Consider the following 56199-nt stretch of genomic DNA (forward strand, 5'->3'; position numbering starts at 1 on the left):
CAACTGCCCCCGCCCGGACCCGCCGCCGGTCAGGCCGGTTTCGTGTTCACCGCGCTCGGCACCAAAGCACCGACCGCCGAACAGAACCCGCCGATGACGGTGCAGTGGCTCAACCTCGATACCCGCCGCTCGGCGGTGCAGACGCTGACCGACGAAGCCAAGATCAACCCGGGCGGTCCGGCCACCCTCTCGGCCATCGCCGACACCGGTCACGGCCGGGTCGTCGCCGTGGTCTCGGGTTCGTTGACCACGCAGGCCGAGGGCGCCGCCCCGCGCACCTGCAACTTCCTGCCGACCCTCGGCTTCTTCACCGTCTAGAACATCGCCGATTCGAGCCCGGTCCGGCCCACGAGGGCATGGACCGGGCTCTTGTCGTCGAGACGGGTTCCCGCCGGCACCGCGATGTGGTAGACCGAGAACCATGGCGACCACAGGAGTTTCACGCCGGGACAGTCGGTCGATCCGGAGCAGGCACTCGGGTCGGTCCATCCTGTCCTATCGGTCCGAGGGCTCGATTCTGTCGATCGGCTCGGCCTACTCCGTGCTCTCGATCGGCAGCGTGGGCTCGGTGCTGTCGATCGGCTCGGTCGGGTCGTTCGGTTCGCTGATCTCCTCCGGCTCGTTCGCGAGCCTCGGGTCGGCGCTGTCCGGCCTGTCACGCTGGTCCCTGCTGTCGTGGCGCGGCGTGTGCGCCGAGCCGGAGGGCAGGCCGAATCTGCGGGTCGTCCCGGACGACGAGCCGGAGCTGCGCGTCGCGACGACCTGCCACTGCCAGACCTAGCCCGTCACCACTGGCCGTAGTCCTCGGTCAGTGCCCGGTTGAGGTCGACCCCGATGCCGTCGATGGCGCGCTCGTCGATCTCGAACTGATGCAGGTGCGCACCGGAGTGCACATAGCCCTCCGGTGTGCCCCAATCGTGCTGCCAGAACCAGGAACCGAGGCCGGCGGCGACGGCGCGGTCGATGGTCGGGGTATTGGCGTAGATGCCGACGAGATCCGGGCCGAGCACCGACTCCCAACCACGGATGTAGGGCGCGATGAGCTCGTCGAACTCCTGCTCGCTCGGATTGTCGTCGATGGAGGCGTAGATCGGGGCCGTATCGGGCCCGCCGGCCGCCTTGTGCAGTTCCCAGCCGCGTTCGGCGTGCTGCTTTCCGCCTTCCAGTCCGCCCCGCCAGTCGGCCGTCGGGCCCTTGCCGAACTGGTAGTTCGACACGATCGACAGACCGTGTGCCCACAGCTCGTCGGCCTCTGCCGCCCGCAGCGGCTTGCCGAGCATCCACTCGGCGCCGGGGCGGCGATCGGAGACGTACCTGATCACCCCGATATGACCCGCTGCTTTGATCGCGGCGGGTGCCGGGACACCCGCCGAGTAGTCGACCAGGGTCCCGAAGGAGGTGGCGGCGGCGGGTGCGGCGGACAACCCGAGCCCGACCGTGGCCGCCGCGGCGGCGAATCCGAAGAATTCGCGCCTGGTCACCGGAACAGAACGCATCGCAGGACTCCTTCGCGCAACCCGACCTTCAACCGGCAGCGTGCCCGGCGCGCCTTCCCCGAATCCCGCGCGCCGGGAGCCTCGAACGTTCACTCATTGCACCACAACCACAGGAGAACCGCCAGAACCAATCATCACATCGGCCCCAGCAGTCACACAGGGTCTCAGGTGGCGCCGTCGATCGCCGCGCCGACGTCGATGGTGCGGCCGGTCGGGTCGGCGAGCTCCGTACTGACCACGGCGACAACCTGCGCCATCACCTGTCTCCTGATCCCGGCCAGCTTCGCCAGCGTCGCCGCGCGCAGGCCCTTGGCCGTGAATTCCAGGGAGATGTCCTCGAGCGCAGGCGGCGGCACCTCGATCACGATCTGCAGCGGCTCGGCCGCCCTGGCGGTGAGTACCAGCGGAATCCGCAGGTCGGCGCGGTAGTGATTGGCCTTGAGCACGTCGACGGTGATGTCGAGCCCGACCGGCAGAACCATGTCGAACACCCTCGGCGCCCCGGCCGCACCCATGCCACGATCGGTGACAACCGGCTCTTCGATGGCGCCGCGCACGGTCACCTTGGCCGCGCCGCGCGGGCCCTCGGCGAGCGGACCGATCGCGATCTGGCTACCCGCCATCTGCCCGACCACCTCGCGTACCCGGTCGGCGGTGACGATCCGGGTGAAGAACCGCAGCCCGAACTCGCGGAAGTCGATCCACTCGAAGACGGAGTCGTTGCGGTGCGGCGAACGGTAGCCGTCCAGGATCGCCTCGATGTCGAAGACGCGCGCGGAGCGCACCTTCGGGTCGCCGACGATGGCGTTGACCCGGTTGGCCACCTCACGCTGCACCAGCCCGGCGATCGGGTCGAGCAGCATCTCCCACGCGGTGTCGATGGCCTCGGCGCGCAGCGTGAAGCTCACGTCCTTCGCGGTCACCGGGGCCACATCGATCACCACCAGCAGCGGTTCGGCGGTGCGGGCGTGCAGCGTCAACCCGATCTCGACCACCGCGGCCAGCCTCAGTTTGCGGCCACCGAGCGTGAGCTTCACCGCCAGGGTGAGCGGAATCCGCACCTCGAAGGCGAGCGCGTCACCGGGGTTGCGGGTGACCACCGGGGTACCGAGGGTGCCCTCGGCGACGAATCCGGCCAGTCCGGCGGGACCGAGCGAGAACGGCCCGATCTGCACGCCACGTCCGGTCATACCGGCGACCGCCGTGGCGATGCGCTGCTCGGTGACCGCGTAGGTGACGAAACGCTCCCCGAAATCGGCGTACTCGATCCACATCGGGCTCTGCCGTGCCTCCTCGGTCACCTTCGCGCGCACATCGCACACGGTACGTTACCGACGGTACCGGCTTCATTCGGCACAGCGTCCCGTCCTGCCGATGAGGGGAAAACAGGACGGGACCCGGCCGGGGCGCTGCCGGGCGCCACCGCCTCCCATGGTACGGGTATCCGCGTGGTACCGCCGTCCAGGACTGGATCAGTTGTCTTGAGCGACAATCGATTTCAGAAGCGGCCGAATCCGACCAGATCAGCGGTCTCGGACAACCGGATGGTGCGCACCCGCACCGCGCCCATTTCGTTGCCGCCGATGGTGGTGAGCTCGTCGCCGTCGGCCTTCAGCACGATATTGGTGTGCTGGCCGAGTGGGCTCGACGGGCCGTAGAGCACCACGTCGCCGAGCCGGGGCCGGTACCCGACATCGCCGGGCGTGAACCGGCCGACGCCCTGGTAGTACTCGGTCAGCGTGTAGACGCCAGGGATGCGCCACGACCCGGAATTCGGATTGGCCAGCGGTCGTCCCGCCTCGCGCATGGTCCAGCTGACGAAATCGGCGCACCAGGCCTCCTCGACGCCTTCGGCGTACTTGGGTCCGTCGCCGGGGCGCTCGTATTCGCGGCGCAGCACCTCGACCAGGGCCAGCTGCTGCTCGTCGAGACGCTCGGTGTCCAGCGCGGGGAACGGCTCGCCCCAGTCGTGCTGCCACCACACGAACCCGACGACGACCACCGCCGTCGCCGCGAGAATGCCCGAAATGCCCAGCGCCAAGCGCCCGAGTCTGCCGGTGCGCGCGGTCCGAATCTGTGTCATCGCCCCCCTGCTTTCGATTCGTCTTCTGTCTTCTAAGACGAATCGGAAGCCTGCCTGGTTCCCCGATGTCGGGACCAGTGTGCTCCGGAGCGGGCCGGGTGGGAGCACGACTACCGGATAGACCCCTGCGCCACCCGGGCGTCGGCTCGCTACCGCGCTCTCGGCGCGCACTCGAGGTGCGTGCCGTCCCCTCCGGCGACGTCCACGCACCACAGGCGCGGACGTGGTATCGAACACGCTCCGCTCCGGAACACACCGACCCGATCGGCACGACGAGCGGCTCGCGAGCGCTGTTTCCGCACCGATTCGACAGCCGCGCGGCCTCCCGCCCGGCTGTGAAAATCTTTGCTAAGGCTTTACTGTCGGTCAAGCTAGACGACTGTCCCAATTTGTCCCAGTGCTGTGACCGAGGAGCGTGCCGTGGAGGATCCGCATGCGCCGATCGCCCGCTACCTGCGCGAGCGCCGGGAGTCGCTGGGCCTGACCAGGTCCGGCCTCAGCGCGGTGGCCGGGATTTCCGCCGGGCTCATCCAGAAGATCGAACAGGGCACCCGGTCCCCCACACTGGAGGCACTGACCGCGCTGTGCGACGCCTTGCAGATTCCCGAACCGTTCCGCGATCATCTGGTGTCGCTGTCGCTCGCTCCCCGCTACGACAAACCCGCACCACCGCGAGTACCGATCCCGGAGACCGAACAACTGCTGCTCGACGGCTTCGCGTATCCGGCCAGCCTGCAATCGTTCCCCACTTTCGACGTACTCGCGGTCAACGCCCCGTGGGCACGGCAGTTCCCCGGCCTGCTGCCCGGCACCACACTGCTGGAATGGATGCTGCTCGATCCGGCGGCCCGTCGGGTGGTCGTGGAATGGGAACGGCAGATCCATGCCAGCGTCTACAGCTTCCGGGTGATCGGCCCCGGCGTGGTGCCACAGGCCCGGATCGACGAGCTCGTCGCGTCGTGCTCCCGCGCACCGGAGTGGGAGCGGCTGTGGACCACCGAGCCCGCCCCGCCGTACGGCATCGACAGCCCCGAGCTGCTGGTCCGCCACGTCGACACCGGCGAGCCGATCGCGCTGGCACTGCACAATCTGGATTTCGGGTTGCCCCGGCGGACCTGGTCGCTGGTCGCCATGGTGCCGAAACCGGCGGCCTGACCATTGCCCCCCACCCACCGTAAGGAGGATCATCGCGACGTGCAGAACCCGAATCCACCGATCGCCGGCTACCTGCGTGAACGCCGTGAATCGGCGGGCATGACCAGGGCCGCGCTCAGCGCCGCGGCGGGGATCTCGCCCGGTCTCATCCAGAAGATCGAGCAGGGCACCCGCGCCCCGACGCTGGAAGCGCTGACCGCGCTGTTCGACGCGCTGACCGTGCCCGAGGTGATGCGCGACCATCTGATCTCGCTGGCTATCAGCAGCCGCTACGATCCGGGCGCCGGTCCGCTGGTGCGTCCTGCCGACAGGGTGCTGCTCGACGGGATCACCCATCCGGCGAGCCTGCAGATGCATCCGACCTTCGATGTGGTCGCCACCAATGCCGCATGGCGGTCGCTGTTTCCCGGCCTCGACACCGGCATGTCGATGCTGGAGTGGATGCTGCTCGATCCGCGCGCCAGGATCGCGCTGATCGACTGGGAACAGCAGGTCCACATGTGCGTGTACGGCTTCAGGATCATGGGCCCCGGCCTCGCCACCGAGCAACGCATCGACGAGATCGTCGACACCTGTGCGCGCGCCCCCGAATGGGCAAAGTTCTGGACCACCGACCCGGCCGCGCCCACCACCATCGACGACCCGGTGATGCACTTCCGCGATCCGCGGACCGGTGCGACGACCGCGATGACGGTGCACTCGCTCGGCGCCGCCCTGATCCCGCGCCGGGCGTGGTCACTGGTGGTGTACGCCCCGGCCCAGGTCTAGTCGGCCTTACGGGCCGGGATGCACAGGGTGAGCGCGATAGCAGCCACGGCGCCGGCGATCGCGATGAGGAACGCGGTGTGGAACCCCGCGCGCGATGGCAGCGTGTGCGGGCCGAGCTGCATCGTCATATGCGCGAGCACCACACCCATCACCGCGGCCGAGGTGGAGGTGCCGACCGAACGCATCAGCGAGTTCAGCCCGTTGGCGGCTGCGGTCTCGGTGATCGGCACGGCGCCCATGATCAGGGCGGGCATGGCGGCGTAGGCGAGGCCGACACCGCCCGCCACGATCACCCCGGCCACCACGATCTGCCAGACACTGTCCATCAGCACCAGCGCGAACAGGTAGCCGAGGCCGATCACCGCCGACCCGACGATCAGAGTCAGCTTGGGCCCCTTCTTCGCCGACAGCCGCGCCGACACCGGCGACAGCAGCATCATCACCAGCCCGCCCGGCGCCATCGCCAGACCGGCGGCCACCATCGATAGCCCGAAGCCGTAACCGGTCTCGATGGGCGCCATCAGCAGCTGCGGGAAGGTCAGCGACATGCCGTAGAGCGCGAAGCCGACCGCGATCGAGGCCAGATTGGTGAACAGCACCCGCGGCCGCGCCGAGACGCGCAGATCGACCAGCGGTGTGGCCTGCCGTAGTTCGTAGAAACCCCACAGCAGGAAACTGATCAGCGAGGCGGCGAACAGCCCGAGGATCACCGGGCTCGCCCACCCCCAGTCGGCACCTTTGGTGATTCCGATCAGCAGCGTGAGCAGCGCGATCGACAGCCCGATCGCCCCGCCGAAGTCGAACCGCGACGGCGTGCGCACCGGCGACTCCGGCACGAAGACCAAAACCAGTGCCGCGCACGCGATGCCAAGCCCGGCTGCGGTCCAGAACAGCATGTGCCAGTCCGTGTTCTGCGCGATCACCGCGGCGAACGGCATACCGACAGCGCCGCCGACGCCGAGGGTCGCGCTCATCACCGCCATCGCGCCGCCGACCTTCGCCGCGGGCAGTTCGTCGCGCATGATGCTGATCCCGAGCGGGATCGCGCCGATCGCGGCGCCCTGCAGCGAGCGGCCGACGATCTCGGGCAGCAACGAGGAGAAGCTCGCGCAGATCACCGAGCCGACGATCATGAAGGCGAGGTTGGCGACCAGAACCAGCCGCTTGCCGAACATGTCGCCGAGCTTGCCCGAGATAGGGGTGGAGACCGCACCGGCCAGCAGGGTCGCGGTCACCACCCACGAGGCGTTCGCCGCCGAGGTGTTCAGCAAAGTGGGCAGTGCCGGGATGATCGGGATGACCAGCGTCTGCATCAGCGAGACGACGACGCCGACGGTGCTCAGTACCGCGATCAGCACCGCGGGCGTGACACCGCGGGCTCCTGGGGTGGCCGGCGTGACGTCGGCGGTGGAAACGGACACAACTATGCACCGTACACAGCATGTGCATGGTACACAATTTGAATTCGGAGTGATCGACCCGACATAGTTGGCGCATGTCCGATTCCGGTCCCGACGACGACACCGCGTTCAGCCGCCTGGTCTTCGAGCTGAACCTCATCGCGCGCCACTTCCCCACCACCACCCGCCGCCGCCCCGGTTTCCAGCTCGATCGCTCCGCGTTCCTCATCCTCACCAGGCTCGGCCTGAGCGAACCGCTGAGCCTGCGCGAGCTGTCCGAGGCGTTCCAGCTCGACATCTCCACCATCAACCGCCAGGTCGGTGCGATGCTGAAACAGCGCCTGGTGGAACGGGTGCCCGACCCCGAGGGCGGGGTGGCCCGCAAGATCCGCGCGACCGCCGACGGTCTGGCCGCGCTGGCGGCCGACCAGAAGCACCGGGCCGCCGGTATCGGCACCGTCGTCGCGGACTGGGACGCCGACGACATCGCCGAGCTGAGCAGGCTGATGGGCAAGTTCAACCGTTCGGTCGAGGAGATCGAGCACAACCCGTGGCCGAGACCGCCGCGCCGCGAGGTCTGAGCGCGCTAAGCTGCGCCGCGTGGTCACTCAACGGTCCGCTCACCCGCGTCGGCTCGCCTGGGACAACTACTTCGTCGGCGTCGGCGGGCTCGTCCTCGGGTTGTGCTTCGGCACCAGCGCGGCGCTGATCGCGGGGCCAGGCCGCAACCTCGCGGCGATCGTCCTCGTCGTGCTCGCCGTGCTCTGCGTCCTGCCCGCGCTGGTACACGCGGTCGCCGAGCTCTACGTCTACGTGCGGCTCGCCGTACTGCTGCTCGGCTTCGCGCTGCTGCTGCCCGCCATCGTGGTCAGCCCGAATGTGCGCGACTGGGCCGCCGAACAGTGGGAAAAAGCCTGGAAATAGCGGCTACACGCGAGGCGGCATGAGCAGCAGCTGGATCATCCTCTGGAAGAACTGGGAAGACTGCCAGCCGAAATAGGTGGTGGCCGCCTCCGCCCCACCGGCGGATCCGCTGGCCGAGCCCGTCGACAGCTGCGCCGAACCGGTGGCCGAGCCCGTCGCCACCTCCGCCGAACCAGTCGCCGAACCGGATCCGGGCATGGCCGCCGCCGGTGTCGCCGCGCCGAGCAATCCGATCGTCACCGCCACCCCGACCAGCGCGGCACGCAGCGCATACGACTTCGGCATTTCACGACCTGGCAACATCTTCACTGACCCACTCTCGAAAAGCTTTCCGAATACGCAGTATTCACGTCATCGGTATCCAACGAGCCCGATTCGCACCGATTGGCAGTGCGGCGCGGTGCTCGCGATGAATACTTCGGTTACAGACCCCGACTCGTTTCAATTCTCCGCTGTGCGCGGGCGCACGGACAGACCGCGAATCTCGGGGCAGCTCCGCCGACTATCCCGGCGCCGATGCCGAATCGCGCAGGCTGTCGGCAGTTTCGGCGCTCCCGAACTCGCCGCACGCCATCGCCAGGTGCGCACCGGGCGTGGTGTTCAGCACCTGTCTGTCACCGCAGGCCAGCCGGAGTTCCCCGGGTGAACCCCGGCCCGCCTCGCACCCGCCGCAGACATCCTCGGCCCGCATTGCACCGTCGGGTTCGCACTCACGTCCAGGGTCGCAGGCGGTCCACGTTCGGCAACCCGGACCGGCCTTCGCGTGCCATCACGGCCGCCGGACAACCGGCACGGTAGGCGTATGAGCCCACACACTGGCGACTTCGCCAGTGTGTCAGCCCGGTGGCTCCGCAGGCTCGCTCCTTCGCCACCGCAGCCAGACGAGCCCCGTGCTCCCACACGGCATCCTCACTCACCTCCGGGCCGCACGCTCCTTCGCCACCTCAGCCAGCTGCGCACCCCGCTCCCGCACAACCTCACCCACCTGCGGGCCACGCTCCTTCGCCACCTCAGCCAGCTGCGCACCCCGCTGCCGGGCGAGCTCGGCCAGGTGGGAGCCGTGTTCGCGGATCGCTTCGCCGAGTTGCGGGCCGCGTTCTCTGGCGAGCTCGGCCAGGTGCGCGCCCTGTCCCTTCGCGCCGTCGAGCAGCACGGTGCCCTCGTCGCGGACCTGGTCGGCCATGGTGGGACCGCGGTCGACGAGGGAGTGCACCGCGCGCCGACCACGCCAGCCGAGCGACGGTTTGCCCTCGGTGTCGGCGGCGGCGATCAGCAGGCCGCCGAGCAAACCGAGATCCTTGAGGAAGCCGACCTGCTTGGCCGCCTTGCGGTCGGGATCGTTCTCGGCCCAGAAGTCCTGTTCGGTCAATGTGCCGGGCACGACGGTCGCGGCGAGCACCACGGCGGCCGGGCGGGGCGCTCGCCCACTGAGCAGCAACAGTCCGCCTGCGACCTGCGCCGCAGAGTTGACCCGCACCAGGCGGCTCGGATCGTCCGGGACCTTCGCGGCCAGCGGGTCGGGCAACCGCTCACGCCCCTGGTCGGCCAAGGCACCGGCCGCCGCGGCACGTGGTTTCGGATTCATCAGTCCGTTCACACCGCCCGCCACGAAGGTGGTGGCCAGCAGTGTGCGGGCGACCCGGCGGAGTGGTTTCATCGGCATCGTCGGCTCCCTTTCGTCCATGACCTGGGAAAACGGCCTCCCCTCTCGGCTACCCGGTCCCCGGACCGGCAAACAGCGGCTACGGTCGACCGGGTGCCAGACTCCACGGTCCGCTCGGCCTACCGCGCTGTCAACCAGCGCTACATCGAGCTGTTCGGCTCGCCCGCCGATCTCGCCCCCGACGACACCGCCTTCGTCCTGCGCCACCTCACCGAGGCCACGGGCCCGGTCCTGGATCTCGGCTGCGGCCCCGGCCATTTCACCGAGGTCCTGCATCGGGCGGGCGTGCGCGCCACCGGCATCGACCTCGTTCCCGAGTTCGTCGACCACGCGCGGTCGCGGTATCCCCACCTCGAATTCCGGGTCGGTTCGCTCCGCGCCATCGACCGGCCGAACGCCTCGGTCGGTGGTCTGCTCGCCTGGTTCTCGCTGATCCACTTCACCCCGGACGAACTATCCGGCGTCCTCGCCGAGCTCGGCCGGGTGCTCGTGCCCGGTGGGCGTTTGGTGCTCGGTTTCTTCGACAGCGACGAGCGGGAAGAGAAGTTCGAGCACAAGGTCACCGCCGCCTACCGCTGGCCGGTCGCACGCCTGTCCGAACGGCTCGGCGCGGTCGGTCTCACCGTCGCCGAGTACGCCCGGCGTCCCGGTGACGGTGACGTCCGCCCGTACGCCGTGCTCGCGGCCGGTCGCGAGCCGGAGTAGGCTGGCTCGCCCTCGGCCGAAGCTCGTCGCCGACAGCACCCCGGCCGAGGGGCGCCACTCGATGTCGATAGACCGTGTCGCCGACCCTGTCAGCCCACTCGAGGCCGTTCGCCCACCGTGCGCTCGCACCGGCCTCGGGCGATGATCACCGATTCGGCTGCCGCTCTACGCCGCGAAGGCCAGTTCACCCCGGCCGTCCACCGCACTCGCACGCGTGACCAGCCGCGCGATGGCACCGGCGACCTCTCCTGGCTGCTCCATGATCACCGAGTGCCCGGCGCCGTCCACCAGGACCAGGTCGGCGTAGTCGATCGCGGCGGCCATCGCGACCGAATGCGACGGCGGAGTCATCAGATCGGCCGTTCCGCACATGACCACCGTCGGGATTCGCGACAGCACGGGCAGCGCGTCGGTGCGGTCGAAGACCTTGAAGGCGCTCAGGAAACTGGCCATCGTGACGATCGACGTCGCGTTGTGCATCGCCTCGGACAGCGCGAGCACCCGCGGGCTGACCGTGCGATCGCCGAACTCGGCCGTGCGCACCACGGGCGCGAAGACCTTGCAGGCCAGCATCTTCGCGTGCTGCATCAGCCGCGGCGCGCGTCGGACAGCCGCCTGGAAGACGGAGATGATCGGGTTGCGCAGCAGCCTGCCGAAACCTGCGTCGGCCAGCCCGCTCGCCGCCGTCGCGACCAGCCCGACACCGACGATCCGAGTGCCCACCTCGTGCTGGTACCCGCTGACGTAGGTCAGCACCGTCATGCCACCCATCGAATGACCGACCAGCACCACCGGCCCGGTCGGGGCGACCACGTCGAGCACCTCGTGCAGGTCACGACCGAGCCGCTCCAGGTTGTAGGTCTGCCGCGGCGCGGCCGCGGACTCCCCGTGCCCACGGTGGTCGTAGCAGACCACCTTGGCGCCCGCGTGTTCCCGCAGCAGCGCGTCGCGTACATCGGTCCACGACTCGGTGCGCAAGCAGTGCCCATGAATCAGCACCACGGTCAACTCCGCCCGCCGCGCACCGTACTCCCGCACCACCAGCTCCACCCCGTCCGAGGTCGACACCGTGACCCGGCGCTGCGCCGAGTGAGCGATTGTGCTGATCGACATCGGTGCCTCCGGTCCGCGTGCGGGTAACAGGATCAACTCTGCCCCGAATCGCGAGCAGTCATCAGGTCCCCGAGTGCTGAGCCCGCCCCCCGCAGGGTGCGCGAAACCCCACCCTGGTGGGCGGGCCCGACACCGAGCTGCCGCCCGCGCACCGGAAACAGTTCGACCAGCTACTCTCGGCAGTACCATGGAAGCTTCCGAGCCCTCGGGGCTACAGCGCTGCAACGGGTTTCGGATCGCCGTCGGCATCGCGCAGATCGTGCTCGGGTTCGTCGCGGGCTACCTGGTCACCTGGGCAACCATGCTCGCGGTACTCGAATTCGAGATCGCCACGGGTTGGATGCTGCCCTGGCTGATGGATACCTGGCTCGTCCCTGCCGCGGTGACGGTCGGCTTGGTCTCCATCGCCTGGGTCACGCTACCGAGACTCAGGATCGCCCTGGTCTCGGCGGCCGTGGGCACCGTGACGACCTCGGGCATCTTCCTGTGGCTGTTCGTGACGTGGTAGCAGGCCATAGACTCGCGCCATGACCGTCAGGATGGACAATGTCGGCATCGTCGTCGAGGACCTCGCCGCGACGATCGAGTTCTTCCGCGAGCTCGGGCTCGAGCTCGAAGGCCAAGGCTTCGTGGCGGGCGAGTGGGCCGGACGCGTCACCGGCCTCGGCGATCAGCGCGTCGAGATCGCCATGCTGCGCACCCCGGACGGCCACAGCCGCCTCGAACTGTCCCGCTTCGTCGAACCGGCTGTCATCGCCGATCATCGCCGAGCCCCGGTGAACGCCCTTGGCTACCTGCGCGTCATGTTCGCTGTCGACGACCTCGACGACACCTTGACCCGCCTCCGCGCGCACGGCGCCGAACTGGTCAGCGACGAAGTGGTTCGCTTCGAAGACGCCTACCGCCTCTGCTACGTCCGCGGCCCCGAAGGAATCCTCCTCGGCCTCGCCGAGGAACTCGACCGACCAGCCGAAACGCCGCCGCCTACACGGTGAACCCGACTCCAGACATCGCCGTCGGCCAACACGTAGTTGTTGCCTGCCATCCACAACTCACCGCCGCCAGGTAACCCGCCTCGACCGGGTAGTCGAAAAGTGCGCGCGAGATCGGGACCAAACCGGCGGCGTGCGCAGTCCGAACTTCTCCCACACCCGGCAATCGAGAGGCTTCGACCTGTGCGCACCCGTTCTTTCCGACCGACCGTCCTGGCAGTGCTGGCGGCGCTGGCAACCGCGATAGGGTCGGCACCGCTCGCCACCGCGGCACCGGCCGCGGCCCGCGTCGTCGCCGCTGTCGACACCGGCGACCGGCTGCAGACCGTCACCGTGTTCTCCCCCGCCATGGACAAGGCGGTCGAACTACAGATCATCCGGGCGGCCGACGCCTCGACACCGCGCCCGACGATGTATCTGCTCAACGGTTCGCAGGGCGGCCCCAACGGCAGCGGCTGGGACGCCCAGACCGATGCGGTGAGCTTCCTGCGTGGCAAGGACGTCAACGTGGTCACCCCGGTCGGCGGCGCCAGCTCGTACTACACGGACTGGGTTCGCGACGACGCCGCACTCGGCCGCAACAAATGGCAAACCTTCCTCAACGAGGAACTGCCGCCGGTGATCGAGGACTACCTCGGCGCCGACGGCACCCGCGCCGCCGTCGGCGTGTCCATGAGCGGCACTTCGGTCCTCAACCTGGCGATCGCCAAGCCCGGCTTCTGGAGCGGCGTCGCCTCCTACAGCGGATGTGCGCAGACCTCGGACCCGATCGGGCAGGAGTTCGTCCGGATCACCGTGGAGAACTGGGGCGGCGGCCAGAGCGTGGAGAACATGTGGGGACCGCGCAACGGGCCGCTGTGGCGCGCCAACGACCCGCTGCTCAACGCCGAACGGTTGCGCGGCACCGAGATCTACCTCAGCACCGGCACCGGCATTCCCGCCGCGCCCCACGACACCCCCGCCGACCCGCGTGTGCGCGACGGCCGCATCCCCCTCCCGATCCAGATCGCCTTCGGCGGCCCGATCGAAGCCGCTGTCCGCCACTGCACCCTCAACCTCGCCGACCGCCTCCGCGACCTGTCCATCCCCGCCACCCTGGACGACCGCCCGGTCGGCACCCACTCCTGGGGCTACTGGGAGGACGACCTGAAACGCTCCTGGCCGTTCCTTGCCGGCACCCTCGGCGCCACCCCGTAGGCGCTGCCCGAGTTGTCCTGCGGCTCACCGCGTCCGGTTGACCCGCACGGCGTCGTTGATCAGCGCTTTGAAAGCCTCGGGGTCGAGCTCGTCGTCCTCGTGCAGATCGATCGACCGTCGCACCGCGGCCTGCGGACCCGCGCTGAACAGCCCCGTCGGATCGTCCACCGAGGCCCCCTTGGCGAAGTTGATCTTCACCTTCCCCTTGTACGTCTCCACCGTGCAGATCAACCCGTCCAGCGAAAAAGTGGGCACCCCGTCCGGATTGGACGGCTTCTTCCACTTCATCTCCTCGACGACATCCGGTTCCGCCGCCTTGATCAGCGACCGAATGTCATCGACCCGACCAACCCGCCAGTCCTGTGCCATGCCGTCGACGATAGTCCGACGATCGATCTACACGTTGAAGCGGAACTCGACGACGTCGCCGTCGGCCATGACGTAGTCCTTGCCTTCCATGCGCACCTTGCCCGCAGCCTTGGCTGCCGCCATGGAACCCGCCTCGACCAGGTCGTCGAAGGCGACGAGTTCGGCCTTGATGAAACCGCGCTCGAAGTCGGTGTGGATGACGCCCGCGGCCTTGGGGGCGGTGTCGCCCTGGTGGATGGTCCAGGCGCGGGATTCCTTGGGGCCTGCGGTGAGGTAGGTCTGCAGGCCGAGGGTGTGGAAGCCGGCGCGGGCGAGGGCGTGCAGGCCGGGTTCGGTCTGGCCGATGGACTCGAGCAGTTCGAGGGCGGACTCGTCGTCGAGTTCGAGGAGTTCGGCTTCGACCTTGGCGTCGAGGAAGACCGCGTCGGCGGGGGCGACGGCGGCCTTCAGTTCGGCGACCTTGGCCTCGTCGGTGAGGATCGATTCGTCGGCGTTGAAGACGTAGAGGAACGGCTTCACGGTGAGCAGGGAGAGTTCGCGCAGTTGTTCGGCGTCGATCTTGGTGCCCGCGGCGAACAGGGTGGTGCCCTCGTTGAGGAATTCCTGGGCGGTCTTGGCGGCGTCGAGCAGCGGCTTGCGGTCCTTCTTGACCTTGGCTTCCTTCTCGAGGCGCGGGATGGCCTTCTCGAGGGTCTGCAGGTCGGCCAGGATCAGCTCGGTCTCGATGACCTCGATGTCGGCGGTGGGGTCGACCCGGCCGTCGACGTGCACCACGTCGTCGTCGGCGAACACGCGCACCACCTGGCAGATGGCGTCGGCCTCGCGGATGTTGGCCAGGAACTTGTTGCCGAGGCCCGCGCCTTCGGAGGCGCCCTTCACGATGCCCGCGATGTCGACGAACGACACGGTGGCGGGGATGATCTTCTCGGAACCGAAGATCTCGGCGAGCTTGTCCAGGCGCGGGTCGGGCAGCGGGACCACGCCGACGTTGGGCTCGATGGTCGCGAACGGGTAGTTCGCGGCCAGCACGTCGTTCTTGGTCAGCGCGTTGAACAGCGTCGACTTTCCGACGTTGGGCAGGCCGACGATTCCGAGGGTGAGGCTCACGAGAAGGGAAGTCTACGCGGTGGGCACAGCGGCCAGGTCGGCGCCTGCGGTACCCGACCTGAACAGTTGATCACCAGGCCATGATGGGTTTTCCACTCGGCCGATAGTGACGTGACAGCCTGGTGATCAACCGTCCAACCTGGTCGTCACGGAACCAGGACGACCTTGCCCTGGTTGGCACGGCGTTCGATCACCGCGTGCGCGGCGGCCGCGTCGTCGAGGGCGAACTCGGCGTGCACGACGGGGTGCAGCAGACCGGAGGCATAGAACTGCCACACCTGCTGGCGCAGGTCCTCGTAGCGGGCGGGGTCGCGCTGGGCGAGCCGGCCGATACGGAAGCCGGTGAGCGTCTTGCCGCCTGCGAGCAGGTCACCGGTGTCGATGAGCCCGCCGCCGGTGCCGTAGGTGACCACCCGGCCGCCTTCGGCGAGCGCACCGAGGGTGGCGCCGAGACCGGTGCCACCGACACCGTCGAGGCTGAAGTCGGCCTGCTTGGCGTCGCGCAACCGGTCGTAGGTGACGACCTCGTCGGCGCCGAGACCGCGCACGAAATCAGCCTTGGCCAGGTCGGAGACCGCTGCGACGACCCAGTCGGCGCCGCGCACCCGCGCCAATTGAACGGCGAGGTGGCCGACACCACCGGCGGCAGCGGTGACCAGGGCGGTCTCACCGACCCGCGGCGCGGCGGTGTCGAGCGCGCCGAGGGCGACCAGACCACTGCGCATCAGGGCGACGGCGTCGACGGCGGACGCACCATCGGGAATCGCGGACGCCTGATCGGCGGGCAGCACGACATACTCGGCGTAGGCGTCAGCGCAGAGGCCGACGACGCGGTAGCCAGGGGCATACCCGTCGACGCCGTCACCCACCGCGACGACCTCACCGGCCACCTCGGCGCGCAACTCCTGCGGCACCTGCGCGCTGATCCGCCGGATCGCCGACAAGGTGACGCCGATCGCCTCGACCTTCACCAGCAGCTCACCAGGCCCGGCCACCGGCAGCTCGGCCGCGACGACCTCGAGCACCTCCGGACCACCGCTGCGCTCGTACCGAACTCGCCGCATGACACCTCCTGAGATTGAGCGAAGGCGCAACGGTAACCGGCCGAATGGGCGAAACCACAGCTCATGGGGTGGTGAGTGCGAAATCTCACCGCCGCTCCGGCGGTGCGGAGAGCACCTTCACGGCAGATTTACCCCGCACCGTGATGGCGGACGCGTGGGACACACCACACCGCCCGCCCTTGCCCGGCGTGTCGGTCCACCGTCGGGATCGGGTCAGGCCGCATGATCCACTTCCCCGCGACCGCGGCGCCCCGATCGCGGGTCCGCGCACTCCGATTCGGCTGCACCGCGGATACCGGACGCACGGCGTGATCTGCCGCCAACCGCAGCCGGGTGCATCACCCCACTCGGCGCGCGGTCCATCGCCTCGGCGTTCCGCACGCGACCCCACGGTGGCAACCCCTGGTCAGCGGGCCACCACGCGGCGTAGCGTGACGCGTATGGAGGCGACCTCCGAGGTGGTCATGGCGGCGCCCGCCCCGTTGCTCGCCGCGTTCATCGACCGCTATGTCGGCTATCGGATGACCGGCTACCCGCCCGGCCTGCACCGTGGCCTGCCGTCGCGGCACATGACCTTCATCGTCGCCGTCGGACCGCCGATCGACGTCGTCGCGCACACCGACCCGACACAGACTCCCGGCAGCTACCGATGCGTGTTGAGTGGGCTCCAGGCGAGCCCGGCGATGATCGCGCACACCGGATTCCAGGAGGGCGTCGCGATCGAGCTGACGCCGCTCGGCAGCCGGGTCCTGTTCGGCATGCCGGCTCGCGAGCTGTGGGACACCTCGATCGAATGCTCCGACGCGCAAAGACAATTGGGTGACCAACTGGCCGATGCCGTGCAGTCACAACGGGATTGGCCTGCCCGGTTCGCCGCCTGCGACACCGCACTCACCGCGGCCGCCCGCAACGGGAAACCCCCAGGCCCTGAACTCACCTGGGCCTGGCGCACCCTCGTCCGCACCGGCGGCACCTGCGAGATCACCCCGCTGGCCGAGCGGATCGGCTGGAGCCGCCAGCACCTCGCCCGCAAGTTCAGTGCCGAGTTCGGGGCGAGCCCCAAACTGGCGGCGCGGATCATCCGCTTCGAGCGGGCGCGGCGGATGCTGGCCAACACCCCGTCCTATGTCTCGATCGCCCAGGTCGCCGCCGCGTGCGGCTATTTCGATCAGGCGCACCTGAATCGCGACTTCGCCGAGCTGGCCGGATGCGCGCCCACCACCTGGCTGGCGGAGGAGATTCCATCCGTCCAAGACCCGAACGCCGAGGAGGCGCGGGGCTGAGGGCTATGACTACACCAACCGACACCACCGCGATCGTCTGGCCGGTCCTCGCCTTCGACGACGCGCGCGCCATGGTCGACTTCCTCACCGCCGCCTTCGGCTTCGAGCGGGTCGCAGTGTATGCCCGCGAGAACGACCCGTCGGTCGTCGAGCACGGCGAGCTGCGCTGGCCGGGCGGCGGCGGCATCATGTTCGGCTCCACCGGCCGCGACGACAGCCCGTTCGGCACCCGCCCCGCCGGAGTGGCCTCGCTCTACCTGGTCACCGACGAACCCGACGCCCTGTACGCCCGCGCAACGGCCGCGGGCGCCACTGTGATCCGCGAGCTGCGCGACGAGGACTACGGCTCGCGCGGGTTCACCGCCGCCGACCCCGAAGGCAACCTCTGGAGCTTCGGCACCTACCGCGGCGAGTGACCCGCTGAACAATATTTCCGCTTCGCCGTGACCCGACGCGAACCTCTCCGGCGCGCGTGAACCATCGACTACGTTGTTCGATGTTTCACCCGAGGATCCGCGCGTAACCAGGGAGTTGAGTCAATGGCGACCATCGAATATCTGCGGACCGACCCGGACTTACCTCCGGTCGGTGTCGTCGATCGCACGCCGATCACGCCCGCCAAGAAGGCCGTGTTCGCGGGGATCGCCGTGCTCGGCGCCATCGCCTGGGCGATCCTCGCGTTCGTCCGCGGCGAGTCGGTGAACGCGATCTGGATCGTCATCGCGGCGGTCTGTACCTACATCACCGCGTACCGCTTCTACGCCCGGTTCATCGAGTGGAAGATCACCAAGCCGCGCGACGATGTCGCCACCCCGGCCGAGATCTACGACAACGGCAAAGACTTCATGCCGATGGATCGGCGGGTGCTCTACGGACACCACTTCGCCGCGATCGCGGGTGCCGGACCGCTGGTCGGTCCCGTGCTGGCCGCCCAGATGGGCTACCTGCCCGGCACCATCTGGATCGTGATCGGCGTCGTGCTCGCCGGTGCGGTGCAGGACTATCTGGTGCTGTGGGCCTCGACCCGGCGCCGCGGCCGCAGCCTCGGGCAGATGGCGCGCGACGAGCTCGGCGCGGTCGGCGGTGTCGCGGCGATCGTCGCGATCCTGGCCATCATGACCATCCTGCTCGCGGTGCTGGCGCTGGTCGTCGTGAACGCGCTCGGCGAGAGCCCGTGGGGGGTGTTCTCCATCGCGATGACCATCCCGATCGCCCTGTTCATGGGCGTGTACCTGCGCTACCTCCGGCCGGGCAAGGTCGGCGAGGTGTCCGCGATCGGCATCGCGCTGCTGCTGGCCGCGATCGTCGGCGGCGGCTGGGTATCGGAAACCGAATGGGGCGCGGACTGGTTCACTCTCTCGCGCACCACCATCGCCTGGTGCCTGATCGCCTACGGATTCTTCGCCTCGGTGCTGCCGGTGTGGCTGCTGCTCGCCCCGCGCGACTACCTGTCGACATTCATGAAGGTCGGCACCATCGTGCTGCTCGCCGCGGGCATCCTCATCACCATGCCGGTACTGCAGGCACCCGCGGTGTCCGAATTCGCCCACACCGGAAACGGTCCGGCGTTCGCGGGCAGCCTGTTCCCATTCCTTTTCATCACCATCGCCTGCGGTGCGCTGTCCGGCTTCCACGCGCTGGTCTCCTCCGGGACGACGCCGAAGCTGCTCGCCAAGGAATCCAACGCCAAGATGATCGGCTACGGCGGCATGCTGATGGAGTCGTTCGTCGCGGTCATGGCGATCATCACCGCCTCGATCATCGATCAGCACCTGTACTTCGGGATGAACGCCTCGGCGGGCCTCACCGGCGGAACCCCGGAAACCGCAGCGGCGTACACGAATTCGCTCGGCCTTTCCGGCCCGCCCGCGACGCCGGAGCTGTTCGCCGACGCCGCCTCCGACGTGGGTGAGAACTCGATCATCTCGCGCACCGGCGGCGCGCCGACGCTGGCGGTCGGCATCTCCGAGGTGTTCCACCAGTTCCTCGGCGGCGAGTCGATGAAGGCCTTCTGGTACCACTTCGCGATCATGTTCGAGGCGCTGTTCATCCTCACCACCATCGACGCGGGCACCCGGGTCGCGCGGTTCCTGGTCTCGGACGCGCTGGGCAATGTGGGTGGCGGATTCCGCAAGTTCCGTGACCCGTCGTGGCGGATCGGCGCCTGGGTGTGCTCGCTGCTGGTCGTGGCGGGCTGGGGCAGCGTGCTGCTGATGGGTGTGAACGATCCGTTCGGTGGCATCAACGCGCTCTACCCGCTGTTCGGCATCGCCAACCAGCTGCTCGCGGCGATCGCGCTGACCGTGGTGCTGACCATCATCGTCAAGCGTGGCCAGTGGAAGTGGGCCTGGATTCCAGGTGTTCCGCTGGCCTGGGATCTGGTGGTGACGATGACCGCGTCCTGGCAGAAGATCTTCTCCGCCGATCCCAGGCTCGGCTTCTGGAAGCAGCACAGCATGTGTCAGGCCGCCAAGGACGCGGGCACGGGATGTCTGACCGCCAAGACCCCCGAGCAGGTCGATATCGCGATTCGCAACACCTTCATCCAGGGCACGCTCTCGATCGTGTTCGCCGTGTTGGTGCTGATCGTCGCGGTGGTCGGCGCGATCGTGTGCGCGCGGGCCATCCGCTCCGGCACGATCTCGAGCAGCGAGCCCGAGAATCAGCCGTCGAAGCTCTTCGCCCCCAGCGGTTTCATCGCGACCGCCGCGGAGAAGGACGTGCAGAAGGAGTGGGACGCGCTCATCGCCGAGGGTGAGGTGAAAGCGCCCGGATCGGCGCACGTGTCGTGAGTGTGCCGCGGGATGTGGACGGCCGATTCACCGGATCGGCCGTCCGTCCCCGTGCGGTCGCCTCACCCCGCGCGCTGCTGACCCGCCTGTGGGCGGGAGTGCGCGGGGTCGCCCGCTGGTACAGCGCGATCAACGGCGGCCAGGACTATCAGCGCTACGTCGACCACCTGCGCCGCACCCATCCAGGTTGCCCGATTCCCACCGAACGCCAGTACTGGCGCGACCGCTACGCCGAAGCCGAACGCAACCCGACCACCCGCTGCTGCTGACCCGCGGCGTGGGTCGTGTCCGATTTCCGCTAGCTTCGGGATCGCGGGCCGGGCATCGTGGAGGTCGTGACGGTGACGACGATGGATTTCGAGCGGTGCTACCGGGCCGTTTCCACCCGAGACGCCCGGTTCGACGGGCAGTTCTTCACGGCGGTGCGAACGACCGGTATCTACTGCAGACCGTCGTGTCCCGCGATCACGCCGAAGCGGGCGAATGTGTCGTTTCTGCCGACCGCGGCGGCGGCACAGCAGGCGGGGTACCGGGCGTGTCGCCGGTGCCTGCCCGATGCCGCGCCGGGCTCGCCGCTGTGGAATGTGCGGGCCGATCTGGCCGCGCGGGCCATGCGGCTGATCGGGGACGGGATGATCGAGCGGGGTGGCGTGCCCGCGCTGGCGGCGACGCTGGGATATTCGCAGCGTCAGCTCACCAGGGTGCTGACCACCGAGCTCGGGGCAGGCCCGCTCGCACTGGCCAGAGCCCATCGCGCGCACACCGCGCGGCTGCTGATCCAGACCACCGAGATGTCGATGTCGGATATCGCGTTCGCGGCGGGCTTCGCGAGCATCCGCCAGTTCAACGACACGGTGCGCGAGGTGTTCGCGGTGAGCCCGACCACCATGCGCACCGAATCGCGGCGCTCCCCCCGTTCGGACACGGTCGCACCGGCGACGCCGGGCGTGCTCACCCTGCGGCTGCCCTATCGCGAACCGCTGGACACCGGCTGGCTGGCCTGGTTCCTGTCGGCACACGCCGTGCCAGGAATGGAGACCTGGGACGACGGCGTCTACACCCGCAGCCTGCGCACTCCGCACGGTCACGCCACGGTCCGGCTGTCGTTCCAGCCAGGGCATGTCCGTGCCGAACTCGCCCTGCGGGACATGCGCGATCTGGCGCCGACCGTCGCCAGGGTGCGACATCTGCTCGATCTCGATGCCGATCCCCTCGGCATCGATTCGGCGTTGCGCGACGCGGCGATCGGCGGCACCGTGGCACCCGGCACCACAAGTGCCGGTCCCAGCACACCACGCCGTTGGGTCGCCGAGACCGGGAGCAACGGCGCCCGGCCCACCCCGGCGGTCGACGAACCCGCGAGCGAGACCGCGCGGCGAAGTGACGGCGGCGGCGCGGACGCGCAGGAGAGCCTCGACTCCGCGATCCCGGCTCGCGTGCCCGACTCTGCCGCGGTGTTCACCCCCGGCATCCGCGTGCCAGGCTGCCTGGACGGGCCGGAGTTACTGCTACGCACCATGATCGGCCAGCAGATCTCGGTGCGCGCGGCCGCGACACACACCACACGACTGGTCGACGCGCTCGGCGACCGGATCGACGGACCGGTGCCGCGACTGTTCCCGACCGCCGCCGCGGTCGCCGAGCACGGCGCCGAGGTGCTGACCGGACCGGCCCGCCGCATCGCGGCCATCGTGTCCGCGGCACGCGCCATCGCGGACGGCGAGCTGGTATTGCACGCCGGGCGTACCGCGGCCGAGCTGCGCCACGATCTGCTCGCGCTCGACGGGGTCGGGCCGTGGACGGCCGACTACGTCACCATGCGCACCCTGGCCGACCCCGACGTGCTGCTCGACACCGACCTGGTGGTCCGCCAGGGCGCGGCGCTGACCGGTGTCGACCTCGGCGACGCCGCCCGCTGGGCACCGTGGCGGTCCTACCTCTGCATGCACCTGTGGCGCGTGGCGCTGCTCCACCGTGGAGCGCTCCCCGCGCAATCCCTTCGACCCGAAAGCGAACCGTCATGACTGCCACTCCCGTCCGCGCCGATGTCGCCACCGTCGACACCCCGATCGGCCCGTTCACCACGGTCGTCGACACCGACGGCGCGGTACTGGCCTCGGGCTGGACCGCCGACCCGACCACACTGATCAGCATCGTGCACCCGGCGCTTCGACCCACCGAGCTACGGATTCGCGATTCGCTCGGCGCGGTGACCGATGCGGTACGCGAGTACCACGCCGGCGACCTGACCGTGATCGACACGGTCGCGGTCCGCCAGCGATCGGGCGAATTCCTCACCCACGCGTGGGACATCCTGCGGAAGGTGCCCGCGGGTGAGCCGGTCACCTACACGGAGTTCGCCGGCCTGGCGGGCAGGCCCGCCGCGACCAGGGCCGCGGCCAATGCCTGCGCCCGAAACGCGGCGGCGTTGTTCGTGCCGTGCCATCGGGTGCTGCGGATCGGCGGGGCGCTTGGTGGGTTCCGCTGGGGGCTCGGTGCCAAGCGTTGGTTGCTGGCGCACGAGGGTGTGCGGTAGGCCGGGGAGACCGCCCACAAATCGTGACATCCGGTCTATTCGCGACCGATCCGCCGATTTGTGCACGCCGAGCGCGGTTCACACACCACCAGTCCAGTGATTCCACTCTGGCTCTTTCGGAAGAATCCAGTTGGACCGATCCTGAACAGCATGCTTACTCGTCGCCTGGTGGCGCTCTACGTCGGTCTCTGGTTGTACGGGACGTCGATGGCGGTAATGATCAGGGCCGGGCTCGGGCTCGACCCGTGGGACGTCTTCCACCAGGGCGTGGCCGCGCACGTGCCGTTGAGCTTCGGCGTGGTGACCGCGCTGACCGGGGTCGCGGTCCTGCTCGTGTGGATCCCGTTGCGGCAGCGGCCCGGACTCGGGACCATCAGCAATGTGGTCGTGATCGCGATCGCGGTCGACGTGGGCCTGTGGCTGATCCCGGCCGCGGAATCGCTGTGGGTGCGGGTCGTCGCCATGCTGGTCGCGGTGGTCGTGAACGCGGCGGCGACCGTGCTCTACATCGGCGCGGGGATGGGGCCCGGCCCGCGCGATGGACTGATGACTGGACTGGTCGCTCGTACCGGCTGGCCCGTCTGGTCCGTTCGCACCGGGATCGAGGCCACCGTCCTCACCACCGGCTACCTACTCGGCGGCAGCGTGGGCGTCGGCACCCTGGTCTACGCCTTCGGGATCGGGCCGCTCATCCAGGTGATGATCCCGTATGTCGACGGCCGACTGCCGGGGTTCGCTCCTCGGCCGGCGGCGCAACCGGTCGCCGCGTGAACCGGGTCAGCCCCCGAGGAGCTGCTCGGTCAGCGCGCCGGTGACCCATTCCCGCCACTCCCGCGCCGACCATCCGCGCTCGCCGACCAGCAGCCCGTAGGTCTCGGGCGCGGTCAGAACGAGTGCGATATCGGCGCCACGTTCAATCGAAATACCTTCTCGCAAGGATGTTTTCGCGGCCAGCTCGGCGACGAGCCGGTGCTGCACCGCGCGCCGCTGGGCGATGTTGTTCCGCCAGATCTCGGCCAGTTCGGAGTCGGTGGCCGCGGCCGAGCGCACCACCTCGAGCAACGCTGCCACCCGTTCGTGGATCCGTGCCGCCGCCGCGACCTGGAGTCCGATCTGTTCGACGGGCGGTGCCGCGACAGCCTCGGCGAACCACGGCCGATCCATGGTCGCGACCGGCTCGGCGTCCCCGGCGATCTCGGTGTCGAGCAATTCGAGCAGGATCGCACGCTTCGTCGCGAAGGTGAAGTACAGCGACTGCACCGCCATACCCGCCTGTTCGGCGATCGCTTTCATCGTGGTCGCCGCGTAGCCACGCGCGATGAACAATTCCTTGGCCGCGGCGAGCATTCGGGCGCGATTGGCGCTGGTCTTGGCCGCGCGAACCCCGGCAGTGCGTTCGGTCATACCCCCGATCGTACTTGACTAGAGCGCAACTCCAGTGACACTCTCACTAGAGCATTACTCTAGTGAGAGGCGTTCGCATGTCCGGTTCCTTGTCCACACCTCGCGAGCGGGTAATCCTGCTCCTCATCACCGCCGTCGAACTCGTCGTCTTCCTCGACACCACCGTGCTCAACGTGGCACTGCCGACCATCGGCACCGACCTCGGCTTGACCGAATCCGGGCTCGGCTGGATCACCAACGCCTACCTGCTCGCGTTCGGCGGCTGCCTGCTGCTGGGCGGACGCACCACCGACCTACTCGGCGCGCGCCGGATGTTCGGCATCGGACTCGCGGTGTTCACCGTGGCCTCGGCGCTGGCCGGGCTGGCACCATCGGCGGCCGTGCTCATCGGCGCCCGAGCCGCACAGGGCGTCGGCGCAGCCCTGCTCATTCCCGCGCAACTCGCCCTGCTCACCGCGGTCTTCACCACCCCCGCGGCGCGTAATCGGGCCTTCGGAGTGTGGAGCGCCATGGGCGCCGCGGGTGCCGCGCTCGGCACCGCGCTCGGTGGCCCGCTCACCGATCTGTTCGGGTGGCCGTCGATCTTTCTGATCAACGTGCCGGTCGGGCTGCTCGCGTTCGCCGGGATCCGGCTGCTGCCCAGCGACACCCAGCACGCGGCCGCCGCCCTGCGCCGGCTCGATCTGCCCGGGGCGATCACCGGCACACTGTCGATGCTGCTGATCGGCTACGGCATCGGCGCGCTCGGCGCCCCGGACCAGGGTGGTCTCGCGGTCATCGCGCTCGGCGCAGGCGCGGCTCTGCTTGCGGCCTTCCTGCTGTTCCAGGCGCGCTCACCGCATCCGCTGCTGCCGCTGTCGATGTTCGGCATCGGCCAGGTGAGCGGCTCGGCACTGGTGAACTTCCTGGTCGGAGCCGCGCACGTGCCCGTGTTCGCGCTGCTCGCACTGTATCTGCAGCACACCCAGGACTACAGCCCCACGCTGTCCGGTCTGGCCGTTCTCCCGGTCGCGATCGTGAACATCATCGTCTCGCGCACCGCCCTGCCGAGGTTGCTCGACCGCTTCGGCGCCCGCTGGGTCCTGGCAGGCGGCCTCGCCCTGCAAACTCTGGCCATGCTGCTGTTCGCCAGGCTTCCCGAACACGCGAACTACGCCGTCGATGTGCTACCCGGCGCGATTCTGCTCGGCATCGGCCTGCCGGCGGCGTTCGTCGGCGTCACCCAACCCGCCGTCACCGCGGTCGGGCAGGGCGAAGCGGGCACGGCGGCCGGGATCGTGAACACGGCGGGCCGGATCGGTTCGGGTATCGGGGTCACGGCGCTGTTGCTGTTGGCACAGAAGGTGACCGAATCCACCACCGGCACAACAGAACTCGCCTACCGAACCGGATTGTCCGTGGCGTTCCTGGCCGCTGCCGCGTTGGCGGCCGCGGGTTCCGTCCTCGCCGTCGTGACCTTGCGCGCCGGGCACCACTCAGGCCACGGCGACCTCGAGGACCGACCCGGAACGACCACGGACGACGTGCAACCTGGTCGGGATACGCTGCCGCATCTCGTCGACGTGACTGACGACGCCGACGACGCGCCCGCCCGCCCGTAATTCGTCCAGCACACCCATCACCAAGTCGAGCGTATCGGCGTCGAGACTGCCGAAACCCTCATCGATGAACAAGGTGTCCAGCACCAGGCCACCCGCTTCGGCGGCGACCACGTCGGCCAGGCCCAGCGCGAGCGCCAGTGAGGCCATGAAGGTTTCGCCGCCGGAGAGGGTCTTCGCGGGCCGGACTGCGCCGGTGTAGTCGTCGCGGATGTCGAGGCCGAGGCCGCCGCGCCGGTTGCGTGGGCCCGCCTTGTCGGAGTGGACGAATTCGTATCGCCCACCGGACATCCGCCGCAACCGCGCCGAACCCGCGATCGCGACCTCCTCCAGACGAGCCGCGAGCACATAGGAACGCAACGACATACGGCGGATATTCTCCCCGCGACCCGCGACGACGTCGGCGAGCCGGTCCAGCTCGTCGAAGTCGCGCTGCCTCGGCGCCAGCCGCTCCACCTCGCCCCACAGCTGTGTGCCCAGCTGTTCGAGCTGGGTGACCCGCTCGGCCGCCGCAGCCTGCACCGCGACCGCGCTGGTGAGCGCGGTCTGTGCCTCGGCGAAGCGCTGTTCCAGCGCTGTCGGATCGGCGGGATGCTGCCCGGCGACCGCCTGGATCTGCGGTTCGGCCAGCACCGCTTCGGCGTGCGCGCGGGCCCGGTCGGCGGCGGTCAGTTCATCCTCGATGGCCGACCTGCGCTGCGCGGGCCGCGCGACGGCCGTCACCACCTCGGCGTAGGCCGTGAGCATGGCAACAGGGTCTCGGGGCACTGCCGGTTCGCCCTCTGGCTCAGGGTCGTCGGGCTCGGACTCCGGGCCACCGACCTCGTCGAAGACATCGAACAGAGTGGGCATCTCGGGCTCGGCGGCGACCGGCGCGCCGCGACCGGCACGTGATCGCGGGGCGTCCCCGTCGCCCACCGAGTCATCTCCCGGCACAGCTCGCATCCCGCCCGCTCGGGCCTTCGCGGCCGATTCAGCGTGCGACCCAGCGGCATTCATCGCTGGGTCGACCTCGAGCCCGGCTCCGGCGGCACCGGCCTCCCCACCCGAGACCGCCGCCTCGCCAGATGCGCACGGGTTGGCGCCGAACCCCGTCGCGGACGAGACAGCCGACTCGGAGCCGCTCGCCGACGGGACCGGCGCCACCATTCCCTCCGCCACGAAACCGGCGGCCTGCGCCAGCTTTTCGACCCGGTCGGCGATCCGCCGGACCGCCGCGCGCGCTGTCGACTCCTCGGCGCGGGCCGTACGCAGGGCGGTGGCCGCGGCGACGAGGGCCTCGAGCCTGCTCGTTCTGGCCTCGACGGTGCCATCGGCCCCCGCGGCGGTGCGCAGGCGCTCTTCGAGTTCCGCGAGGCGGGTCCGGGTGGCGGCGATGGTGGCGGTGACGGTGGCGAGGCGGGCATCGAGGTCGCGAGACCGCTCGTGCAGCTCGGCTTCCTCGGCTCGGAGATCGTCGAGCCGGCTGGTGAGCGCCGTGGCACGAGCGGCGGCATCGGCGGCGTCGTCGAAACGATGGGTGGCCCTACGCACGGCGTCCGCGAGCGAGACCGGGTCGGCGTCACCACCACGGGCGATCAGCGCCTCGATCTCGCGTTCGAGGACGCCGATGCGTTCGGCGATCCGATCGCGCGCGGCTTCGGCGGCTTGTTCGGCCGCGCTCGCGGCGTCCTCGGCCGCTTTCGACACCGCGTCCTCGGTGGCGCGCGCAGGGGCGGGATGCTCAGCCGACCCGCACACGGTGCACGGCGCGCCGACGACGAGGGCACCCGCGAGCTCGGCGGCCATGCCTGCCAGCCGACGTTTGCGCAGGTCGAGCACCATTTCTCTGGCATCGAGATGCTTACTCCGTGCGGCATCGAACTCGGCCCTCGCCTGCTCCACCGCCGGTCGCCGGGTGGACAACCCGACCGCCGCGGCCGCGGCATCCTGCCACTTCGCCAGCTCGGTCCGCAGCCCAGGCAGGGCCGCGGCGGCATCGGTCGCCGCCCGCACCTGCTCCCCGGCCGCCGCGACCGCGGCGGGCATCTCGGCTCGCCGCCGCGCCAGCACACCCGTCCGTTCGGTGAGCCGGGCCGCCTCGGATTCGCGCGCGACGAGATCGGCACCGAGCTGTGCCGCGAGCTCGGCGTCGGCCCGCACCTCGCCGAGCACACCGAGCTGCGCGTTCCACTGGCTCACCGCGCCGTCGAGATCACCGACGACATCGCGTACCACACCACCGCGCCCGCTCCCGGCCGTAGCCCCCTGGCCCTGGATCCCCGCCATGCTGCCCGGCGACCGTGCGCCGGCGGCCGGCTCGGAGCCATCGTGTTGTCCCTCGGCGATGGTCGCGGGGTGCGCGTCGTCGCCGACGACGACGGTGAGCACGTCGACTCCGGGAATATCCACTGCCGCTTCGGCGCTCAGCTGCGCGGCCAGCCTGGCGGCGGCAGTGCGGGTCGCCGATTCAGCGCGGCGCAGGAGCCGGACGGCGGAGCGGGCCTCGTCGATCGCCTGGACGACGGGCTCGGCGCGGCGGGCCTGGTCCAGTTCGTGTTCCAGGTCGGATCGGCGGGCGGCGCCCGCGGTGTACGCGGCCAGTTCCGCACGGGCGGCGACCATCCGGGCGTGCAGCTCGGCCACCCGGCGCTGAGTGTCGGCCACGGCCCGCGCTTCGGCCGATTCCTGGTGCCGCAGAGTGGCATTCGCGTTCGCCTCGGCCAGTTCGGTCCGTGCGATCGCGAGCAGTTCCTGCGACCAGGCGACGGCGTCGAGCACCCCGACCGACTCGGCGCCACGATAGCCCGCCGCCATGCCCACCATCGTGATCAGCCGGTCGATGCCCTGTTTGCGGGTGTCCAGGTCGGCGGAGGCCGCGCGGCGGCGGTCGGCCAGCCACTGTTCGGCGGTGCCGAAGCGCTGGGTGTCGAACAGTTTCTCCAGCAGCTTCTCGCGCTCTTCGTTCTCGGCGCACAGGAACCTGGCGAAATCGCCCTGCGGCAGCAGCACCACCTGGAAGAACTGTTCGGCGCTCATCCCGAGCAGCCGCAGCACCTCGTCACCGACATCGGTGATGCGGGACAGGTTCTCGCCGGAGCCGTCGAGCCACTCCAGGGTGGCCTTGGCCTGGATTTCGCGCAGCTTGGCGCTGTCGCGCAGACTCGGCCGCTCGAAGGCCGGGCTGCGGGTGAGCCGTAGGTGCCTGCCGCCCAGGGTCGCCTCCAGCGTCACCTGCGGCGGGGTCTGTGGATCGGCGTGATCGGAGTGCAGCCGCTTGGTTTCGCCGCGGGCACCGGGCACCCGGCCGTAGAGCGCGAAGGCGATCGCATCGAGGACGGTGGTCTTGCCCGCGCCGGTGTGGCCGTGCAGCAGGAACAGCCCGTCGATGCCGAGCGCGTCGAAATCGACGACCGTGGGCTCGGCGAACGGACCGAACGCGATCATCTCCAGCCGGTGCAGTCTCATGCCACCCCATCCGACACCACGCGCGACCCGGCCGCCGCGCCGATGCGCACCGGTCTCGCGGCACCGCACGGGCCGCCAGCGCTTCGCCCGCACCCGGCCCCGCCACGCGAAGGCGCGCCACGTCGGTGGTCTGCTCGCCGCCACCGGCTCACGACTCCACTTCGCCGACACTCGACCACGGCGCGCGCAAGCGGGTACCTGCTCACACCCCACCCCCACCGGCTCCCAGCACGCGCGGGCAGCTGGTCCGCCCGCTCATGCGATCGCTTCCGAGATCTCCGCCTCGGACCCCGCGTTCGTGCGCACCGTCTCGCTCTCGCTGACCGCGACCGCCAGCGCCCGTTCCACCCACGCCATCTCCCCCTCGCTCGGTTCGCCACGCACGTCGGTGAGGAAGCTCGCCGCGACCTCCACGTCGCGGCGGCCGTGCACCCGCTCGCGATAGCGCAACTCCGGATTGCCTTCCGGCCTGGCCCATTCCACGTGCACCGCGTGCGGGAACCGCGCGCGTAGCTTACGCATGGGATCGAGCGGGCGGGCGTTGTCGGTGAGAGTCGCCGAGACGTAGTGCTGTTCGGCCGCGGCCAATCCGGGATCGGTGAGCAGGTCGTCGAGAGTGCCGGTGAGCCTGCTGAGCCCGCGGACCAGCGGCAGCTCGTGTCGATGCGCCGCGGCCAGGCCGTCGGCGTCGAGGTCGACGATCCAGACCGCCTTGCGGTGGGAGTTCTCGGCGAACGAGTAGGGCAGCGGGGAACCGCTGTAGCGCACCGACTCCGACAGGGTCTGCGGCGAATGCAGATGGCCGAGCGCCACGTAATCGATGCCGTCGAAGGCCGACATCGGTACCGTCTCCACCCCGCCCACCGAGATGGACCGCTCCGATCCGGTGGCCTCACCGCCCACGACGAACGCGTGCGCGAGCACCACCGTGCGGGTGCCCGGCCGGGCCGCCAGATCGGCCCTGATCCGGCGCATCGCGGCGTCCAGGATCTCCGCGTGCGAGCGGGCCTGCGGCACACCGAGTTCGGCACGGGTGATCTCGGGTTCCAGATAGGGGATGCCGTAGAAGGCGACCTCACCGTGCGCGTCGGACAGCAGGACCGGCCGGTCGGCGTCGGCGACCCTGGTGCACAGGTGCAGCCCGCCCGCGGCGGCGAAGCTTGCGCCCGCGCCGAGCCGGGCGGGGGAATCGTGATTGCCCGAGGTGGCGACGATCCGCGCGCCCGCTGCCCTGATCTGCTCGAAACCCCGGTTGCACACCGCGATGGCGTCGGCGTTGGGGATCGAGCGGTCGTAGACATCGCCTGGCACGACCACCACATCGACCGATTCGGCGGCGACCAGTTCGGCGATCGAGGCGAGCACCCGCGTCTGATCGGCGAGCAGGTCGACACCGTGGAAGGTGCGCCCGATGTGCCAGTCGGAGGTGTGCAGGATCCGCATGCCGCGAAACTTAGGCCACCGCACCGACAGAATTCAATCGACGCACGACATCGGTGTCGTTCACCACGCCCGGATTGCCCGGTGATTGCAAGATTGTCGGTGCCCTCGGGCACTATCGCCGCTATGACCGCCTCGATGCTCGTCGCGCTCGTCTTGGTATTCGCTGCCGGGTTCGGTCTCGGCTGGTTGGGCCACACCGCCCGCGGTGGGCAACGCGCCGCCGTCGCGGAGGCGCGGCTGGCGGCGGCCGGTGACAATCAGCGGTTGCTGCAGCGGTCGCTGCAGGCTGCGAACGAGGACGCGGCGCGCAGGCATTCGGCCGCGGTCGGTGCCCTCGTCGACCCGTTGCGCGACGCGGTCGGCGCGCTGGAGCAGCACATCCGCCAGGTCGAGCACCACCGGATCGACGCCTATTCCGGGCTGCGCGAACAGGTCGCGGGCATGCAGCGCACCTCGCATCGGCTCTCCGATCAGACCGGTCAGCTGGTCGCGGCACTGCGCGCGCCGCAGGTGCGTGGGCGCTGGGGCGAGATCCAGCTGGAACGGGTGGTCGAACTGGCCGGGATGACAAGGCACTGCGATTTCGACACCCAGGTGCACCGCGCGGGCGGCGACACGCCCGGGGTGCGCCCCGACCTGGTCGTGCGGCTGGCAGGTGGCCGCCACATCGTGGTCGACGCCAAGGTCCCGTTCACCGCCTACCTCGACGCCGCGACCACCGACGACCCCGCCGCCCGCGACCGCCTGCTGGCCCGGCACGCCAAACACCTGCGCGGCCACGTCGACCAGCTGGCCGACAAGGCCTACTGGGCAGCCTTCGACCCAGCACCGGAATTCGTGGTGCTGTTCGTACCGGGCGACCCATTCCTCGATGCCGCTCTCACCACCGACGCGGGGCTGCTCGAGTACGCCTTCGGCCGCAATGTGATCCTGGCGACGCCGACCACGTTGATCGCGCTGCTGCGCACCGTCGCGTTCAGCTGGCGGCAGGAAGCGCTCTCCCGCGATATGGCAACGGTGCAGCAATTGGGTAAGGAGCTCTACACCAGGGTCGGCAAGGTGGCCGAGCACCTGGACACACTCGGCGTGAATCTCGGTAAGGCGGTAGCGGCTTTCAACGCGACGGTCGGTTCGGTGGAGTCGCGGGTGCTGGTCACGGCCCGGCGCATGCACGATCTCGGGATCGCCGATCAGGAACTGCCGGCAATCCGGCGGACCGAGACCAGACCGCGGGTCGTGGCCTTCGCCGACGCCGACGATCGACTTTGAGATCCCGTGCCGCAACGTCCACCGGCGCGATGTGCGGTTAGTGTCATGGGGTGGCTGCTTCCCAACGTGCGCGACCCCGGGTGCCCGCGCCGCAACGATCGATCGTGCCCTCGGTGCCCGGCATTCCCGCCGGTGCCGCGATCGCGCTTGCCGCTGGCCTGACCGCGATCGGCTTCGTGATCGACGCGATCGGTGGCGAGAGCTACCCCACCGGCACGTTCTCCGCGCTGTATGTCCTCGGCTGTGTGCTGGCGGTGTGCGCGGTGCGGTTCCGCGGACTGTTCTCGGCGATGGTGCTGCCGCCGCTGCTGCTGTTCGTCGCGGTGCCGGTGGCCTGCCAGCTGCTCGGCGGCCGGGCCACCACGTCCATCAAGGACATCCTGATGAACCTGGTCATCCCGCTGGTGGAACGCTTCCCCACGATGATGCTGGCCACGGCGCTCGTGCTCGCGATCGGTGGGGCCAGGATCGCGATCGCCAAGCGCGCGCCCGCCACCGCGCGCCCCGGCGTCGCCGATCGCCGCGGCGCGCGCAAGACCGAACGCAAGACCAGCACCCGCCGCCGACCCGGCGCCGACCTCGACGACACCGGACCGAGGCGGGCCCGCCGCACCCCGCCACTGGACGACCTCGACACCGCCGTCGACATGGCGAGCCCGGCCCGTCGTCCCCAGCGCGCCAAGCGGGCGCCCGACAAACAGCGCGCGGCCGCCGAGCCCAAGCGGACACCGACCGCGGCCCGCGCCCAGCGCGCCGCCCAACGCGAACCCGAACCGGCCCGCACCCCACGCAGGCGTCCCGAAGCCGCGCCGCATCCGCAACCGACCGTGCGCTACCGGGACCGCGCCGACACCGGCCGAACCGAACGCCGCAGGCCGGAGAACTCCTGAGAAAGCGAACGATCCCCGTCGCGAGCGCGGCGGGGATCGAACGTGTCGGTCGGTGTCAGCGACGGGCGGCGCGCAGCTCCCTCGGCAGGGCGAACACCAACGTCTCGTTGGCCGTTGTCACCGGCTGCACCTCGCCGAAGCCGTGCTCGGCGAGCAGGTCGAGCACACCGGTCACCAGGATCTCCGGCACCGACGCGCCCGAGGTGATCCCGATCGTGCGCACGCCGTCGAGCCAGGCCAGGTCGACCTCACGGGCGTAGTCGACCAGGTGGGCGGCGCCGGCGCCGGCGCCGAGCGCGACCTCGACCAGCCGCACCGAGTTCGACGAGTTGCGCGAACCGACCACGATCACCAGATCGCATTCGGGCGCCATCGCCTTGACCGCGGTCTGCCGGTTGGAGGTGGCGTAGCAGATGTCGTCGCTGGGCGGGTCCTGCAGCGTGGGGAACCGCTCGCGCAGCCGGTTCACCGTCTCCATGGTCTCGTCGACCGAGAGGGTGGTCTGCGACAGCCAGATCACCTTCGACGGGTCGCGCACGGTCACCTTGTCCACCGAGTCGGGGCCGTCGACGAGCTGCACGTGCTCGGGCGCCTCGCCCGCGGTGCCTTCGACCTCCTCGTGGCCTTCGTGGCCGATCAGCAGGATGTCGTAGTCGTCGCGGGCGAACCGCTTGGCTTCCTGGTGCACCTTGGTGACCAGCGGGCAGGTGGCGTCGATGGTGCGCAGGTTCCGTTCGGCGGCGGTCTCGTGCACGATCGGCGCGACGCCGTGCGCGGAGAACACGACGAGCGCGCCCTCCGGCACCTCGTCGGTCTCGTCGACGAAGATCACGCCGCGCTCGCGTAGCGTCTCGACCACGTGCCGGTTGTGCACGATCTCCTTGCGGACGTAGATGGGGGCGCCGTGCTTGTCCAGCGCCTTCTCCACCGTCTCGACGGCACGGTCGACGCCTGCGCAGTAGCCGCGCGGCTCGGCCAGCAGTACGCGCTTGCCACCGGTGGCCGCCGCGCCCGCCGAGCGCGCGATACCGACGTTCAAGGGGATTGCCGAGGTCATATCCCACAGCTTACGTGCGCGGTACCGGGCGGATCAGGGCGGATCGAAGGACGTGGGTCACATCCTGGCGGTCTCGACCTTTGCATCACACGCGGTTTGCGGCAGGCTGGGACCATGTTCCAGCCTCCGTTCCTGGCCAGGGTCGCCGCGGGCGCCGCGGTCTACGCGTGGGAAGAGACCCGGCGGTTACCCACCGCCGCGGTGAACTTCCCGATCTCCGCGATCAGCCGTGTGCTCCAGACGACCATGCATGTGCAGCAATTCGTCACCAGTCTCGCGCTCAAGGGCGATGGCGTCTTCGAACGTCTCGGTTCGGCGCCGCAGGAGCAGCCTGCGTGGGCCACCTTCGACGAGGACCTCGCGCCGGAGCCCGCCGTCACCACCAACGGTCACGCCAGCCGCTTCGATCTCTCCACCGAGGACGCGCGGGCCGCCGGCTCGCCGGAGCCCGCCTCGGTGCTGGTGCTCGAAGCCGACGAGACCGAAGAGACCGAGGAGGAGGCCGCCGCGGAGCCGCAGGCCCCCGAGGTCGCCATCCGCTACGACTACCCGGCCATGACGCTGGCCCAGCTGCGCGCCAGGCTGCGGATGCTCACCGTGGAGGAGCTGGCCCAGCTGCTGGCCTTCGAGCAGCAGACCCGCGCCCGCGCGCCCTTCGTCACCATGCTGACCAACCGGATCGCCACCGTCCAGGCGCAGTAGCCCCCTGTCTCACCGTGGCCGCGACCGACACGGTCGCGGCCACTTTTGTTTGTGTCGGTACCGCCGCGTATACCTACAGACATGACTGAGGACGGCTCCGGCGCTGCCGCGCAGACCGGCGTACCGGGCAGTTCGGCGGAGCAGCCGTGGCCGGTGCGCTCGATCGCGGTGAAGGTGGCGCAGTGGATCGATCGGCTCGGCAGTGTCTGGGTGGAGGGCCAGCTCACCCAGATCAATCTGCGGCCAGGCGCCCGCACCGCCTTCCTCGTACTGCGCGATACCTCGGCCGATATGTCACTGTCGGTGACCTGCGACCCGGATCTGCTGCGGCGCAGCCCCGTTCCGCTCACCGAGGGCAGTCGCGTGGTCGTGTACGGCAAGCTGCAGTTCTTCACCGGCCGCGGCACCCTGTCGCTGCGGGTCACCGAGATCCGCCCGGTCGGCATCGGGGAACTGCTCGCGCGGATCGAGCGGCTCAAGGCCCTGCTGGCCGCGGAGGGCCTGTTCGACGCGCGGCGCAAACGGCCGCTGCCGTTCCTGCCCGGCACCGTCGGGCTGATCACCGGGCGCGGCGGCGCCGCCGAACACGACGTCCTGACCGTCGCCCAGAACCGATGGCCCGCAGTGCGTTTCGTCGTCAAGAACACCGCGGTGCAGGGCCCGACCGCGGTGCCTCAGATCCTGGACGCACTCACCGCGCTCGATCGCGACCCGGCCGTCGACGTGATCGTGCTCGCCCGTGGCGGCGGCAGCACCGAGGACCTGCTGCCGTTCTCCGACGAGGCGCTGTGCCGGGCCATCGCCGCCGCGACCACCCCGATCGTCAGCGCCATCGGCCACGAACCCGACTCGCCCCTGAGTGATCTCGTGGCCGACGTGCGCGCCGCGACACCCACCGACGCAGCCAAGCGCGTCGTCCCCGATGCCGCGTCCGAACTCGCAGGCGTGCGCGAGCTGCGCGCCCGCTCGGCCGCCGCCCTGCGCGGCTGGGTGCAGCGCGAGAGCCATCTCATCGCCCAGCTGCGTTCGCGTCCCGTGCTCGCCGATCCGCTGCGCGAACTACGGCATCGCCAGGACGAGGTGGAACGTCTGCGTGCGGCGGCCCGCCGCACGGTGGAGCAGACCCTGCGCACCGAGTCGACCGCCACGACGCACCTGCGCGAGAAGCTCACCGCCGTCGGTCCCGCCGCCACGCTGGCCCGTGGCTACGCTGTCGTGCAGCGCGTCGCCGGGCCGCAACGTCACGTCGTCCGCTCGATCGACGACGCGCCCGCGGGCAGCCAGCTGCGCGTTCGCGTCGCCGACGGCGCGGTGAGCGCGGCCGCCCTCGGCACCCAGCGCTTGACACCGACCACCGACCAGGGGAGATGACCGTGCCCGACGCCGGTTCCGAGAACGACACCATCGCCGAGATCGCCGGGTTCGGCTACGAACGCGCCCGCGACGAGCTCGTCAACGTGGTGAAGATGCTCGAACAGGGCGGACTCGACCTCGACGACTCGCTCGCCCTGTGGGAGCGCGGCGAAGCCCTCGCCACCCGGTGCGAGCAGCACCTCGCCGGTGCCAGGCAGCGTGTGGAGGCCGCCATCGCGCACGCCGAGCCCAACGCGGACTGAACCGCCGGGTTACCGGGAGAAATTTCGCCTTTACGCCGCCGAAACACGGGCCGGGCACGCTGGTCGGCGTTGGTCAGCGAGCTGGAGGCGCCGTGCAAGTTCTCGTCGACGGAAGATCACGCGCCGAGGTGATCGCGGGGCTGTGCGGTGAGCTGGGCGGGATCGCGCACTCCACCGACACCCGCAAGCTGCGCACCAAGAGCCGCGACCGGTTCACCGAGAATCCCGCCCTGCGTGGACTGCTGCGCGGCCGCAATGCCGAGATCTTCATCGCACCGCGCGACAAGGACGAACTGCGCACCGCGGTGGCCGCCTGCGCCAGGCACCGTGTCCCGATCACGGTGCGCGGCGCTGGCTCAGGTCAGTTCGGTCAGGGGGTGCCGCTCAACGGTGGCGCGGTGATCGATGTCACCGCGCTGACCGGCGTGATCGGCTGGCACGGCGAGCACGGCAGGCGACTGCCGACCACGGTGCGCGCCCGCACCGGGACCGTCGTCGCCGATATCGATGCCACGATCCGCCCGTCGGGGTGGGAGCTCAGGATGCACCCGTCCACGGCGCAGCGGGCCACGGTCGGCGGCTATATCGCGGGCGGGCACGCGGGCATCGGCAGCTGCCAGTGGGGCATCCTGCGCGATACCGGCAACATCACCGCGCTGGAGGTGATGACGGTGGAGGAGCATCCGCGCCTGATCGAGCTGCGCGGGCGCGATGTGAACAGCGTGCACCACGCCTACGGCGCCAACGGCATCATCACCGAGGTCGAGCTGCCGGTGGCGCCGGCCTGGGAATGGCATGAGCTGGTGATCACCTTCCCCGAGTTCGAGCAGGCCGCCCGGTTCTCGGTCGACATCTGTCACAGCGACGGGGTGCTCAAGAAGGTCGTCTCGCCGCACGCGCATCCGCTGCCGCGGTATTTCCCCGGGCTCGCCGGGTTGGTGCCCGACGGCGAGGCGATGGTGCTGCTGATGGCGGCGGTGCAATCGGTCACCGAGGTGGAGGACCTGGTGCGCGCCAACGGCGGCCGGATCCGCTACCGCTGTCTGGAGGGCAAGGGCGCCTACGGTGTGCCGCTGTACGAGTTCACCTGGGGTCATTCGCTGCTGCACTATCAGCGTCACGACGAACGCCTGGTCGGGCTGATGGCGCTGTACCCGACGACGGATCTGTACGAGTCGATCGTGCGGGTGCACCGCGAGTTCGCCGACCTCGGCCCGCTGCATGTGGAGTTGAAGCGGATCGACGGCGGCGTGTCCTGTCAGGGCTCACCGGTCTTCGCGTTCGAGAGCCGCGCGCACCTGGCCGAGGTCACCGAACGTTTGCAGCGGGCCGGACTGTCGGTGGCCAACCCGCACACCCCGGTGCTCGGCGCGGGTGGGATGAAGCCGTGGGGCCCGAAGGAGGCGAGCTTCAAGCGGGAATTCGACCCCTACGGCCTGCTGGCCCAGGGCAAGCTCGACGATGTCGTCGCCACCGAGCTGCGCACCTCGACGGCGCTGCCCAACAACGGCTGGTCCTACCGGCTGACCGGCTGACTACGACTTCGCCAGCGGCTGCGCGGTGGTGACCGCCTCGGCCAGGGTGGTGAAGGCGGCCTCGTCGCCCGCGCCGGTGATCAGGATCCGCACGTCGCCGAGGTCGGCGATCCAGGCCGGTTCTTCGATGGGGTCGGTGTAGAGCACCCACTTCTGGCCGGCGACGTCGGTGGTCCCGGTGGCGTAGCGGGAACCGAGCACGTGCCTGGCGAGTGCGACCTCGGTGGCCGAGGACTGCGAGTAACGCAGGTAGGTGGACTGCGGGGTCAGGTAGCCGATGGTGCTCACCGGGCCGCCGCCGTCGGCGACGATGGTGTCGCGACTGCCCGAGTTCGACACCCAGCCCTCGGGCAGCGCGGGTTGGCGGATCGGGAACGACAGCGATTCGGCGTCGGAGCGCAGGGCGGCGTCGGCGTCGAAGTGCGGGATCTGACCCTGGGTCGGGCCGTTCGTCGCCACCGAGCACTGGCTCGCCGCGCCGGCCAGCACGATCGAGATCAGCACCAACGGGATCAGCGACCAGAACAGGTCGCGATAGTCGTTGAAGATCCGGTGTTTCTGCTGGGCCACGGCTACCAGTATCCACTCGGGTCAGGTCGGGCCGTCCACGGGGCATGGCAGGAGTCGTGCACGGCCGTGCCGATCCGAATGCGACAATTGCCCCCGTACACCAACGCCAAGGAGGCACTCCGCAATGACGGCATCATCGCCAGCCCCCAGCCGCCGCGAGGCACCCGACCGCAACCTCGCGCTGGAATTGGTGCGCGTCACCGAGGCAGGAGCGATGGCGGCAGGCCGCTGGGTCGGCCGCGGCGACAAGGAGGGCGGTGACGGCGCCGCCGTCGACGCCATGCGCCAGCTGGTCAGCTCGGTCTCCATGCGCGGCGTCGTCGTCATCGGCGAAGGTGAGAAGGACGAAGCGCCGATGCTGTACAACGGCGAGGCGGTCGGTGACGGCACCGGCCCCGAGGTCGACTTCGCGGTCGACCCGATCGACGGCACCACGCTGATGTCGAAGGGCTCCCCCGGCGCCATCGCGGTGCTCGCGGTGGCCGAGCGCGGCGCCATGTTCGACCCGTCGGCCGTGTTCTACATGCACAAGATCGCCGTCGGTCCCGACGCCGCAGGCTCGATCGACATCACCGCCCCGATCGGCGAGAACATCCGCCGGGTCGCCAAGGCCAAGCGGTCCTCGGTCTCCGACCTCACGGTCTGCATCCTCGACCGGCCCCGCCACGCCGACATCATCCAGCAGACCCGCGACGCGGGCGCGCGCATCCGCCTCATCTCCGACGGTGACGTGGCCGGGGCCATCGCCGCCGCGCGGCCGGAGTCGGGCGTCGACATCCTGGTCGGCATCGGCGGCACCCCGGAGGGCATCATCGCCGCGGCCGCGCTGCGCTGCCTCGGCGGCGAGCTGCAGGGCATGCTGGCCCCCAAGGACGACGAGGAGCGCCAGAAGGCGATCGACGCGGGCCACGACCTGGACCGGGTGCTGTCCACCACCGACCTCGTCGCCGGTGAGAACGTCTTCTTCTGCGCCACCGGCGTCACCGACGGTGACCTGCTGCGCGGCGTCCGCTACTACGGCGGCGGCGCCTCCACCCAGTCCATCGTCATGCGCTCCAAGTCCGGCACCGTCCGCATGATCGACGCCTACCACCGCCTGACCAAGCTACGCGAGTACTCCTCGGTCGACTTCGACGGCGACGACAGCGCCACCCCACCCCTGCCCTGACGCCGAGGGCCGCGCACCCGACGGTGCGCGGCCCCCATTCCCGAGGTGGCTCGGCAACTATCGGGACTACGTCAATGCTTCGTGTCTCGCTGCTCCGCCAGGGCGCGCCGCGACTCCTCGTGGAGGATCTCGAGCAATTCCTGTTCCATCGCCGCGAACTCCGGGGTGGTGATGGTGGACAGGTCGCGGGGCCGTGGCAGGTCGACGCGCAGTTCGTGCCGGACGACAGCGGGGCGGGCCGAGAGTACGAGGACGCGGTCGGACAGGAACACGGCCTCGCGGATGTCGTGGGTGATCATCAGGACCGTCCAGCGGTAACGCTGCCAGACCTCCCGCAGCCAGGACTGCATCTCGGTGCGGGTCAGCGAGTCCAGGGCACCGAAAGGTTCGTCGAGCAGCAGCAATTCGCGATCCTGGACGACAGTGCGCAGCAGCGCGGCCCGCTGACGCATCCCGCCCGACAGGTGCGCTGGACGGGCGTCCTCGAACCCGGCCAGGCCGAACACCGGGAACAGGGCGCGGGCTCGGCGGCGGGCCTCCTGCCGAGCCACACCCTGCACCTGCAAGCCGAGAATGGTGTTGTCGAGGATGCTGCGCCAGGGGAAAAGCAGGTCACGCTGCGGCATGTAGGCGCAGTGCGCGGCCGGGTCGGCGCTGCCGCTCGCGCGGAATTCGACGGTGCCCGCGCTGGGAGTCTCCAGCCCGGCCAGCATATTGAACACGGTGCTCTTACCACATCCGCTCGGCCCGATGACGCTGACGAACTCGCCCGCCGCGACGGTGAACGACACCCCGCCGAGCACCGCCAGCTCCGGCACCCGGCGTCCACGGGAGAACGATTTCGTCACCCCGTCGACGATCAGCCGATCCTCAGCCACGGCCGCTCCTGTTCCCGGCGAGCGCCCACGGCGCCACCAGCCGCTCCACGGCGAAGGTCGCCAGATACAGCGCGATGCTCAGCAGCGCGGTGACCAGCACCGCCGCCAGCACCAGGTCGGTGCGGAACGAGTTCTTCTGCAGACTCATGTAGATGCCCAAACCCTTACTGGCACCGACATATTCGGCAAACACCGCACCGACCACGGCATAGGTGATGCCGATCCGCAGCGCGGTGAAGAACCGCGGCACCGCCGACGGCAACCGCACATACCGGAACTCCTGCACCCGCGACGCGCCCATGCTGCGCAGCAACGCGCCCGCCTCCCGGTCGGCCGCGGCGAAGCCCTCGATCAGCCCGATCGCCATCGGGAAGAAGGTGACCAGGGAGACCACCAGGATCTTGGGGAGCAGCCCGAACCCGAACCAGATGATCATCAGCGGCGCGATCGCCACGATCGGCAGAGTCTGCGACGCGACGAACAGCGGTACGAACGCGCGCCGCAACCACGGCGAGAAGTCCACGACGATTGCCAGCAACCAGGCCAGCGTCAGCGAGACCGCGAACCCGAGCAGGGTCACCTGCAAGGTGGCGGCCGCGTGTGTGCCGATCTCCTCGCGATGCGCCCAGCCCTGCCGCAGCACGCGCACCGGCGACGGCAGCACCTGCGGACGGACGCCGCCGACGGTGACATAGAGCTGCCAGACCGCGACCAGCACGGCCACCACCACCACGGACGGCACGACCCAGCGGATGCCGCCCGTCGGTCCTACCGTGAGCTCACGGGTTGGTGAGGTACTCATTGGTGAAGTAGCTCGACCAGTCCGGTTCGGTGGTCAGCGGGTTACCGTCCGGCCCGTTCAGCAGGCCGCCGCGGTACAGGAAGCCGGAGTTCGCCGCCCACTGTTGCGGCGTCTGGGTGCCGACCCGGCCGTCGGCGTCCTTCATGAACTGCTCGGCCAGCATGCGCTGACTCTCGAACACCAGGTCCTCATCGTTGAACGCGCCTGGATTGGCGGCGAGCAGGTCACGGGCGGCGGCGTCCGGGTTGTCGGCGGCGAACTGGTAGCCGCGTTGCAGCGCCTGCACGAACGCGCGGGCGCGGTCGGGGTTGGCGGCGAGCCAGTCCTCGTTGGCGTCGATCACGATCGCGTAGGCATCGGGGAACCCGAAGTCGGTGTACCGGAAGTACTTCATCGGCGTGCCGTGATGTTCGGCCTCGATGCCCTCCCACGCCAGGTAGGAGACGGTGAAATCGGCCTTGCCCGAGTAGACGGCCTCATAGGCGGACGAGCCGAGGGTCACGGAGGTGAAATCACCGGTGCCACCGTCGTTGCGAATGACCTGCTGCAGCGCTTCCTGCTCACCCGGATCGCCGAATCCGGCGTAGGTCTTGCCGTCCAGGTCCTTCGGGCTCGCGATATCGGCCCGGTCGGCGCGCACGCCGATGCCGGTCGCCCAGTGCTGCAACGGCGCGAGCACCGACTTCACGTGCGCGCCCGCCGCGCGGGCGAAGGTCGCCGAGTTGTGCGTGCTGATCCCGAATTCGGCGTTGCCCGCATCGATCACGGTGTCGACCGAGGTGTTGTTGTACGGCAGGATCTGCACGTCGAGGCCCGCCTCGGCGAAATAGCCCTGCTGGATGGCGACGTAGAGTCCGGTGTGGTTGGTGTTCGGCGTCCAGTCCAGCGCGAACCGGATCGTCTCAGCGGAACCGCCACCGGAACCGCAGGCGGTGAGCGCCGACACCAGGGCGATCGAAGCGAGGACAACCGCGAGCGCGCGGCGAACGTGGCCCCTCATGCCGCGGGCCATGGCTGCGGGTGCAGGGCGGTGTCCCAGAACAGCAACTCGTACCGGGTGGCGAGCGTGAACGCGGTCGCCATCGCGGTCCGTTCGGTCTCGCTCGCCGCATCGGCGGCCTGGTCGACCAGGCTCCGCGCGGTCGCGGCGGTCTGCTGGAAATCCTCGGCACCGTAGGTGGTGACCCAGCGCGCGTACGGGTGCGCCGGATCGGCGGCCACCACCTGCGCTGCGCTCGCGGCCAGCTCGCGGCCGACCTCGGCGTAGATCCAGAAGCAGGGCAGCACCGCGGCGGCGGCCACCGCGTAGGACTCGGTCGCCGCTGCGGCGATCAGATAGGAGACGTAGGCCAGGCAGGTCTGCGAATGCTCGGGGGCACTCGTGCGCGGCGGCAGCGCGCCACTGGCGAGCAGTTCGGCGTGCATGGCGGATTCGACGGCGGCCGCGTTCGCGGCGGAGTTCGCCCAGAAGGCCGCGGTCTGCGGATCCGGCGACTTGGCGGCCAGGATCGACAGCGCCTTCGCGTAGCCGGTCAGGTACAGCGAATCCTGCTCGATGTAGGTGGCGAACACCTCGGTCGACAGGGTGCCGTCGCCGAGCCGCCGCAGGAATTCGAGATCGTCGATAGCGATCCGCAGGGCCTTGGTCCGGTCCCAGAGTTCGTCGGTGAACCGACCACTTGTCATGCTTTGGGCGCTCAACGCCGTGACATCCCTTCGTCAGCATTACCTGAACAGGTTCGCGGGTGTGTTCTCAGCTCCGTCTCGGTCTCGACGCAGCACCCCGTGTCCGCGACCGACGATAGCAGTGCCGATCCGGACGAAGGGGACGTAGGTGTCGGCGACGGTGACCGGTTCCTATTCCGCGCCGGAGTGTGGGATTCTCCGCTGCCCGGCGAACCCCATTCCGGCCGATCTCGTCCTAGGGTCGGGGTATGGCTGACGACGACGTGCAGTACCGCATCGAGCACGACACGATGGGCGAGGTCCGCGTTCCGGTGGACGCGCTGTGGCGGGCGCAGACGCAGCGGGCCGTGGAGAACTTCCCGATCAGCGGCCGCGGGCTGGAGCGGGCGCAGATCCGGGCGCTCGGGCTGCTGAAGGCCGCGTGCGCGCAGGTCAACAAGGACCTGGGGTTGCTGGATCCGGCCAAGGCCGACGCGATCATCGCGGCGGCGACCGAGATCGCCGACGGTCTGCACGACGACCAGTTCCCGATCGACGTGTTCCAGACCGGCTCCGGCACCAGCTCGAACATGAACGCCAACGAGGTGATCGCCTCCATCGCGGCCCGCGACGGCGTCATGGTGCACCCCAACGACGACGTGAACATGTCGCAGTCGTCCAACGACACTTTCCCCACCGCAACGCATCTGGCCGCGACCGAGGCGCTGATCACCGAGCTGGTTCCCGCGCTCGACCATCTGCGGCTGGCGCTGCTCGACAAGTCCCAGCAGTGGCGGACCGTCGTGAAGTCGGGACGCACCCACCTGATGGACGCGGTCCCGGTGACGCTCGGCCAGGAGTTCGGGGGCTACACCAGGCAGATCGCGGCGGGAATCGAGCGGGCGCTGGCCACCCTGCCCCGTCTCGGTGAACTGCCCATCGGCGGCACCGCGGTCGGTTCCGGGCTCAACGCACCGGCCGGGTTCGGGACGAAGGTGGTCGCGGAGCTGGTGCGCACCACCGGGATCGACGCACTGCGTGAAGCACAGGATCACTTCGAGGCGCAGGCGGCGCGCGACGGGCTGGTCGAGGCGTCAGGTGCGCTGCGCACCATCGCGGTGAGCCTGACCAAGATCGCCAACGACATCCGCTGGATGGGTTCGGGCCCGCTCACCGGCCTCGGCGAACTGCAACTGCCCGACCTGCAGCCGGGCAGCTCGATCATGCCGGGCAAGGTGAACCCGGTGCTGCCGGAGGCGGTGACCCAGGTGGCGGTGCAGGTGGTCGGCAACGACGCGGCGATCGCGTTCGGCGGCGCGAGTGGGGCGTTCGAGCTCAACGTCTACATTCCGGTGCTGGCGCGCAATCTGCTCGAGTCGATCCGCCTGCTGGCCAACGTGTCCCGGTTGTTCGCCGACAAGTGCGTGGTCGGGCTGGTCGCGAACGAGGAGCACCTGCGCACCCTCGCCGAATCGTCCCCCTCCATCGTCACCCCGCTGAACTCGGCCATCGGCTACGAGGAGGCGGCCGCCGTCGCCAAACAGGCACTGCGGGAGAAGAAGACGATCCGACAGACTGTCATCGACCGCGGCCTGACCCCGGACAAGCTCTCCATCGAAGAACTCGACGAGAAGCTGAACGTGCTCGCGATGACCAATATCGAGCGGACCGCCGAATAGCTCGACCCAGCCCCGAACACGCGGCGCCAGCCGCTATCGATACAGCTCGAGTTCGGCGCGGGCCTTCTCGCCTTCCTCGCCAAGATCGGTGCGGGTGAAGATGTTCCACCGCCGCAGCAGCGGCGCGAACACCAGCTCACCCTCGCGCGCCGGATCGTAGATGCCCGCCGCGGCCAGCGCCTCGTCACTGGAGCCGCCGCCCGGCAGCTCCACCTGCGGCACCCGGAACGCGGCGACCTGGTCGGCGATGGCCCGCAGGGCCTGGTCGGGGACCAAGTCAAGGGCGGCGGCGACGAGCTCGGCGAAGAAATCGGCCTGCAGTTCGTCGTCGGCGGCGAGCTTCTCGGCCAGTGCGGTGACGACCGGGTTCTCGCCGAGCGCGGCGGTGTTGCGATGCCGGATGGCGGCGGCCAGTTCCTCGAACGCGCAGGTGGCCAGCACCTCGATCAGGTGCAGCGGTGGGCGGTTGAAGCCGGCGGTCATGTGCGCCATGCGGGCCCGCTCCAGCGCGACCGGGTCGACCGCGCGGGTCACCATGAGGTAGTTGCGGATGAGGATCTCGTGGCGGTTCTCCTCGGCCGTCCACCGGCCGACCCAGCGCCACCACGGGCCGGTGCGCAGATGCTTGCCCAGCTCGCGGTGATAGGAGGGGAGGTTGTCGGCGACGAGCACGCTCACCGTCAGCGCGAGCACGGCGGTCTCACCGAGCTCCGCCTGGTCGGCGGCCCAGTCCTCGCCGCCGAGGAAGGCGAAGTTGCGGCCGTCCGACCACGGCACGAATTCGTGCGGCTGCCAGCCCTCGGCCGCCTCGATGTGCCGGGTCAGGTTGCTTTCCACCACGTCCGCGAGCGAATCGAGCAGCTCGCGGTCGGTCAAAGTTTTCTGCACCAGGACAACCTAGTACTCCGGCCGTGCGCGCGGGGACCTTCGGGGTCCCCGCGCCGCCGGACTACTTCGGGGTGACGGTGATCTCGCCACCGACCCAGGTGATGGTGCCGCCGGTGAAGTCGCTCTGCTTTCCGCCGGAAATGTCCTGTTCATCGCTGACCGGGTAGCCGAGCGTGCCGTTGGCGCCGCCGTTCTCCTCCCAGGCCTCGCGGATGTCGCCCCACACGATATGGGCGCCGGTGTCGGGGCTCCAGTAGATGGTGCCGCCGGCGAAGTCCTGGTATCGGCCGCCGTTGGGGCCGGTCTCCTGGGCCTCCTCCGGCATGCCGAGCGGACTGTCGGCGCCACCGGCGGCGACGTACTTCTCGTAGACCTCGCCGGACACGGTGATATCGCCGTTCGGAGTGTTGATGGTGGTCGAGTCACCCGCGGCCGCGCCGCCACCACCCGGAGTGGTCTCACCACCCGGAGTCGTCTCGCCACTCGGGGTGGTCTCGGTGGCGGCGTCCTCGGTGCCGTTCGGAGCGGTGGTGGTGGCACCCGCCCCGCCCATGGCGGAGGTGACACTCCCGACCGTGTCCTTGGCCTTGTCCTGATCCTCGTCGCTGCACCCGGCGGCGAACAGCAGGCCTGCGGCGGCGAGCACCGCAGCGCTCCCGGCGGCGGTACGTCGAGCGAAGTGGTTCATATCCATCCTCTCGCGAGTGGCCCCCCGGGGGCGCGCCCCCGGAATGGAGCCTGGCCGACATCCGCAACGGCCCGGCGGAACGCTGTTCGCCGAGCCGTTGCTGGATTGGTGTCGCCGCGGATAATACCCACAGTTTCCGGTAATCAAACGGAATCGGGCCCGCCACGCGGGCCGATAGCCGGGACTACGCGCTCGGGCCGTACTCCTCGAGCATCTCGGTCACCAGCGCCGCGATCGGCGAACGCTCCGAGCGGGTGAGCGTGATGTGCGCGAAAAGCGGATGCCCCTTGAGCTTTTCGATCACCGCCGCCACGCCGTCGTGCCTGCCGACCCGCAGATTGTCGCGCTGGGCGACGTCGTGGGTGAGCACCACCCGCGAACCGGTGCCGAGCCTGCTGAGCACGGTGAGCAGGACATTGCGTTCGAGTGACTGCGCCTCGTCCACGATCACGAACGAATCGTGCAGGGACCGGCCACGGATGTGGGTCAGCGGCAGCACCTCGAGCATGTCGCGGCTGAGCACCTCCTCCATCACCTCGCGGCTGGCCAGCCCGTCGAGCGTGTCGAAGACGGCCTGCGCCCACGGGCCCATCTTCTCGCTCTCCGAACCGGGCAGGTAGCCCAGTTCCTGGCCGCCGACCGCGTACAGCGGCCGGAACACCACCACTTTGCGCTGGGTCCGCCGTTCCAGCACCGCCTCCAGCCCGGCGGTCAGCGCGAGCGCCGACTTGCCGGTGCCCGCGCGTCCGCCCATCGACACGATCCCGACGCTCTCGTCGAGCAGCAGATCGAGCGCGATGCGCTGTTCGGCCGAACGTCCGTGCAGGCCGAAAGCCTCCCGCTCGCGCACCAGCTGAACCCGCTTGTCGGGGGTGACCCGGCCCAGCGCACTCGAGCTGCTGCCGAGCAGCCGGATGCCGGTGTGGCACGGCAGTTCCCGCGCCTCGTCCAGGTCGATGATCGCGTCGGTGTAGAGCTGGTCGATCTGGGCGCCCGCGACGTCGAGTTCGACCATTCCGCTCCAGCCGGAGGTCACCACGTCCTGGGCGTGGTACTCGTCGGCGGCCAGGCCGACGGCGCTCGCCTTGACCCGCAGCGGGATGTCCTTGGAGACCAGCACCACTTCCGCGCCCTCGGCCGAGAGGTTCAGCGCGCAGGCCAGGATGCGGGAATCGTTGGTCTCCGACCGGAATCCGGCAGGCAGCACCGACGGATCGGTGTGGTTGAGCTCCACCTGCATGGTGCCGCCATCGCTGCCGATCGGCAGCGGCTGATCGAGCCTGCCGTGCTTGACGCGCAGGTCGTCGAGCATCCGCAGGGCCTCTCTGGCGAACCAGCCGAGTTCGTGGTGGTGGCGCTTGGCCTCCAGCTCGCTGATCACGACCAGCGGCAATACCACTTTGTGTTCGCCGAACCTGGTGACAGCCCACGGATCCGAGAGCAGGACCGAAGTGTCGACGACGAATGTCTTGCGACCGGAACGCGAGGGGCTTGCCCCCTTCTTCGAGGCCGAGGCCGTGTGCATCGCGGGGGCGGAAACGGAGCGTGCAGCAGTCACGGTGGGCTCCTTATGTGTTCGCACGGCACCCGCACGAACGATCTCGCTGGACCGGTCCGTCCTGTAGGTGGCTGGTCAGCCGCCTCCAGGGCCGGGTGCCGGCCCTCTCGTACTGAGCAGCTCAGTCACGGTCAGGACCTCCCGTACGAGCCACACCGACGCGGCTCGCATCACCGACGCTACCGGTCGGCACCCGCGCGCGCTGCCGGACAGCGGGACGTGTCCGTGAATTTGTCGTTAACCAGCGCCGTCGTCGCGGATCCGCCCGTGGTGACGGCGCCGAGCGCTAGAGTCGGGGTATGACGCAGGAGCAGGATCTGGAGAAACTGTCGTCGAAGGAACTGCACGACCGGGCGGTGAAGCTGGCCGTGCGGCGCGGTGACGTGCGCTTCCTGTGGGATCTGCTCAAGTCGATCCCGGCCGCCCAGGTCGAGGCGGGCGATCTCGGGGAGAGCGAGGCCGACATCAGGTATGTCCTGCCGATGCTCGACGACTACTTCCACGCCGGTGACGGCAAACTCGCCGAGGTCCTGCGGCCGACGTATCTGGACTACCTGAACAAGCACAGGTAGGTCAGCGGCGCAGCACCGCCTTGGCCGCGCCGACCACGGTGCCGCGCAGCACGTTGCCCATGCTGAAGTGGTCGTCCCACAGCACGATCCGGCCATCGCGCAGCTCGAAGGTGCCGGTGACCCAGAAACCGATCGTCACCGGTCCGGCCCGCAGGAAGTCGGTGCGGTCGGTGAGCACGATGTCGCCATCTGCGGCGATGTGGTGCATGTCGGCGGCGAAGCCGAGCTGTGGGCGGTTCAGCCCGCGCAGCAGGCCGCCGACCCGCTGCTTGCCGCGCACCGTCGGCAGGCCGGTGTTCTTCCACACGATGTCCGGATCGAGCAGATCCAGCGCTTCGTCGACGGAACCCAGTTCCATGGCGGCGAAGAACTCGCGCACGACGGTGACGGGGTTCTCCGGCAGTTCGGGCTCGTCGGTCATGCAGCGAGCCTAGGGCGTTCGAGCCCGCCGGACCAGACCCCCTATTGCCCGGTTCGCCGCTTGATCAGCACGGCGAGGCCTGCTCGCGCGCCCTTGACTTGGAGCGTACTCCAGGTCATAGCCTCGATCGCATGAGCATTCGCCTCGGTTACCAGATGCCCACCTTCAGCAACACGTCCTCGGTGCGCGAGCTGTTCCCCACGGTGATCGCGCAGGCCAGGGCCGCGGAAGCGGCCGGCTTCGACGCCGCGTTCGTGATGGACCACTTCTATCAGCTACCCCTCATCGGGCAACCGGACGAGCCGATGCTGGAGGCCTACACCAGCCTCGGTGCCCTGGCCACCGCGACCGAGCGAATCCAGCTGTCCGCCTTGGTTACCGGCAACACCTACCGCAATCCGGCGCTGCTGGCCAAGACCGTCACCACGCTCGATGTCGTCAGCGGTGGGCGGGCCGTGCTCGGTATCGGCGCGGGATGGTTCGAACTCGAACACCAGCAGTACGGTTTCGAGTTCGGCTCCTTCACCGAGCGCTTCGAGCGGCTGGGGGAAGCGCTGCAGATCATCACCCCGATGCTGCGCGGCAGGCACGCCACCTTCGACGGCCGCTGGTACCACACCGACAACGCCATGAACGAGCCGCGCATCCGCGACGACCTACCGATTCTGCTCGGCGGTGGCGGCGAGAAGAAGACCTTCGCCATGGCGGCCCGCTTCGCCGATCATCTCAACATCATCTGTAATGCCTCCGAACTGCCGCGCAAGATCGAGGCGCTGCACCAGCGCTGTGCCGAGGCCGACCGTGACCCGGCCACGCTGGAGACCAGCTTCCTCGCCTTCGTCATCACCGATTCCGACGGTGACCGGGCCAGGAAACTACAGCGTGACATGCTGGCCAAGGCCGGTATCGACCTGTCCACCATGTCGCCGGAAGAGGTCGGCAACTCCCCCGCCGACCGCCAGTTCGCAGGCACCCCGGACGAGGTCGCCGAGCAGATCCAGGCCCGCGTCCTCGACAAGGGCATCGACGGCATCATCGTGAACATGGTCGCCAACGGGCACGAGCCCGGTGTCATCGACGCCGCGGGGAAGGCGCTGAAACCCCTGGTCGGCTGACAACGGTGTCTGGATGTCGTCGATGCCGCGAGCCAGGCGTTGAGAACCTTGGTGAACTGGCACCCGAGGCACGGACGCCGATGCCGGTGACAGCGAGCAGCTGCCACCGGCATCGGTGTTCATCCGGTTAGGCGTCGATGCGTTCGCGTCTGGTCGCCGCGGCGGCGGCCAGCGCAGCCAACAGCAGCCCGAGCGCCGCCATGCTGAGTCCGGTCAACTGCACCGGCTCCGCCTTCGTGGACGCCGGATCGGACGCGACCGCGCCCGTACCCGCGTGCACCGGGTACTCGGTGGTGCCGGCAGAACCCACACCCGAGTCCTCGGGCTGAACCGGGCCACGCCCATCCGGCTCCGAGACCTCCGGCTCACGTGGGCCGCACTCCTGCCGCCCCGGTACCGAAGCCTCCGGGTCCAGCGGGGCCGGCTCGCACCCACCCGGTACCGAAAGCTCCGGGCGGCACGGGGTATCCGCGTCGCAGGAACCGCCGGCGAGCAGCTCGAGCAGTGCGTCGAGCCCGCCCTCCACATCGACATCGGGGATCTGGCCGTCTCGCCGGGGTACCACCGCTCCCGCGGTGACACCGACGCCGAGTCCGAGCCAAGCTCCGATCCCCGCGGCGAAGACACCGACGAGGTACGAGCGGAGCACAGCGCGGGCGAACGCGGTCGAGACGATCGCGAGTACCGCGCCGAGCACCGCGCCCGGGACACTGCCCGTGACCGCGCCGACGATCCACCCGAGCACCGATCCGATGACCACGCCGGGGACAGCCCCGAACATGTTCAGCGGGTTGACGAGCCCGAGCACAGCGCCGAGCACGCCGGCGGCCACCGCCAGCGGGATCGCCACCAGCGGGGCGGCCACCAGTCCGGCGAGCGCGCCGAGCACCGCCGCGATGAGCGCACCGAGCGGGACCGTCACCATCGCCGTGACCAGGTCCACGGCCGTCAGCACGGCGGCTCCGGTCACCACGGCGACCGAGATCGCCGACACCAGCGCGGCGCCGAGACCGACGACCGCCAGCAGGCCCGCCATGGCCATGATCGGTAGACCGACCAGCGCCTCGAAGGCGAGGTAGGCCGCGATGGCCAGCGGAATCCCGACGACCAGTGTGAACCCGACCGTGACCGCCGCGACAGCGAGCGCGATCCCACCGATCACCGCCATGTAGATCACCAGCGTGATCAGGATCGCGGGAACCGCGAAGGGACCGGCGAACGCCGCGGCGATGAGCCCGATGATCACCAGGACCGCCATGACCGCGGTGAACGGAATGGCGATGACAGCCACGATCGCACCGAGAATCAACGCGGGGATGATCAACGGCGCCACCAGTGCCATCAGCGCGGGAAGCAGACCCGCCGCCAGCGCGATGCCCACGGTCGCCAGGAACGGCAGGAGCACCGCCCCGCCGAGAACACCGAGGGTCACGGCGAAGGCGCCGAGAGCTGCCAGCACACCGGCGCCCGCTCCGAAGAGCGCGCTCACGATCGAGGCGACTCCGGCACCGAGTCCGGCTCCGAGCAGACCGCCGGTCGCCACCGACGCCACGATCCCGGTCACCAGCCCCAGAATCGTTCCAGCGGTAGCGGTGATCATCGCATCGATGATCGAGGTACCGACGAAGGTGACGATGCCGCCGAGGATGCCGCCGGGCACAGTGCCGAGCAGACCGCCGACCAGCATGCCGAGTACGGCACCAGCCAGTGCACCGGGAATGCCCGACAGCAGATTCAGCGGACTCAGCAGTCCCGAACCGAATCCGACGGCAGCGCCGAGCCCACCGGCGACGAGCACGCCGACCGCGAAGCCGACCACCGCGCCGATACCGATGTTGACCGGGTCGAGCCGACCACGGAACCACGCGTCGACCACCGAAGCCAACTTCGTGACCGGCCCCTGGTAGCAATCGAGAACCCCACCGAGCAACCGCTTCAGGTTGCTGTGATGCCAGGCCCGCCAGGCCGCGTCGATCAGGCCGTCGCGCTGTTGCCGCGCACCGACCGTCAGGCTCGCCCACCCGGACACGGTGCCCGAGATCAGGACAACGGCAGTCACCAACGCGACCAACACCATCCACGGCAGGGCGGCGATAGTCGCGGCGACACCACCGACGATCGCACCCGGCAGCGCGCCGACGACGAACCCGATGATCGCACCGACGACCGCCGACACGAGCTGCGCCACCAGCACACCGGCCGCCATTGCAGTCATGGAACCGAGCGCGGCGCCGGTCGCGGCCCCCGCGAGGAGACCGACAAGCGAACCGAGGACGGCGCCCAGCAACGCACCGAGCAGATTCAACGGATTCAGCGCACCGAGGACAGCGCCGATCAGCGCGCCGATCGGGGCCGCGAAGATCGCGACCACCGGGATGATCGCCAGGGCCAGCAGGCCGCCGACCACCATGCCGGGCAGGGCCACCACCAGCAGCAGCGGCGCCGCGACCAGCAGCAGACCGAGGGCGAGAGCGCCACCGATCGCACCGAAGAACGCGAACACCAGTCCCGCCAGGATCGCCACCGGCAACATCAGGACCATCGAACCCAGGTAGACCACCGCGGCGATGGCCGCGGTGACGCCGAGGAACAACGCACCGAGAATGGCCGTGAAGAACACGAACTCGACCGGTGCCAAGAACAGCGCCACGAGCAGACCACCCAGCACCAAACCGAGTCCCGGCCAGATGACGATCAGGAAGGGAATACCGATCGCCGCCGCGATGAGACCGAGGCACACCTTCGTCAGCAAGACGTACCCGAACGCGAGTATCGGCGCACTCGCCAGCGACAGCAACAGCAGTGGCAGCGCGAGGGCAAGTGCCGGAATCAGCGGAATCAGGATCAGTGGCAGCGCCAGCAACAGCAGCGGCAACCACACCGGCGCGGTGAGCGCGAGCAAAGCCAGCGCGAACGCACCGAGCACCAGCACCGGCGCGAGGACCAGTGCCGAGAGCACTCCGCCGAGCAGAACAGCGCCGCCGAGGATCACCAGCGCCGGCACCACAACACCGAGCACACCGCCAAGCGCACCGCCGATTCCCACACCACCGACCGTGGCGAGCAGCCACCCGATGAACGCGCCGCCGACACCACCGGTCACACCACCGATGGCAGCGCCGGGCACCGTCCCGATCAGTGCGCCCAGGAGCGCGCCGACCGAGCCACCGACGACCGCCGACAGCGGATCGACCAGCCCGAGTAGCGCGCCGATGGCCGCACCGGGAATACCTGTCGTCAGACCGCCGAGCGCCGAGCCGATCAGCGCGGTTCCTACCGGCACCGCGGCGGCGACGCCGACGGCTGTCACCAGATCGCCGAGGATCGGCACTACCCGGCTATCGAACAGCAGCTCGACACAGGCGGCCAGGGCGGGACCGCCGACCGATGCGGCAGCGGCGGCGAGTGTTTCGCGTGGCGCCACCACTATCGCGCCCGGGGCCAGGAGCTCGGTCGCACCCGCGCGAACCGTGCCGACAGGATCAGCACGGAAGTTCACGACCGTCGGGTCGATCACCGCGTGCAGGAAGCCAACCGGGTCTTCGCTGAATCGACCGATAGCTTCATCGGCCCGGACTGCGAGCTCCAGCGCGGCGGAGCCGACGCGATTCTCACATTCACCCTCGGCGCATGCGGAATTCGGGTCAGGCACCGGCGATCCGGGTTCGGCACCTGGCGATACCAGCGGCCGGTCGACCGTGTTCGGGTCGTCCGGGCCGCGCGGCGACACGTCGTAGCGCAGGCCATCGCTGCGCCCGAGCGCGCTGTTGACCAACGGCCGAACTACCGACTCGAGGTCGGCTCGTCCCTGCTCGACGGCGCCGCCGATCGTCGGCATACCCTGTGCGGGGTTCGGGTCGACCGGTGCCGGTGTGTCGTGGCGGTTCCGATCGACGAAAGCCGCCGCGAAGCCGTCTCCGAGTTCTTCCAGCTGCTGCCACAACGGCGCCACATCTGGAATCGGCGGCAACGGAGAGCTCATCGGCTCTTGTTGCGCTACCACGGTATTCGTCTTCGCCGGCTCGGCTACGTCGACCAGCGCACCGAGGTCGAACCCCGGATGATCCTGGACCTGCGCTCCCGCTTGCGCGCCGCCGATCAGAAAGTATCCGAGAATCGGCAGACCGAAGGCGAGCGCGCGCAGCACCCAGGTTGCTGTTTTCCACCTCCTTTCCCGCGTCGCGGAATCAGTAACGCCATGCATCAAACTCTCACCCTTCGTAGATCTTGTTCGTCGGTACCGATCGTTGGTTCGCATCCGGGTGTCCTGTGGCGGACCTCGCTCCCGCTCGCCCCGCCCGACGACCATCCGGACGGGCACCGTCGCCGCGCTCACCTCAGCTCCAGCCGATGGTTACGCCGAGCGCTACCAATGACTGCATGATCGGGCGCGACGCCAGAATGGCGATCAGCAATGCGACGAGACTCCATACCGCCGTTTTTCGGATACGGTCTGCTTGCCGCGCTGAAATCGATGTCATACCTGAAATCTTTCGCTTCTTCGCGGTTCCGCCCCAGGGCCGAATGTCCCGCGTTCCCCAGTTCCGCGCGGACCGGCAGTGCGGGTCGTCACTGCCGGGCGCGTTCGCGGGCAAGCGCACGATCACGCTGTTCCTCGAAACGCGGTATTTGCACTTCCCGAAGATTTGCCAGGAACCGATCCAATCGTTCCCGGGCACACTCGCCCGATGCGGTGAAATCGTCACGGCCGAAAACATTCCATTTCCGCATGACGGGCTCCAGCACATCCTCCAGGTGCTGCCTGAGGTCGTAGACCCCGTGTTTGGCCATCAGTACGCCGTTGCGCCGGAAGTCCGGCATGCCCGCACCGGGCATGCGGAAGTTCTCCACGATGTTCGCGATGGCCACGATCGCTTGGTCCGGCGCGAGGTCGAGGGCCGCACCACAGAGCGTGCGGTAGAAGATCATGTGCAGGTTCTCGTCCGCGGCCAGCTGCTGCATTATCCGGTCGGCCACCGGGTCGCCGCAGAACCTGGCCGTGTTGCGGTGACTGATCCTGGTGGCCAGCTCCTGGAAACTCACGTACGCCACCGAGTGCAGAAAGCCCTGTTCACCGAGGTCGCCGGAATCGGTAGTGGGTGGGTTGAAGCCGTTCGTCATGTGCGTCATACGCGCCCGTTCGAGCGCCACCGGGTCGACGCCACGGGTGACCACGAGATAGTCACGCAAGACGACACTGTGCCGCTGCTCCTCGGCTGTCCACCGGCCGACCCAGGTTCCCCATGCGCCGTCGCGGGAGAAGCTCTGCGAGATCTCACGGTGGTAGGAAGGCAGGTTGTCCTCGGTCAGCAGATTGGTGACCAGCGCGGCCTTTGCCACCGCACCCAGGTTGGATTGTCCCGGCTCCCAATCGCTGCCGCCGAGCAATGCGAAGTTCTGGCCTTCATCCCAGGGCACGTAGTCATGTGGATGCCACTCCTTCGAGCGCGCCAGGTGACTGTTCAATGCCACTTCCGCGACCGGCTCCAATTCGCACAATATTTCCCGCTGAGTCAATTCGCGCGTCATCTTCCGGATCCGCCTCTCGTCGCCGACGTCACGGCCCATCCCACGACGTCCCCTATTTGTGTCTTGTGCATCCCGTTGACAACACCACGAGTCGGCTATCGGGCAGAAGTGCCGGATGTCCCGATTTCCCGCGAACGAGTTCGGCAAAAATCAACACCGACAAGCATGTCGACAATTGCTGTTGCCGGGACATCCGACCCTTGTCGCAGACTGTGGCGCACGGACACGATCGCAGCGGAATCGACGCGTCTAGCCGGCGCGAGAGGATGCGCAACCAATGCCGAACAAGTCGAACAACGAACCCCACGGACAGACCGACCGCACGGGTCCGCCATGCGCGCGACATTCGGTGATCGATATCGATCTCGCCGTATCTGCCGAAATCTCCTGGCCATTCTCGCGGCGACAGGCAGGCTAGACCATGCGCGGGATGGAATCGACCGAAGCCGGTATCGACCGCGGCGTGACAGTGCGGACGGCAGGCCCGGTGCCCGCGGCGGCGGTGGCGGATCTGGTCTATGGCGTCAGCCGAGTGCTACACACCATCAACGGGGTGGCGATCGCGCACCTGAGAATCACCAGACATCGCAGCGGGCCGGAAGTCACGGTGTTCCAGATCAACGCGAGCATCGATGGGTGGCCGTGCCGGGCGCAACTCGTGGGCGATGGTGCCTGGGGAGCGAGTGGCGCCGTCGAGCGGTTCGACCGACAGCTCGACCAGCTCCTGACGCCCGCCCGGTACCTACCTCGGCAATACGCAGCGGCACGAAATCTGGCGGCGATCACCGAAGTACGCCCGATCACCCGGCGGAAGATGTTTCCGACACAGACTCTCCTGCCCGCCGCGGCGAGCGAGATCATGGACACGATGGACTACGACGCGCACCTGTTTCGCGACCGCGAGACCGGTGAGGACGCCATCGTGTACCGCGCGGGCACCGCCGGAGTGCGGTTGCTCCGGCAAACCCGAGTAGAACTTCCCGCTGCCCGCGACAACCTGATCGCGGTCGACCTGACTCCGACGCATGCCCTCCCCGATATCGTCGCGGCCAAACGAC

At 69.3% G+C, this 56199-nt stretch carries 54 protein-coding genes and 1 pseudogene (2 of these 55 cut by a window edge); 29 read left to right on the plus strand and 26 right to left on the minus strand.

The window, feature by feature from the left end; all coding sequences use genetic code 11:
- Both ACFOW8_RS11565 and ACFOW8_RS11570 read left to right on the plus strand, forming a co-directional pair.
- Positions 1 to 318: the end of an Rv1157c family protein gene (locus tag ACFOW8_RS11565; protein WP_378549841.1), read on the plus strand. It extends 396 nt beyond the left edge of the window; only the last 318 of its 714 coding nucleotides appear in the window; its start codon lies off the left edge, out of view; its stop codon occupies positions 316 to 318.
- 103 nt (positions 319 to 421) lie between these two features.
- Positions 422 to 781, plus strand: a complete 360-nt coding sequence (locus ACFOW8_RS11570; RefSeq protein ID WP_378549844.1) for a hypothetical protein — start codon at positions 422 to 424, stop codon at positions 779 to 781.
- A gap of 4 nt (positions 782 to 785) precedes the next feature.
- On the opposite strand, the gene ACFOW8_RS11575 is transcribed toward ACFOW8_RS11570, so the two are convergent.
- From ACFOW8_RS11575 to ACFOW8_RS11585, 3 genes are all read right to left on the minus strand, one after another.
- Positions 786 to 1496, minus strand: a complete 711-nt coding sequence (locus ACFOW8_RS11575) for a DUF1906 domain-containing protein (protein WP_378549846.1) — start codon at positions 1494 to 1496, stop codon at positions 786 to 788.
- A gap of 164 nt (positions 1497 to 1660) precedes the next feature.
- Positions 1661 to 2809, minus strand: coding sequence for a hypothetical protein (locus ACFOW8_RS11580; RefSeq protein WP_378549848.1), 1149 nt, complete (start codon positions 2807 to 2809; stop codon positions 1661 to 1663).
- Positions 2810 to 2994: 185 nt separating this feature from the next.
- Positions 2995 to 3579: a CHAP domain-containing protein gene (locus tag ACFOW8_RS11585; protein WP_378549850.1), complete on the minus strand. Its 585-nt coding sequence runs from the start codon at positions 3577 to 3579 to the stop codon at positions 2995 to 2997.
- Between the two features lie 420 nt (positions 3580 to 3999).
- On the opposite strand from ACFOW8_RS11585, the gene ACFOW8_RS11590 reads away from it, so the two are divergent.
- Both ACFOW8_RS11590 and ACFOW8_RS11595 read left to right on the plus strand, forming a co-directional pair.
- Complete coding sequence (locus tag ACFOW8_RS11590; RefSeq protein WP_378549853.1) at positions 4000 to 4734, plus strand: helix-turn-helix domain-containing protein; 735 nt, start codon at positions 4000 to 4002, stop codon at positions 4732 to 4734.
- 39 nt (positions 4735 to 4773) lie between these two features.
- The gene (locus ACFOW8_RS11595) at positions 4774 to 5502 is read left to right on the plus strand and encodes a helix-turn-helix domain-containing protein (RefSeq protein WP_378549856.1); all 729 of its coding nucleotides are present in this window, start codon (positions 4774 to 4776) and stop codon (positions 5500 to 5502) included.
- Here ACFOW8_RS11595 and ACFOW8_RS11600 read toward each other — a convergent pair.
- Positions 5499 to 6923: an MFS transporter gene (locus ACFOW8_RS11600; RefSeq protein ID WP_378549858.1), complete on the minus strand. Its 1425-nt coding sequence runs from the start codon at positions 6921 to 6923 to the stop codon at positions 5499 to 5501. The genes ACFOW8_RS11595 and ACFOW8_RS11600 overlap by 4 nt on opposite strands.
- Positions 6924 to 6997: 74 nt before the next feature.
- Between ACFOW8_RS11600 and ACFOW8_RS11605 the strand changes: the two genes are divergently transcribed.
- Both ACFOW8_RS11605 and ACFOW8_RS11610 read left to right on the plus strand, forming a co-directional pair.
- Positions 6998 to 7483, plus strand: coding sequence for a MarR family winged helix-turn-helix transcriptional regulator (locus ACFOW8_RS11605; protein WP_378549861.1), 486 nt, complete (start codon positions 6998 to 7000; stop codon positions 7481 to 7483).
- Positions 7484 to 7502: 19 nt separating this feature from the next.
- Positions 7503 to 7826, plus strand: coding sequence for a hypothetical protein (locus ACFOW8_RS11610; protein WP_378549864.1), 324 nt, complete (start codon positions 7503 to 7505; stop codon positions 7824 to 7826).
- A 3-nt stretch (positions 7827 to 7829) separates the two neighbouring features.
- Here the strand turns inward: ACFOW8_RS11610 and ACFOW8_RS11615 are convergent, their stop codons facing one another.
- Together ACFOW8_RS11615 and ACFOW8_RS11620 are read right to left on the minus strand one after the other, a co-directional pair.
- On the minus strand, positions 7830 to 8111 hold the full coding sequence (locus ACFOW8_RS11615) for a hypothetical protein (protein WP_378549866.1): 282 nt from the start codon (positions 8109 to 8111) through the stop codon (positions 7830 to 7832).
- 628 nt (positions 8112 to 8739) lie between these two features.
- Positions 8740 to 9489 carry a DoxX family membrane protein gene (locus ACFOW8_RS11620; RefSeq protein WP_378549869.1) on the minus strand — a complete coding sequence of 250 codons (750 nt, stop codon included), beginning with the start codon at positions 9487 to 9489 and terminating at the stop codon, positions 8740 to 8742.
- Between the two features lie 93 nt (positions 9490 to 9582).
- Between ACFOW8_RS11620 and ACFOW8_RS11625 the strand changes: the two genes are divergently transcribed.
- Positions 9583 to 10194, plus strand: a complete 612-nt coding sequence (locus ACFOW8_RS11625) for a class I SAM-dependent methyltransferase (protein WP_378549872.1) — start codon at positions 9583 to 9585, stop codon at positions 10192 to 10194.
- A 165-nt stretch (positions 10195 to 10359) separates the two neighbouring features.
- Here the strand turns inward: ACFOW8_RS11625 and ACFOW8_RS11630 are convergent, their stop codons facing one another.
- Complete coding sequence (locus tag ACFOW8_RS11630; RefSeq protein ID WP_378549875.1) at positions 10360 to 11307, minus strand: alpha/beta fold hydrolase; 948 nt, start codon at positions 11305 to 11307, stop codon at positions 10360 to 10362.
- A gap of 187 nt (positions 11308 to 11494) precedes the next feature.
- On the opposite strand from ACFOW8_RS11630, the gene ACFOW8_RS11635 reads away from it, so the two are divergent.
- From ACFOW8_RS11635 to ACFOW8_RS11645, 3 genes are all read left to right on the plus strand, one after another.
- Positions 11495 to 11815 (plus strand): hypothetical protein, encoded by a 321-nt coding sequence (locus ACFOW8_RS11635; RefSeq protein WP_378549878.1) that lies wholly within the window; start codon positions 11495 to 11497, stop codon positions 11813 to 11815.
- Between the two features lie 19 nt (positions 11816 to 11834).
- A complete protein-coding gene (locus ACFOW8_RS11640) occupies positions 11835 to 12302 on the plus strand; it encodes a VOC family protein (protein WP_378549881.1) in 468 nt (155 codons plus the stop codon).
- A gap of 180 nt (positions 12303 to 12482) precedes the next feature.
- Positions 12483 to 13496 carry an alpha/beta hydrolase gene (locus tag ACFOW8_RS11645; RefSeq protein WP_378549884.1) on the plus strand — a complete coding sequence of 338 codons (1014 nt, stop codon included), beginning with the start codon at positions 12483 to 12485 and terminating at the stop codon, positions 13494 to 13496.
- 24 nt (positions 13497 to 13520) lie between these two features.
- Here the strand turns inward: ACFOW8_RS11645 and ACFOW8_RS11650 are convergent, their stop codons facing one another.
- From ACFOW8_RS11650 to ACFOW8_RS11660, 3 genes are all read right to left on the minus strand, one after another.
- Entirely contained in the window at positions 13521 to 13865 is a 345-nt protein-coding gene (locus ACFOW8_RS11650; RefSeq protein ID WP_378549887.1) for a DUF1801 domain-containing protein, read from the minus strand.
- Between the two features lie 27 nt (positions 13866 to 13892).
- Positions 13893 to 14972 (minus strand): redox-regulated ATPase YchF, encoded by a 1080-nt coding sequence (gene ychF, locus ACFOW8_RS11655; RefSeq protein ID WP_378549890.1) that lies wholly within the window; start codon positions 14970 to 14972, stop codon positions 13893 to 13895.
- A gap of 146 nt (positions 14973 to 15118) precedes the next feature.
- A complete protein-coding gene (locus tag ACFOW8_RS11660; RefSeq protein ID WP_378549893.1) occupies positions 15119 to 16036 on the minus strand; it encodes a quinone oxidoreductase family protein in 918 nt (305 codons plus the stop codon).
- A 440-nt stretch (positions 16037 to 16476) separates the two neighbouring features.
- Between ACFOW8_RS11660 and ACFOW8_RS11665 the strand changes: the two genes are divergently transcribed.
- From ACFOW8_RS11665 to yczE, 7 genes are all read left to right on the plus strand, one after another.
- Positions 16477 to 17319 carry an AraC family transcriptional regulator gene (locus ACFOW8_RS11665; protein ID WP_378549896.1) on the plus strand — a complete coding sequence of 281 codons (843 nt, stop codon included), beginning with the start codon at positions 16477 to 16479 and terminating at the stop codon, positions 17317 to 17319.
- Between the two features lie 5 nt (positions 17320 to 17324).
- Positions 17325 to 17735: a VOC family protein gene (locus ACFOW8_RS11670; protein ID WP_378549899.1), complete on the plus strand. Its 411-nt coding sequence runs from the start codon at positions 17325 to 17327 to the stop codon at positions 17733 to 17735.
- Positions 17736 to 17858: 123 nt separating this feature from the next.
- Positions 17859 to 20111, plus strand: coding sequence for a carbon starvation CstA family protein (locus ACFOW8_RS11675; RefSeq protein ID WP_378549902.1), 2253 nt, complete (start codon positions 17859 to 17861; stop codon positions 20109 to 20111).
- A 98-nt stretch (positions 20112 to 20209) separates the two neighbouring features.
- Positions 20210 to 20380 carry a YbdD/YjiX family protein gene (locus tag ACFOW8_RS11680; protein ID WP_378550722.1) on the plus strand — a complete coding sequence of 57 codons (171 nt, stop codon included), beginning with the start codon at positions 20210 to 20212 and terminating at the stop codon, positions 20378 to 20380.
- A gap of 81 nt (positions 20381 to 20461) precedes the next feature.
- On the plus strand, positions 20462 to 22135 hold the full coding sequence (locus ACFOW8_RS11685) for a DNA-3-methyladenine glycosylase 2 family protein (protein ID WP_378550724.1): 1674 nt from the start codon (positions 20462 to 20464) through the stop codon (positions 22133 to 22135).
- Entirely contained in the window at positions 22132 to 22647 is a 516-nt protein-coding gene (locus tag ACFOW8_RS11690) for a methylated-DNA--[protein]-cysteine S-methyltransferase (protein ID WP_378549905.1), read from the plus strand. Before ACFOW8_RS11685 ends, ACFOW8_RS11690 begins: the two co-directional genes overlap by 4 nt.
- 150 nt (positions 22648 to 22797) lie before the next feature.
- Positions 22798 to 23418: a membrane protein YczE gene (gene yczE, locus ACFOW8_RS11695; RefSeq protein ID WP_378549908.1), complete on the plus strand. Its 621-nt coding sequence runs from the start codon at positions 22798 to 22800 to the stop codon at positions 23416 to 23418.
- Between the two features lie 6 nt (positions 23419 to 23424).
- On the opposite strand, the gene ACFOW8_RS11700 is transcribed toward yczE, so the two are convergent.
- The gene (locus ACFOW8_RS11700; RefSeq protein WP_378549911.1) at positions 23425 to 24051 is read right to left on the minus strand and encodes a TetR/AcrR family transcriptional regulator; all 627 of its coding nucleotides are present in this window, start codon (positions 24049 to 24051) and stop codon (positions 23425 to 23427) included.
- Between the two features lie 77 nt (positions 24052 to 24128).
- On the opposite strand from ACFOW8_RS11700, the pseudogene ACFOW8_RS11705 reads away from it, so the two are divergent.
- Positions 24129 to 25352 (plus strand): annotated as a pseudogene (locus ACFOW8_RS11705) (MFS transporter); the annotation flags it as partial.
- Positions 25353 to 25526: 174 nt separating this feature from the next.
- Here the strand turns inward: ACFOW8_RS11705 and ACFOW8_RS11710 are convergent.
- Both ACFOW8_RS11710 and ACFOW8_RS11715 read right to left on the minus strand, forming a co-directional pair.
- Positions 25527 to 29096 (minus strand): AAA family ATPase, encoded by a 3570-nt coding sequence (locus ACFOW8_RS11710; RefSeq protein WP_378549914.1) that lies wholly within the window; start codon positions 29094 to 29096, stop codon positions 25527 to 25529.
- Between the two features lie 255 nt (positions 29097 to 29351).
- A complete protein-coding gene (locus ACFOW8_RS11715) occupies positions 29352 to 30539 on the minus strand; it encodes an exonuclease SbcCD subunit D (RefSeq protein WP_378549917.1) in 1188 nt (395 codons plus the stop codon).
- A gap of 123 nt (positions 30540 to 30662) precedes the next feature.
- Here ACFOW8_RS11715 and ACFOW8_RS11720 point away from each other — a divergent pair, with 123 nt between their 5' ends.
- Together ACFOW8_RS11720 and ACFOW8_RS11725 are read left to right on the plus strand one after the other, a co-directional pair.
- Positions 30663 to 31808 (plus strand): DNA recombination protein RmuC, encoded by a 1146-nt coding sequence (locus ACFOW8_RS11720; protein WP_378549919.1) that lies wholly within the window; start codon positions 30663 to 30665, stop codon positions 31806 to 31808.
- 50 nt (positions 31809 to 31858) lie between these two features.
- A complete protein-coding gene (locus ACFOW8_RS11725) occupies positions 31859 to 32698 on the plus strand; it encodes a DUF6542 domain-containing protein (RefSeq protein ID WP_378549922.1) in 840 nt (279 codons plus the stop codon).
- A 55-nt stretch (positions 32699 to 32753) separates the two neighbouring features.
- Here the strand turns inward: ACFOW8_RS11725 and ACFOW8_RS11730 are convergent, their stop codons facing one another.
- A complete protein-coding gene (locus ACFOW8_RS11730; protein WP_378549925.1) occupies positions 32754 to 33755 on the minus strand; it encodes a 4-hydroxy-3-methylbut-2-enyl diphosphate reductase in 1002 nt (333 codons plus the stop codon).
- A gap of 114 nt (positions 33756 to 33869) precedes the next feature.
- On the opposite strand from ACFOW8_RS11730, the gene ACFOW8_RS11735 reads away from it, so the two are divergent.
- The 4 genes from ACFOW8_RS11735 (at position 33870) to ACFOW8_RS11750 (ending at position 37608) form a co-directional block, all read left to right on the plus strand.
- On the plus strand, positions 33870 to 34457 hold the full coding sequence (locus ACFOW8_RS11735; RefSeq protein WP_378549928.1) for a lipid droplet-associated protein: 588 nt from the start codon (positions 33870 to 33872) through the stop codon (positions 34455 to 34457).
- Positions 34458 to 34538: 81 nt separating this feature from the next.
- A complete protein-coding gene (gene xseA, locus ACFOW8_RS11740) occupies positions 34539 to 35828 on the plus strand; it encodes an exodeoxyribonuclease VII large subunit (RefSeq protein ID WP_378549931.1) in 1290 nt (429 codons plus the stop codon).
- Complete coding sequence (locus tag ACFOW8_RS11745) at positions 35825 to 36073, plus strand: exodeoxyribonuclease VII small subunit (protein WP_378549934.1); 249 nt, start codon at positions 35825 to 35827, stop codon at positions 36071 to 36073. Before xseA ends, ACFOW8_RS11745 begins: the two co-directional genes overlap by 4 nt.
- Positions 36074 to 36165: 92 nt before the next feature.
- Complete coding sequence (locus ACFOW8_RS11750; protein ID WP_378549937.1) at positions 36166 to 37608, plus strand: FAD-binding oxidoreductase; 1443 nt, start codon at positions 36166 to 36168, stop codon at positions 37606 to 37608.
- Here ACFOW8_RS11750 and ACFOW8_RS11755 read toward each other — a convergent pair whose 3' ends face one another.
- Positions 37609 to 38178, minus strand: a complete 570-nt coding sequence (locus ACFOW8_RS11755; RefSeq protein ID WP_378549940.1) for a DUF4245 domain-containing protein — start codon at positions 38176 to 38178, stop codon at positions 37609 to 37611.
- A 124-nt stretch (positions 38179 to 38302) separates the two neighbouring features.
- On the opposite strand from ACFOW8_RS11755, the gene glpX reads away from it, so the two are divergent.
- Positions 38303 to 39346, plus strand: a complete 1044-nt coding sequence (gene glpX / locus ACFOW8_RS11760) for a class II fructose-bisphosphatase (RefSeq protein ID WP_378549943.1) — start codon at positions 38303 to 38305, stop codon at positions 39344 to 39346.
- Positions 39347 to 39417: 71 nt separating this feature from the next.
- Here glpX and ACFOW8_RS11765 read toward each other — a convergent pair whose 3' ends face one another.
- The 4 genes from ACFOW8_RS11765 to ACFOW8_RS11780 are packed head-to-tail and all read right to left on the minus strand — an operon-like array spanning position 39418 to position 42712.
- Positions 39418 to 40224, minus strand: a complete 807-nt coding sequence (locus tag ACFOW8_RS11765; protein ID WP_378549946.1) for an ABC transporter ATP-binding protein — start codon at positions 40222 to 40224, stop codon at positions 39418 to 39420.
- A complete protein-coding gene (locus tag ACFOW8_RS11770; RefSeq protein WP_378549949.1) occupies positions 40217 to 41026 on the minus strand; it encodes an ABC transporter permease in 810 nt (269 codons plus the stop codon). The genes ACFOW8_RS11765 and ACFOW8_RS11770 overlap by 8 nt, the downstream gene beginning before the upstream one ends.
- On the minus strand, positions 41004 to 42026 hold the full coding sequence (locus tag ACFOW8_RS11775) for an ABC transporter substrate-binding protein (RefSeq protein ID WP_378549952.1): 1023 nt from the start codon (positions 42024 to 42026) through the stop codon (positions 41004 to 41006). Before ACFOW8_RS11775 ends, ACFOW8_RS11770 begins: the two co-directional genes overlap by 23 nt.
- Positions 42023 to 42712 (minus strand): TenA family protein, encoded by a 690-nt coding sequence (locus tag ACFOW8_RS11780; protein WP_378549955.1) that lies wholly within the window; start codon positions 42710 to 42712, stop codon positions 42023 to 42025. The genes ACFOW8_RS11775 and ACFOW8_RS11780 overlap by 4 nt, the downstream gene beginning before the upstream one ends.
- Positions 42713 to 42960: 248 nt before the next feature.
- Between ACFOW8_RS11780 and ACFOW8_RS11785 the strand changes: the two genes are divergently transcribed.
- Positions 42961 to 44370 carry a class II fumarate hydratase gene (locus ACFOW8_RS11785; RefSeq protein WP_378549958.1) on the plus strand — a complete coding sequence of 470 codons (1410 nt, stop codon included), beginning with the start codon at positions 42961 to 42963 and terminating at the stop codon, positions 44368 to 44370.
- A 33-nt stretch (positions 44371 to 44403) separates the two neighbouring features.
- On the opposite strand, the gene ACFOW8_RS11790 is transcribed toward ACFOW8_RS11785, so the two are convergent.
- The 3 genes from ACFOW8_RS11790 to ACFOW8_RS11800 form a co-directional block, all read right to left on the minus strand.
- A complete protein-coding gene (locus ACFOW8_RS11790) occupies positions 44404 to 45258 on the minus strand; it encodes an acyl-ACP desaturase (RefSeq protein WP_378549961.1) in 855 nt (284 codons plus the stop codon).
- A gap of 61 nt (positions 45259 to 45319) precedes the next feature.
- Positions 45320 to 45946: an LGFP repeat-containing protein gene (locus tag ACFOW8_RS11795; RefSeq protein WP_378549964.1), complete on the minus strand. Its 627-nt coding sequence runs from the start codon at positions 45944 to 45946 to the stop codon at positions 45320 to 45322.
- Positions 45947 to 46130: 184 nt separating this feature from the next.
- Entirely contained in the window at positions 46131 to 47504 is a 1374-nt protein-coding gene (locus ACFOW8_RS11800) for a PhoH family protein (protein ID WP_378549966.1), read from the minus strand.
- Between the two features lie 299 nt (positions 47505 to 47803).
- On the opposite strand from ACFOW8_RS11800, the gene ACFOW8_RS11805 reads away from it, so the two are divergent.
- Entirely contained in the window at positions 47804 to 48076 is a 273-nt protein-coding gene (locus tag ACFOW8_RS11805) for a hypothetical protein (RefSeq protein ID WP_378549969.1), read from the plus strand.
- 1 nt (position 48077) lies between these two features.
- Here ACFOW8_RS11805 and ACFOW8_RS11810 read toward each other — a convergent pair whose 3' ends face one another.
- A complete protein-coding gene (locus tag ACFOW8_RS11810; protein WP_378549972.1) occupies positions 48078 to 48497 on the minus strand; it encodes a limonene-1,2-epoxide hydrolase family protein in 420 nt (139 codons plus the stop codon).
- 131 nt (positions 48498 to 48628) lie between these two features.
- Here ACFOW8_RS11810 and ACFOW8_RS11815 point away from each other — a divergent pair, with 131 nt between their 5' ends.
- Positions 48629 to 49612: an LLM class F420-dependent oxidoreductase gene (locus tag ACFOW8_RS11815; protein ID WP_378549974.1), complete on the plus strand. Its 984-nt coding sequence runs from the start codon at positions 48629 to 48631 to the stop codon at positions 49610 to 49612.
- Between the two features lie 127 nt (positions 49613 to 49739).
- Here ACFOW8_RS11815 and ACFOW8_RS11820 read toward each other — a convergent pair whose 3' ends face one another.
- The 3 genes from ACFOW8_RS11820 to ACFOW8_RS11830 all read right to left on the minus strand — a co-directional run bounded on the left by ACFOW8_RS11820 (position 49740) and on the right by ACFOW8_RS11830 (position 55141).
- Complete coding sequence (locus tag ACFOW8_RS11820) at positions 49740 to 53759, minus strand: hypothetical protein (protein WP_378549976.1); 4020 nt, start codon at positions 53757 to 53759, stop codon at positions 49740 to 49742.
- A 190-nt stretch (positions 53760 to 53949) separates the two neighbouring features.
- On the minus strand, positions 53950 to 54093 hold the full coding sequence (locus ACFOW8_RS11825; protein WP_378549979.1) for a hypothetical protein: 144 nt from the start codon (positions 54091 to 54093) through the stop codon (positions 53950 to 53952).
- Between the two features lie 88 nt (positions 54094 to 54181).
- Positions 54182 to 55141: an acyl-ACP desaturase gene (locus ACFOW8_RS11830; RefSeq protein ID WP_378549982.1), complete on the minus strand. Its 960-nt coding sequence runs from the start codon at positions 55139 to 55141 to the stop codon at positions 54182 to 54184.
- A 430-nt stretch (positions 55142 to 55571) separates the two neighbouring features.
- On the opposite strand from ACFOW8_RS11830, the gene ACFOW8_RS11835 reads away from it, so the two are divergent.
- Positions 55572 to 56199: the 5' portion of a sigma 54 modulation/S30EA ribosomal C-terminal domain-containing protein gene (locus ACFOW8_RS11835; RefSeq protein WP_378549985.1), read on the plus strand. 119 nt of this gene lie beyond the right edge of the window; the window shows 628 of its 747 coding nt (coding positions 1-628); its start codon is at positions 55572 to 55574; its stop codon lies beyond the right edge, outside the window.

The organism is Nocardia rhizosphaerae (assembly GCF_042650365.1).
Lineage (GTDB): Bacteria > Actinomycetota > Actinomycetes > Mycobacteriales > Mycobacteriaceae > Nocardia > Nocardia rhizosphaerae.

Excerpts from the sequence above, each read along its gene's own strand:
- ACFOW8_RS11710 (WP_378549914.1), bottom strand. The coding sequence starts at position 29,096 with ATGAGACTGCACCGGCTGGAGATGATCGCGTTCGGTCCGTTCGCCGAG.
- ACFOW8_RS11735 (WP_378549928.1), top strand. The coding sequence starts at position 33,870 with ATGTTCCAGCCTCCGTTCCTGGCCAGGGTCGCCGCGGGCGCCGCGGTC.
- ACFOW8_RS11830 (WP_378549982.1), bottom strand. The coding sequence starts at position 55,141 with ATGACGCGCGAATTGACTCAGCGGGAAATATTGTGCGAATTGGAGCCG.
- ACFOW8_RS11620 (WP_378549869.1), bottom strand. The coding sequence starts at position 9,489 with ATGCCGATGAAACCACTCCGCCGGGTCGCCCGCACACTGCTGGCCACC.
- ACFOW8_RS11585 (WP_378549850.1), bottom strand. The coding sequence starts at position 3,579 with ATGACACAGATTCGGACCGCGCGCACCGGCAGACTCGGGCGCTTGGCG.
- ACFOW8_RS11720 (WP_378549919.1), top strand. The coding sequence starts at position 30,663 with ATGACCGCCTCGATGCTCGTCGCGCTCGTCTTGGTATTCGCTGCCGGG.
- ACFOW8_RS11640 (WP_378549881.1), top strand. The coding sequence starts at position 11,835 with ATGACCGTCAGGATGGACAATGTCGGCATCGTCGTCGAGGACCTCGCC.
- ACFOW8_RS11700 (WP_378549911.1), bottom strand. The coding sequence starts at position 24,051 with ATGACCGAACGCACTGCCGGGGTTCGCGCGGCCAAGACCAGCGCCAAT.
- ACFOW8_RS11570 (WP_378549844.1), top strand. The coding sequence starts at position 422 with ATGGCGACCACAGGAGTTTCACGCCGGGACAGTCGGTCGATCCGGAGC.
- ACFOW8_RS11605 (WP_378549861.1), top strand. The coding sequence starts at position 6,998 with ATGTCCGATTCCGGTCCCGACGACGACACCGCGTTCAGCCGCCTGGTC.
- ACFOW8_RS11665 (WP_378549896.1), top strand. The coding sequence starts at position 16,477 with ATGGAGGCGACCTCCGAGGTGGTCATGGCGGCGCCCGCCCCGTTGCTC.
- ACFOW8_RS11660 (WP_378549893.1), bottom strand. The coding sequence starts at position 16,036 with ATGCGGCGAGTTCGGTACGAGCGCAGCGGTGGTCCGGAGGTGCTCGAG.
- ACFOW8_RS11715 (WP_378549917.1), bottom strand. The coding sequence starts at position 30,539 with ATGCGGATCCTGCACACCTCCGACTGGCACATCGGGCGCACCTTCCAC.
- ACFOW8_RS11825 (WP_378549979.1), bottom strand. The coding sequence starts at position 54,093 with ATGACATCGATTTCAGCGCGGCAAGCAGACCGTATCCGAAAAACGGCG.
- ACFOW8_RS11805 (WP_378549969.1), top strand. The coding sequence starts at position 47,804 with ATGACGCAGGAGCAGGATCTGGAGAAACTGTCGTCGAAGGAACTGCAC.
- ACFOW8_RS11685 (WP_378550724.1), top strand. The coding sequence starts at position 20,462 with ATGGATTTCGAGCGGTGCTACCGGGCCGTTTCCACCCGAGACGCCCGG.
- ACFOW8_RS11810 (WP_378549972.1), bottom strand. The coding sequence starts at position 48,497 with ATGACCGACGAGCCCGAACTGCCGGAGAACCCCGTCACCGTCGTGCGC.
- yczE (WP_378549908.1), top strand. The coding sequence starts at position 22,798 with ATGCTTACTCGTCGCCTGGTGGCGCTCTACGTCGGTCTCTGGTTGTAC.
- ACFOW8_RS11670 (WP_378549899.1), top strand. The coding sequence starts at position 17,325 with ATGACTACACCAACCGACACCACCGCGATCGTCTGGCCGGTCCTCGCC.
- ACFOW8_RS11745 (WP_378549934.1), top strand. The coding sequence starts at position 35,825 with ATGACCGTGCCCGACGCCGGTTCCGAGAACGACACCATCGCCGAGATC.
- ACFOW8_RS11815 (WP_378549974.1), top strand. The coding sequence starts at position 48,629 with ATGAGCATTCGCCTCGGTTACCAGATGCCCACCTTCAGCAACACGTCC.
- ACFOW8_RS11730 (WP_378549925.1), bottom strand. The coding sequence starts at position 33,755 with ATGACCTCGGCAATCCCCTTGAACGTCGGTATCGCGCGCTCGGCGGGC.
- ACFOW8_RS11690 (WP_378549905.1), top strand. The coding sequence starts at position 22,132 with ATGACTGCCACTCCCGTCCGCGCCGATGTCGCCACCGTCGACACCCCG.
- ACFOW8_RS11780 (WP_378549955.1), bottom strand. The coding sequence starts at position 42,712 with ATGACAAGTGGTCGGTTCACCGACGAACTCTGGGACCGGACCAAGGCC.
- ACFOW8_RS11775 (WP_378549952.1), bottom strand. The coding sequence starts at position 42,026 with ATGAGGGGCCACGTTCGCCGCGCGCTCGCGGTTGTCCTCGCTTCGATC.
- ACFOW8_RS11675 (WP_378549902.1), top strand. The coding sequence starts at position 17,859 with ATGGCGACCATCGAATATCTGCGGACCGACCCGGACTTACCTCCGGTC.
- ACFOW8_RS11770 (WP_378549949.1), bottom strand. The coding sequence starts at position 41,026 with ATGAGTACCTCACCAACCCGTGAGCTCACGGTAGGACCGACGGGCGGC.
- ACFOW8_RS11615 (WP_378549866.1), bottom strand. The coding sequence starts at position 8,111 with ATGCCGAAGTCGTATGCGCTGCGTGCCGCGCTGGTCGGGGTGGCGGTG.
- ACFOW8_RS11795 (WP_378549964.1), bottom strand. The coding sequence starts at position 45,946 with ATGAACCACTTCGCTCGACGTACCGCCGCCGGGAGCGCTGCGGTGCTC.
- xseA (WP_378549931.1), top strand. The coding sequence starts at position 34,539 with ATGACTGAGGACGGCTCCGGCGCTGCCGCGCAGACCGGCGTACCGGGC.
- ACFOW8_RS11575 (WP_378549846.1), bottom strand. The coding sequence starts at position 1,496 with ATGCGTTCTGTTCCGGTGACCAGGCGCGAATTCTTCGGATTCGCCGCC.
- glpX (WP_378549943.1), top strand. The coding sequence starts at position 38,303 with ATGACGGCATCATCGCCAGCCCCCAGCCGCCGCGAGGCACCCGACCGC.
- ACFOW8_RS11635 (WP_378549878.1), top strand. The coding sequence starts at position 11,495 with ATGGAAGCTTCCGAGCCCTCGGGGCTACAGCGCTGCAACGGGTTTCGG.
- ACFOW8_RS11785 (WP_378549958.1), top strand. The coding sequence starts at position 42,961 with ATGGCTGACGACGACGTGCAGTACCGCATCGAGCACGACACGATGGGC.
- ACFOW8_RS11650 (WP_378549887.1), bottom strand. The coding sequence starts at position 13,865 with ATGGCACAGGACTGGCGGGTTGGTCGGGTCGATGACATTCGGTCGCTG.
- ACFOW8_RS11630 (WP_378549875.1), bottom strand. The coding sequence starts at position 11,307 with ATGTCGATCAGCACAATCGCTCACTCGGCGCAGCGCCGGGTCACGGTG.